Source organism: Bacillus sp. AFS037270 (assembly GCF_002585305.1).
Map to the genome: position 1 here is coordinate 57,672 of NZ_NUNF01000010.1, position 57,671 is coordinate 115,342.

Here is a 57,671-nt window from a genome sequence, read left to right on the forward strand (position 1 = left end):
AGTGGATTTAGCCGTTGTACCGGTTGAAAACGCCCTTGAAGGATCAGTAAACATTACACTAGATTATTTAACACATGTAGTCGATATTCCAATTGTCGGAGAAATCACACTGCCGATTAAACAGCATTTAATGGTTCATCCTGATAATAAGGAACATTGGCAGTCTGTTTCAAAAGTATTTAGCCATTCCCATGCAATTGCCCAGTGTCATAAGTTTTTACATACCCATTTTAAAGGTGTACCAATTGAAAGTATCTCGTCGACAGCAGCAGCGGCGAAGATGGTCATGGAGCAGCCAGAAATGAATGCGGCCGCGATTGCGAATGAACTCGCAGCCAAAGAATATGGACTAGCCATCGTCCAAAAAGATATCCATGATTTTCATTTTAACCATACTAGCTTCTTTGTTTTATCAGAGCAGGGCTTGGATTTTGCGGAAATAAGCGGCTCATCTCATTATAAGACAACACTAATGGTTACACTTCCTTCTGACCAGGCTGGAGCTCTTCATCAGGTATTGTCGGCGTTTGCCTGGAGAAAATTGAATCTTTCCAAAATTGAATCAAGACCAATGAAAACAGGAATTGGCAATTATTTCTTTATCATCGATCTTGAAATGAAACTTGACGATGTGCTAATTCCAGGAGCCATAGCAGAGCTCGAAGCACTTGGCTGTGGCGTCAAAGTGTTAGGAAGCTATCCATCGGTAATCGTAAATCTTGATTAATAAACGAAGAGACCCGTGCAATCTGCAGCGGGTCTCTTCGTTTTTATTCCATTATATATCCCTCAGCTTTTAGGGCTTGTTCTGCTTGATCTAAGACCTGCGTACTTGAAGCTGAAATCGTATGAAGGTGGAAGCCTCCGGTTAATTCAGATAATAAGGAAGCCTTCGAGTTTTTAATATTTTCCATAAATTGCTTCACCTCATGGCGGTTAGAAACCATGATAGAGGCAGTTAAATCGCCGTATACGGAGTGTTCAATTTTAACATCTTTTACAAGCACGCCATGGTCAACAAGTAAATTTAATTCATTCTCTGTGTCTTCCGGTGTATGTTTGCAGGCAATGGTTCTTTCAAATCTCGGAGTGCCAGTGCTGGGCTTTAAATAAATATAGCCTTGGCTCGTGGCAATAATTGGTTCATTCTTAGCTTTAAGAAGGGTAATATCTCCAACAATAACTTGTCTGCTAACATTTGTTTTAGTCGCTAGTTCACTGCCGGTGAGCGGTTCAGAGCTGTCTTTCAGCTGCTGGAGGATGAACGACCTTCTTTCCTCTCCCAAAATTTTCTTTTGCTCAGCCATAAAAGATCTCCTTTAAATTTAATCTATCTACTTATTCTAGCACAGTTCGTTTCTTTCTATCACGGAAGCCGTTTGAACGATTTCACAATGTTGACCACTGTTTCCCCAAGTTTAACGACTTCTTCCATTGTCGAGGATGAACCTAACGAGATCCGAATAAATTCCTTTGCTTCATCCTTCTCTAATCCTAGTGCCTCCGTTACTTTTGCAGGGGTTTGCATTCCGATTTGGCAGGCGCTTCCCGTGGAGATTGCAAATCCAAGACGGTTGCATTCGAGCATCATCCATTGTCCCTCAATACCAGAAATCCGCAAACCAATAATATTGGCAAGCTGTCGATCGTCATCAGCTTGATAAATGTCCACCCATTCTTTTACCGGCTTCAGCGCTTCAATAAATGCTTTTCGGAGGAATTGAAATTTAGTTTGGTCCTCTTCAAGTCGTCCGATAATTTTCTGAGCCGCCGCTGTCATGGCAGCGACCGCTGGAACATTAACTGTTCCAGGCCGAAAGCCGCTTTCATGTGAACCCCCGGGGAAAAATGGCTCCCAAGAAAGGTTCGCGTTAATATAGACGCCGCCAATCCCTTTAGGTCCATAGATCTTGTGACCGGAGAAAGAAAAACTGCTGACCAAGGGAGCGATGTTTTTTACATTTATTTTTCCAAAGGACTGGACAAAGTCGCTGTGGAAATGAATTTTGTTTGCACTCGCTATTTTCGCCATTTCCTCGATTGGCTGGATGGTCCCAATTTCTGAGTTAACATGCTGCAATGTGATTAAAATCGTTTCTGGTCTAATTGAACTGAGGGCGAGATCCAAGTCAATCAAGCCATTTGAATTAAACGGAATAAGGGTGACTTCGTAGCCATCCTGTTTGAGCCGCTTTAAAACACCATGGACAGAGGAATGTTCTGCCATGCCCGCTATAATATGTTTCCCGACCTTTAATGGAGCAGACAAAAGGGCCTCGATCGCTAAGAAGTTTCCTTCCGACCCGCCGCTTGTAAAATATAAGCCTTTTTTATCAATGCCAAAAATATTTGCCAATTCTTCCCGGCAATTTTCCAGTAAAAATTGAGACTGACTGCCGATATCATGCAAACTCTGGGTGTTCCCAAAGTATTCTGTTGCCACTTTTACATAAACCTCAGCAGCATCCCGATCTAATGGAGTTGTCGCAGCAAAATCAAAATATATCATCCTAATTCTCCAATAATCAATTTTTTTAGTACTTGTTTTTAGTTTAATTCTGTGTAAATATATATGTCAAGACACCTGTTAATGCCAGGAGGGTCATCCATGATAAATGATGATGTAGTAATTATTGGAAGTGGGATAGCCGCGTTACAGCTGGCTGTTCAATTAAATAATCATTTAAATGTGAGAATACTCACAAAGGGGAAATTAAGAACGGCAAACTCTTATCTAGCACAAGGGGGCATTGCTGCCGCTTTAGGAGCAAATGACCACCCATCCAAACATATCGGGGATACACTTGAGGCGGGAAGATTTCATAATAACCCGGATACTGTCAGGGAAATAATTGCCGCTGCCCCATCCTTAATCCGAAACCTGTCACAGCAGGGAGAGGTTTTTGATAAGGATTCAAATGGTGAATTATTTTTAGGGATGGAAGGAGCCCATAGCGAAAAGAGAATTGTCCATGGCGGTGGTGATGCCACTGGTAAAAACGTCATGGAACATTTAATCAGCAGGCTCCCCAATAATGTAACGATTGAAGAAGATGTATTTGCTTACGAATTACTTTTAAACGCTGAAAAAACTCGCTGTGTGGGTGTTAAAGCAAAACAATCGGATGGGACGATACAAAAGTTCTATGGAAGCCACATCATTATGGCCTCCGGCGGCTGTGGGCAATTGTTCACTTACACCTCAAACGCTGGTACTGTATGTGGTGATGGCATCGCGATGGCCTACTTAGCAGGTGCAGAAATTGTCGATATGGAATTTATTCAATTTCATCCGACCCTTTTGTATATCAACGGTGAAACAAAAGGATTAATTTCTGAAGCCGTTCGAGGTGATGGGGCGATCCTTGTGACCGAAAATGGAATTCCTATTATGGAAGGGATTCATCCCATGAAAGACCTGGGTCCAAGGCATGTGGTTTCACAAAGAATCTATGAATTTCTTAAAAAAGGGAAACAAGTATTTTTAGATATTAGCAGTATTAAAGAATTTAGCAAAAGATTTCCTACGATTACGGCTATTTGCGAAGAAAACGGTATTTGTTTAGCGGACGGGAAAATTCCGGTCGCTCCAGGCAGCCACTTTTTAATGGGCGGTATTAAAACGGACTTAATGGGCCGCTCTTCCATTAATGGGTTATATGCGATCGGAGAGGCTGCCTGTACAGGACTGCATGGCGCCAACCGCTTGGCGAGCAATTCTTTATTAGAGGGGCTCTATCAAGGTGATCGATTATCAAAATGGATCAATGGCGCCGGAACAGAGTATCAAGAATTTGATACTAGAGATTTCTTACCGCCAGCTATTACTAAGTTGCTGAATTTACCGGATATTCAGCGGATCAAGGATTTGATGATGGAGCGGGTAGGGATTGTTAGGAATGAAGCCAATTTGAAAAAGCAGCAAGCCTGGCTGGCTCAATTTAATGCGGAGCAAATCCAGTTAGATACATGTTCCAGATCGGATCTATCCAAAATCTTTATGGTGATTACAGCGAGTCTGATTACCGAAGCCGCCTTACAAAGGACAGAAAGCCGCGGCGGTCACTATCGGAGTGATTATCCGTCAGAAGACAATCAAAATTGGTTACGTCAATCAATTACTCATAAAAAGAATCTGGGATTGGAGAAAAATAATGAACTCATTAAAACTGCGCTCGCAACTTGAGGAATTTTTTATTGAAGATATTGGCGAACAAGATTTAACAACCGATTACATTTTTTCGGATGATACCACGGGGAAAATTGTTTTTCTGGCAAAGGACGAGGGTATCTTTTGCGGGGAGGAAATTATCAAAACCGGTTTTCATCTTTTAAATCATGACCTTATCGTTGAGCTGTTTGTGAAGGATGGCCAAGCAATTGAGAAGGGCCAAGAGCTTGCCCATGTCTCAGGAAAAATCGCTGACTTACTAAAAGGAGAGCGGGTGGTCCTTAACCTTGTACAAAGGATGAGCGGCATCGCCACCTTAACGCAAAAGACGGTTAACACTCTAGATAGTGGTCATACAAAGGTATGTGATACACGAAAAACAACTCCAGGTTTAAGAATGCTTGAAAAATACGCGGTTCGCTGTGGCGGAGGTTTTAATCATCGCTTTGGTTTATACGATGCAGTCATGATTAAGGATAACCATATTTCGTTTGCTGGCTCGATTTCAAAGGCAGTGGAAGCTGTCCGAAAAAAGGCTGGTCATATGGTGAAAGTTGAGGTTGAGGTAGAAACGGAAGAACAAGTGCTAGAAGCAGTTCAAGCGGGTGCGGATGTGATTATGTTTGATAACCGAACACCTGAAGAAATTAAGGAGTTTATTAAACTGGTCCCAGCTGGGATCATTACCGAGGCCTCCGGCGGTATCCAATTAGCGAACATCGCTGACTATCGTGATACTGGTGTAGATTGTATTTCTCTTGGCTATCTGACCCATTCCTATAAAGCTCTTGATATAAGTGTAAAAGTAATATGGAATAAAGGAGATGAGTAGAATGAGCTTCTTAGAGACTTTACAAAAGAATGTCATGATTCCTGAAAAATATAAGCAAATGACGAGGGATGAACTTGAAAACCGCGTAATCGAGGTAAAACAGCAGCTTGGCTCACGTCTGTTTATTCCAGGTCATCATTATCAAAAAGACGAAGTGATTCAGTTCGCCGACGCAACCGGTGATTCTTTAAAGTTAGCACAATTATCAGCTGAAAACACGGAAGCAGAGTTCATTGTATTTTGTGGTGTACATTTTATGGCAGAGACGGCCGATATTTTAACAAGTGACAATCAAAAGGTATTTCTGCCTGATATGCGGGCCGGCTGTTCAATGGCCGATATGGCCGATATCCAGCAAACCGAAAGAGCTTGGGAAAAGCTTCAAGAACTGTTTGGAGACACGATTCTTCCTTTAACCTATATCAATTCAACCGCGGCCATTAAGGCGTTCGTTGGTGAAAATGGCGGAGCAACTGTCACCTCCTCCAATGCAGAAACAATGGTTAAATGGGCGTTAGGAATCAAAGAACGGATTTTATTTTTGCCTGATCAGCATTTAGGACGGAATACAGCAGCGGATTTAGGGATTGGATTAGATGAGATGGCGATTTGGAATCCAATCTCGAATGCCCTTGAATATGAGGGAGATGTTTCAAAAATAAAAGTGATACTTTGGAAAGGGCATTGCTCTGTCCATGAAAACTTTACCGTTCAAAACGTCGCAGATACACGTGTTCAATATCCCGATATGAAAATTATCGTTCATCCGGAATGCCGCCGGGAAGTCGTTGAATTAGCCGATATGGCGGGCTCCACAAGTTATATTATTAATGCCATCGAAAAGGCAGAGCCTGGTTCAGCTTGGGCGATTGGAACCGAGATGAATCTAGTAAAAAGGATAATCAACGATCATCCGGATAAACAGATTATCTCATTAAATCCGCATATGTGCCCTTGTTTGACAATGAATCGTATTGACTTGCCGCATTTAGTTTGGAGTCTGGAGACATTAGAGGAAACTAACAATATCATTAAAGTAGAATCAGACATTACTGAAAATGCAAAATTAGCCTTAGACAGGATGTTAAAAAATTCATAAACAGCGAAAAAAAGATGTAATTTATCTAATTGCATCTTTTTTTCTTATTTTTAAAAGGGTCATTTTTATCCTTTGATGATATATCGGTGGAAAGTCTCAACATATCGGCGGTTTTTTCTAATATATCGGCAAAATCAGAGCTTTTATCAGCGAAATGAATCTCGCCATATCTTTGGGGACTTATTCATAATTTTATAAAAGCAAGCATAAGTTTTTTTGAAGTATATTAGCACTTTGCCCATTTTCACATACACTATATGGACTTATGCCATAGGAGGGAAATCAGAGTGAAGATCCATATCGTACAGAAAGGGGATACTCTTTGGAAAATCGCCAAGAAGTACGGCGTGAATTTTGAAGAGCTGAAAAAATTGAATTCACAGCTCAGCAACCCTGATATGATTATGCCCGGTATGAAAATAAAAGTTCCAACTTCAGGTGGATCGATAAAGAAAGAAGCACCGATGGGAATGAAACCGGAAACGACAATCAACTTAGGAGCTAAAAAGGAAATGCCCATTGCTGAGCATCCGTTTGCCAAAGAAAAACCAGTTCCACTGCCAATCAAGGAAGCACCAATTGTGAAAGAACAACCAATCGTGAAAGAACAACCAATTATAAAAGAAGCACCGAAAGCACCATATACTCCCAAAATGCCACTGCAAATCATCCCAGAAATAGATATAAACAATTATTATACGACTAACATGACAAACATGACCGTCCAGCCACAGCTTCCTCCTAAACCTGCCAATATACTTCCTGAGGTCAAAGAAGAACCAAAGAAAGAAATTCCAGTTCCTCCACCAGCACCAGTACAAGAGATGCCGGTTCAGACACCACCGCCGCAAGAAAATTGTGTACCGATGACACCTGTCATGCCAGGCCCTGGCTTCTGCCCTCCATTTGATGGAATGCCGATGCCGCCTATTATGCCTTATCCGGCGGTCCAAGGAGCAGGTTATTTGCCACACCCTGGAATGGTTCATGGAACACCTGGGTTTAATCCAGCTGTTGCTGGTACTTCGGTTATGCCGGGGCAATTTTTCCATGACGAGTCATCATCGTTCATGCCGCAAATGCCTGGTGTAAACCCGGCTTATAATCCTGGAGCCGCAATGGGATCCCAAATGCCTATGATGGACCCTGCCGCTTATGGTCAAACACCAATGGGCTATGGAGGCATNNACCAAGCCAAATGCCAATGGAGTATGGAGGAGTGCCAGGCGGACCAGGCCAAATGCCAATGGGGTATGGAGGAGCACCAGCCGGACCAAGCCAAATGCCAATGGGGTATGGAGGAGCACCAGCCGGACCAGCGCAAATGCCAATGGGGTATGGAGGAGCACCAGCCGGACCAGCACAAATGCCAGCTGAATATGGAGGAGTGCCAACAGGTCCAGCGCAAATGCCGACGGGTTACGGAGAGGTTCCTGCGGGATACGGTCAAATGCCAACTAGTTACGGCGAAATGCCGGCTGGATATGGTCAAAACCCAATGGGCTATGGAGGAGTGCCTGCTGGGGACGGTCAGATGCCAATGGGGTATGGTGGAATGCCAGGAGGATACCCTGCAGAACCAAAGGCAGGGGCACAAGGTTATCCCACTTCATATCAAGGAGGGATGACTCAAGCCCCTCCAGGAATGCCTGGTACCATGTATGGCAACCCTGGAATGGTTAATCCTTACGGAACGGGAACCGCACCATACGGATATCCACAAGTGGGAGGACCTGGACCACAAGTAATGGGCGTACATGATTTTGAATCTTCTGATCTTCTTCCACCTACTGCAGGGGCACAAATGCCTTATATGCCGACAGCCCCAACACAAGGGCCGCCAGTAGGAACAGGAGCTCTAGGTGACTGCGGATGTGGTGGAGGAATGCAGCCTGCTGGGATGGTTCCACCAAGCGCACCGGCAAGTTTTGTGCCGCCAACACCGCCAATTTACAGTGCACCATTTACAGGACCCATGAATGTTGCTCATCCGCCATATATGAATCCTTACGGTGTGGGACCAGCTGGAACAAATCCTTACGGTATGCCAGGTTACCGTGATGAAAGCAATTAAAACATCCCGCAGCCAAAAAGGAGACGATGATTACTTGAATCGTCTCCTCTCTTATTTTAAATCACAGTTTTATGAAAAAATTATTCAGCTGGTGCCGATTCAAAAGTCGTCTGTTTATTTATTAAAAACCGAAAGTAATACTTATATTATAAAAGGGTATCGTTCCAATAACAGACTAAAGCTTCAAGAGGCTTTTACCGCAACATTAAGAACAGAAGGATTTTTGAAATCCTATATATTCTTAACTAATCCGATGAAAGAACATCTCTTTTTTGAGGGAACCTATTTTGGCTGCATGGAATATATTCCTCCACATAAAACAGCCTTTTCCTATCATTCCCATCGTAATCGTCAAGAAGGGCTTGATTTGTTGAAACAATTTCACCAAACGACCGCTTCAGTTGAAAATCGGTATCGTACTTTACTGCCGAAGGGTCAGTTAATTGAAAAATGGACGGAAAGACTCAAAGTCTTTTCGGGCAATATTCCTTTTATAAAGTATTATCTAGATGATTACATGATTTCTGAATTGATATCATGGGCCAATTGGTCACTGGCGGGTATGATAAAAAATCAACGCTTTTTTCAAAAGGAACAAGATGTTATTCTTCACGGCGATGTCGCCTATCATAATTTTCTTCGTGACCAAAATGGACAGCTGAATTTAATTGATTTTGATTTAATTAGTATTGGCCCTCCCTCATTTGATTATTTACAGTATGCTAATCGAATTCTTCCCTCTATCGATTGGTCATTGGATAAATTGGGGAATTTAAAGCAAATAGGAAAATATTTAGATGAAGAAGCTTTTTTGTATGCCTTACCTTTCCCTAGCGATATTTTTCGAGAATGGAATCGAATGATTCGGGAAAAATCCTACACCGACCCAGCAAAAATAAGGCAGGTTATGGATTTAACTGTCAATCAATTTCATCTGCGGAAAAAATTTATCAGCCAATTACAGGAAAAAGTGAAATGATTTTATCAGAATGAATTGCAACAGAAGATAACACCCTATAAATGAGCAGAATATTATGCTCAGATTGTACTCTAGGGGGTTTATCGCTTGAACAAAAAACAGTGGATGATTCCTCTTTCCTTCTCTTTATTATTAGGTGTAACTGGATGTGCAAATGATAATAATCGTGCTGGGAATAATGGAAATAACCTAGCTCGGCCGATTGGTTATTATTCAAATGAAAATCACGCCAATAACGATTATGAAATACTAAGGGATAATGATGGTACCATAACGGAAATCATGGACCATAATTTAGGCGTGGAAGATCAAGCTGTTGATGAAAAAACCAGAAGGAAGATGCAAAAAAGAGATGAAAATGGGAATCCTCAAAATCCAACGGTCCCTAGAGCCAAAACGGATCGCAACTTTTTCCAGCGTGACAACCGTTTTAGCACAAGTGATCTGAACTATCACGGTCACTTGAGTTCCAAAAATGGGAACAACGGGGTAGTGACAGATCCAGAGTTCCAGGATCGTTTTACAGCTAAAATTAGAAACAAAGTGGAAAATATCGATAATGTCAGGAATGTAAGGTCTGTTGCTTATGGCAATACCGTGATTGTTTCGGTTTCATTGCATGACCATGATCGGTCAGCTGAAACAAAACAAGCTATTAAGAACGCGGTTCAGCCTTACGCAAAAGGAAAAGACGTTCAGGTTATCGTGGACGAAGGAACGATGGGCCGTCAAAAGAACATTCATAATGATTTTCAAAGGGAAAAGGGTGGTAACTAATCCACTTCCAATCCAGAGGCAGGCTTTCGGGCTTGTCTCTTTTTTTATAATTTTCTAAAGGATAATAAGGCAAATAAAGGCTAAACTAGTACTGTAAGGTATGTTCAATAATTAACATTAAGAGGTGAGTAACATGAGGGTCATTTGGATAGCAATGTACAGGTACACATTAGCCGTATTTGCTGTTATTCTCTTCATGTTTATCGTAAGGGTTCCAGGGCTAATACCAACAAGCTCGGCTGCACAGCAAGATTACCAAACACCGAGAACAGAGCCGTTCAACTTGACGGTTATCTTGGAAAGAGTCTATCTTGATGGGGAAGTAAGTCAGGAATTAGTGCACGAGACATGTTGGAAAATGGATAATTTTTGGGCTAAGTATGACCAATGGCAGCTTACCAACATTAACGAGTCAACCTATGTATTCCGAAAGCAGGTTGACGATATCTCCCCATTATTAAAAGCAAATGGATTTTTTGGTGTCACAGAAGATGGTGTCTTAACGATCTTTAATGGCCGGCCAGGACAATCACGGATTATTCAGTCATTCTTTCAAATAGATATCAAGAAACTTGAGAGTAAAAAACAAGAAGAATTAATTCAGGGTATCCCAATTAAATCCAAAGATCATTATGTTGAGGTTTTAGAGACATTTGAACCTTATTCTTTAAAAAAAGAGTAAACGTGTCAAATTCAGACTGATTGAGTCAAATCAGCCTGTTTTTTTATGTTTTAAGAAATTTTGCACAACTTTTTACAGGTGAGAAACGTCCAGCTCCAGCGCCTAGGGGCTCNNTGAAGAAGGCAAAAAGCGCCTTCTTCCAGTGTGCGTCTTATGTCTACGTCCCAGAACAGTCGCCTCCACATTTAGATCAATCCGTCAAGAAGGCTAAAAAGCAGCCTTCTCGCCGGCCTGTCTTATGCCTGTCGCCCCTGATCAAGGCGCTTCCGCTTTTGTTTGGCAATCTGAATTATTAGTCTTTTTAGTAAGAAACGATTTTCTTCAATAACCTTCTGAACTTATGTTAAAATGAAAGACAGCTGATTTTTCAAGAGAAAAACCTTTGAGGTTTATTTGGGGAGAGAATACGATTGTATGAATTTATAAAAGGGATGGTAGAATTTGTCGGCCCAGAATACATTGTCGTCGAAAATAATGGGATCGGCTACCAAATCTCCACACCCAATCCGTTTATTTTCGCCGGTAAAATGGAAACAATGGTAACGGTTTATACCTATCATTATGTCCGCGAAGATGTTATCGCCCTATACGGATTTGAAACAAGAGAGGAAAAGAGACTTTTTACCAAACTATTAAATGTCTCGGGGATTGGCCCTAAGGGGGCGCTGGCCATTCTAGCTTCAGGTGAAGTCCAGCAAGTGGTAAATGCCATTGAAAATGAAGATGAAAGCTTTCTTGTCAAATTTCCAGGCGTCGGCAAAAAAACAGCGCGGCAAATGATTCTTGACCTGAAAGGGAAATTACAGGATATCGTTCCCGATTACTTTCCTAATCTTTTCAATGCGGATAAATTTCCAATGCCAGAGCAGTTAGTCAATTCGTCCTTCGAAGAAGCCATCCTTGCCTTAAAAGCCCTTGGCTATTCTGAGAAAGAAATTAAAAAGATTTCTCCTGAATTACAAAAAGAGCAGCTTTCAACCGATCAATATATTAAAAAAGCCCTCCAGCGGCTTTTGAAATAGGTGATAATTCATGGACGAGCGGATTATATCGAGTGAAGTGAATGAAAGCGAGATTACGATTGAACAAAGCCTAAGGCCGCAAACATTAAAGCAATACATCGGGCAAACTCAAGTAAAAGAAAATCTCGAGATATTTATTAAGGCCGCAAAGATGCGGAAGGAGACGCTTGATCATGTCCTCCTTTATGGTCCTCCGGGATTAGGGAAGACAACACTTGCGGTTATAATTGCCAATGAAATGGGAGTGAATATCCGGACAACCTCAGGACCTGCTATCGAACGGCCTGGCGATCTAGCTGCCATTCTAACCTCCCTTGAACCTGGGGACGTGTTATTTATTGATGAAATTCACAGGCTCCCACGGACAATTGAAGAAGTTCTTTATCCAGCGATGGAAGACTTTTGTCTGGATATTGTCATCGGAAAAGGGCCAAGTGCGAGGTCCGTCCGGCTTGACCTTCCGCCATTTACATTAGTCGGTGCTACTACCCGGGCAGGCTCTTTATCCGCTCCGTTACGCGACCGATTTGGAGTTTTGTGCAGGCTCGAGTATTATAAGGAAGACCAACTAAAAAATATTGTGTTGAGAACAGCTGATTTGTTTGAAACTGAAATGGATGAACCTTCTGCAGCTGAAATTGCCAGAAGGGCAAGGGGAACCCCAAGAATCGCCAACCGTCTTCTACGACGAGTGAGGGATTTTGCACAAGTGAAGGGGAATGGTACAATTGACCTGTCCCTAGCAAGACAAGCATTGGAATTACTGCAGGTTGACCGTTTAGGACTTGATCATATTGATCACAAGCTATTAAAAGGTATTATAGAAAAGTTCCGCGGTGGACCGGTTGGGCTTGATACGATTGCCGCCTCAATTGGGGAAGAGGCAGAAACGATTGAAGATGTGTATGAACCATACCTCCTGCAAATCGGCTTTTTACAGCGAACCCCTCGTGGCAGGGTCGTAACTGGTGCAGTATATCACCATTTTGGCATGGAGGTGCCAATGGAATAAACTTAAGTTTTACCTTTTTGGAAGATTTCATATAAGTAAGGTGTGTTAGATATGAAAGTAGATTTATTTGATTTTCACTTGCCTGAAGAATTAATTGCTCAGGTCCCTCTAAAAACAAGGACCGATAGCCGATTGATGGTTTTAAATAAACAAACAGGCGAAATCAAGCATGAAGTGTTTAAAAATATCACTGAATATTTGCGTGAAGGGGACTGCCTTGTTTTAAATGATACCAAGGTACTGCCTGCACGCCTTTTTGGTGTGAAAAACGATACCGGTGCCAAGATTGAAGTCCTTCTTTTAAAACAACTTGAAGGCGATCAGTGGGAAACACTTGTGAAACCGGCAAAAAGAGTGAAGGTAGGGACAGAAATCGTTTTTGGCGATGGAGTGCTTACAGCCGTTTGCATCGACGAGTCAGACCATGGCGGAAGAGTATTAGAGTTTAAATATACTGGTATATTCTACGAGGTACTTGATCAGTTAGGTGAAATGCCGCTGCCTCCCTATATAAAAGAACAGCTGGATGACCGTGATCGTTATCAGACGGTATATGCCCGTGAACCGGGGTCAGCCGCTGCTCCAACGGCAGGTCTTCACTTTACGGAGTCCCTGTTGGAGGAAATCAAAGCAAAAGGAGTACATATAGCGTTTATCACGCTTCATGTAGGCCTTGGGACCTTCCGCCCTGTCAGTGTGGAAGATGTATTGGAACACGATATGCACGCTGAATTTTATATGGTAACAGAAGGTACCGCTAAGCTGCTGAACGAGGTTAGGCAGAGTGGGGGAAGAATTGTAACGGTTGGAACCACATCAACAAGGACATTAGAAACCATAGCATCTGCAAATAATGGACAATTTACCGCCGGAAGCGGCTGGACAAGTATCTTTATTTATCCTGGCTATGAATTTAAGGCCATTGACGGTATGATTACTAATTTCCACTTGCCCAAGTCCACACTAATCATGTTGGTTAGTGCCTTAGCCGGCAGAGAGAATATTTTGCATGCCTACAATACAGCCGTTGCTGAACGGTATCGCTTTTTCAGCTTTGGTGATGCAATGTTCATCATTTAATGTAAAGGGGCGGAGCGCCGCAAATATAAATGATTCTAAACAATATTTTCTGCAAAATATATATTCTGCACTTTGTAAAGATTTAGCTTAGCTCTGCTCACACCGCCTTTTATAGGAAGGAGACAACAATTTGACTGCGATTCGTTATGAATTAATTAAAACATGTAAACAAACGGGGGCCAGGCTTGGCCGAGTACATACACCGCACGGATCTTTTGACACACCGGCCTTTATGCCGGTCGGGACATTGGCAACCGTAAAAACGATGTCACCTGAAGATTTAAAAGAAATGGGTGCAGGGATTATTTTAAGTAATACCTACCACTTATGGCTCAGACCTGGACATGAAATCATTAAAGAGGCTGGCGGCCTTCATAAATTTATGAATTGGGACCGAGCCATTTTAACAGACTCAGGTGGTTTTCAGGTATTTAGTTTAAGTGAATTCCGTAAAATTGAGGAAGAGGGAGTTCATTTCCGTAATCATATGAGTGGTGAGAAACTATTTTTATCACCGGAAAAGGCAATGGAAATTCAAAATGCACTTGGTTCCGATATTATGATGGCATTTGATGAGTGCCCGCCGTTTCCTGCAACTTTTGAATATATGAAAAAGTCCGTTGAGAGGACGTCAAGATGGGCTGAGCGCTGTTTAAATGCTCATCAGCGTCCACAAGACCAAGGATTATTTGGGATCGTCCAAGGCGGCGAATATGAAGAGCTCCGCAGACAAAGTGCAAATGACCTTGTCTCACTTGACTTCCCAGGTTATGCAGTAGGCGGGTTATCAGTCGGAGAGCCAAAGGATGTCATGAACCGTGTCCTTGAATTTACCACGCCAATGTTGCCAACAAATAAACCACGCTATCTAATGGGAGTTGGCTCACCGGATTCTTTGATTGACGGAGCGATTCGAGGAATTGATATGTTTGATTGTGTATTGCCAACACGAATTGCCCGAAATGGTACGTTAATGACGAGCACTGGACGCCTTGTGGTGAAGAATGCGCAATTTGCCCGGGATTTTGGACCGCTTGATCCTGATTGTGATTGCTATACATGCCGAAATTACTCAAGAGCTTATATCCGTCACTTAATTAAATGTGATGAAACGTTTGGAATTCGTTTAACGTCTTACCATAATCTCTATTTTCTGTTAAGATTAATGGAGAAGGTCAGACAAGCCATCATGGAAGACAGGCTTGGAGATTTCCGCGAAGAGTTTTTTGAACGTTATGGTTTTAACAAACCGAACGCGAAAAATTTCTAATAGAACTTTTTTGAAAGGAGGGAAAACAAGATGCAAGGTATTGGTACAATCATTCCATTAATATTAATGTTTGTGTTATTTTATTTCCTATTAATTCGTCCACAGCAAAAGCGGCAAAAAAAGGTTGCGAACATGCAAAACGAATTGAAAAAAGGGGATAAAATCGTCACGATTGGTGGTCTTCATGGCTTTATTGACTCGATTGACGATAATAAAGTTGTGATTAAATGTGGTGACGGCAGCCGTCTTACATATGACCGCAATGCCATCCGTGAAGTAACTGAATCCGCAGCTGGTGCAAGTGAAGGAAGCGTAAGCCTTAACAAATAAGGAATCATAAAAAGGAAGCCACACATGTATGGCTTCCTTTTCTATTAGATAGGAAAGTATTAAATGACTTTGAAAATGATCTAGCTGCAGCGCCTAGGGGCTCTTAGGTCTAAGCCAATCCGTCAAGAAGGCTAAAAGGCAGCCTTCTCGCCGGCTCGTCTTATGCCTGTCGCCCCTGTTCAAGGCGCTTCCGCTTTACTTATGCAGATCTCCGAGAATTGTTGGCAGCAATATTTACTCCCAATATTCCTCCCATCATCGCAATCAATGTATAGCAGGTGTGATATATTACTTGTTCCGCATCAAACAAGCGGTCATAGCCAAGGTATTGAAACAAAAAGACAACAAATGAATAAATAATCCCTGTTAGTCCCCCAATAAGCCAGCCTTTTTCTTTTCGTTTTCCTCCTGAAAGAAAACCGCCGCCAAACAGCCCGATGAATGATAAGGCTGTAATCACATATTGAAGTGATCTCTCTTGAGCGGATGTAAATCGAAGGATAAACGCAAAAATAAGACTGCAAACTAGGGCAAAGGCAAAAATAAAAATTAATCCATATAGTATGGATACCCCAAAGCTTTTCGATTCGATTTTAACTCTCCCCCTTCGTTCCAAGACCATACCTTCCTCTTTTTCAGCTGGCCAAGTCCTAGACAGTTATTCTTCCTAGTACAAGCGTATTCAGGCTAAGCACAAAGTAGAATAGATATTTCCGCACGGTCATTATTTTTTGGAACTAACTTCCTTTCATAAATGCTTAGAATAAACCCGATACTATTCTTTGATTTCAAAAAAGGGGCGACAAGAGTGGAATATGTATCAATCGTGTTTCGGACCATCATTTTTTATGCCCTGATCTTGTTTATTTTTCGATTAATGGGCAAACGGGAAATTGGAGAATTAAGTATTCTGGACCTAGTCGTTTTTATTATGATAGGGGAGATGGCGGTGGTTGCAATTGAGAGGAACCATTCTCCGTTATTACACACCATGATTCCTATGATAGCTTTAATGGCCATTCAAATTATAATGGCATTTATTTCCTTGAAGAGTAAAAGGTTCCGTGATTTAGTTGATGGGAAACCAATTATTATCATTAATAGGGGTAAAATTGATGAGACGGCCATGCGCAAGCAGCGCTATAATTTTGATGATTTATTGGTACAACTAAGAGAAAAGAACATTCGCAGTATTTCTGATGTTGAATTTGCGATATTAGAATCTTCTGGAAGCTTGTCTGTCATAGAGAAATTAAAAAATCCTGAGGAACCGTCCAAACAGGGCGATATCACGATCCCTTTAATAATGGATGGACAAATTGACGAAGAAAATCTAAAGCGGATCAATAAAACAAATCTCTGGCTGCGGCAGGAATTGAAAAAGAAGGGATACCGGGAAATTAAAGACATTTCTTTTTGCAGTTTTGAAAATGGAAACTTTTTTATCGATTTAAAGGACTATGATTAAGAAGACACGCCCATAAGGCATGTCTTCTTTTGGTTTAAATTATATTCGACTTTAAAAATTGTCCAGCTCCAGCGCCCAGCGGCGAGACGACTTCGCCCATCTCCCTGCGATAAGTCAGCACGAAAAAGCTGACGCTCTTCGTGTTGTCTAGCTCCGGCGCCTAGGGGCTCTTAGGTCTAAGCCAATCCGTCAAGAAGGCTAAAGAGCAGCCTTCTGGCCGGCTTGTCTTATGCCTGTCGCCCCTGGTCAAGGCGCCTCTGCTTTTCTCATTACGAAGGGATTAGGTTTCCGAACCATGGAATCCGCTTAAGTTCCTCTTTTTTAATAAGGCGGAATAATACGAGCATGGCAATATAAGAGATCACCATAGCGAATGCCGATGTGATGACACGGACAATTAAATGTTCCTGTAAAAGGAAATGTTCAAAAAGATAATAGCCCAGCCAGCCTGAGAGCCCCATCACGAGGAACCCCTTTAAATAGTCTCTTGTATAAAAGGAAAAGGAAACCTTCTTTAATACGGTTGCAAAATGTAGTCCGGTTACAAGGACAAAACCAACGACTATCCCTAGGGCAGCGCCATTAATCCCGAATGAGGCTTGAGAGGCAAGTAAGAAAATTACAGCCGTTTTAACAACTGAACCAATTAGACTATTAATCATCGCTGCTCGCGCAAGGTTTAAGGCCTGTAACACTGCCTGTAAGGGCCCTTGATAGTAGTAAACCAACATAAATGGAGCCATAAGACGGATAAAAAAGGACCCTTTTGTAGAGCCGTACATCAGGTGCATGAGCGGGTCCGCTAATACATAGAGGATAATTACGGCAAGTCCGCCTGTTAAAAACACAAACCGCAATGCTTGCTGTAATCGATATTCAATAATATTATGTTGATTCTTAGAATTTGCCTCACTAATAGCAGGTACAAGGGAGGTTGCCAGCGAAAAGGTAACAAAGGAAGGCAGCATTAACAACGGCATGGCATAACCAGTTAAGGCACCATATTGCTTTGTAGCATCGCCGGCAAGCACACCTGCTAGGGCTAAACTGTGGGCCACGACAATCGGTTCAAAAAACCAAGATATCGAGCCAATCATTCTGCTTCCCATTGTAGGCAGAGCGATTTCCATTAAATCTTTAAAAGTTCGCTTTCCTTTTTGAACAAATTGAAAAAAGTTTTTTCTCAGCTTAAACCGTTTTTTTAATTTAAAGGTAGTCAGTAGATAAACGAGAGAAAGCAATTCACCTAAAACGGAGGCCGCCATGGCCGCTGCCGCCGCATATTCCACTCCGTAAGGGAGGAATGTTTTAGTGGCTGTTGCGATTAACGTAATTCGGACAAATTGTTCAAGTATTTGTGAAATGGCTGATGGACGCATATTTTGCCGGCCTTGAAAGTATCCTCGCAACACAGATGCCACTGCGATAATCGGAAGTGCTGGGGCAATCGCGATCAGAGGATAGTATGTTCTTGGGTCGGTAAAGAGTGTGGTTGATAGAATAGGTGCCAGTAAAATCAATGCTGGTGTAAAGACTATCGATAAACCCACCGTGATCGCCAGGGATACGACTAGGATTTTTTTGATTTCGGCATGATCACCTTTGGCCTCTGCCTCTGCAATGTTTTTCGAGATGGCAACCGGAAGACCTAACTGAATAATCGTTACGACAAGAATGAACGTAGGATATGCCATCATATATAAACCGACGCCTTCTTCGCCAATACTTCTTGCCAGAACAATCCTATAAATAAATCCTAGGACTCTTGTGATAAAACCTGCAACTAAAAGGATAAAAGTCCCTTTTAAAAACTTCGACATTTAGGTTCCCACCTTCTCAAATAAGAAGAATTCATATACAATTAACTATATGCCTAGTGGTGGACAAAGCATGACAAGTTGTAAGAGCTTTTTGATTGGTTTTCATAAACGGTGAATTTTCAAACGAGATTTTGGGGAGGCAGAGAGGATGGATAATAGTCACGTAAACGAAGAGTTCCGTACCCAAGTACAGCCGGCATTAAAAAGCAAATTAGAGGAGTTTCGCCTGCTGGGAATTGATTCTGTATCAGAACAAGGTTTTTGGGAATTCTTAGTAAAGAAAAAGTGGAAAAAGGTAAAACATGAGATGCGGCTTTATGAAATGATCCAGGATATTCTCTCTGTTAGGGTAAGTGACTATCTAAATTATGTAACAATCGAATCCTATAAAACTTCCGAATTCTCGATTGATAATGTAGAAGAGCTTAAGGAGCTTTTAAAATAAGAAAAAATGTTAAATTGACAGCCTGTATAAGTTATTTCATAATGAAAGAAGTGACTTTTTCATTATTCTTAAATAGGGGTAAACGTACAGTGCTTTATTCACATGCACTAAGGAGGAACATTACATAATGGTAAAGCGTAGTAGAATTATTGCTTTCTTTCTTTTGATTCTCATTTTTGGAAGCACAATTGGAGCAACAACAAAGAACATCTTAAATAATATGAAGCTTGGACTGGACCTTCAAGGTGGATTTGAGGTCTTATACGAGGTTCAGCCAGCGAAAAAAGGGCAAAAAATTACAAAGGACGTCTTGGCTAGTACGGCGGAAGCCCTCGATAAACGGATTAACGTCCTAGGAGTAAGTGAACCTAGTATTCAAATTGAAGGTACTAACCGAATTCGTGTTCAGCTTGCCGGCGTAAAAGACCAAAACAAAGCAAGGGAAATCTTGTCCACACAAGCAAATCTTACTTTCCGAGATGCCAATGACAAACTAATGATGGACGGGTCTGATTTGAAGCAAGGGGGAGCTAAGCAAACCTTTGATCAAAATGGGGCACCAAGCGTTACTTTATCATTAAAAAGTGCTGATAAATTCCGTAAAGTCTCTGAAAAAATTATGAATATGGCGCCAAACAATTACCTAGTTATTTGGCTGGATTTTGAAGAAGGAAAAGATTCCTTTAAAACGGAAGTAACCAAAGCAAAGCCAAAATTTTTATCGGCTCCGACTGTAAAGGAAGTCTTTAATCAGGATTCCGTTTCCATTGTCGGCAGCTTTACAGCAAAAGAAGCGCAAACTTTGGCTTCTCTATTAAATGCTGGTTCCTTACCTGTAAAACTGAAAGAAGTTTATTCCACTTCTGTTGGGGCTAAGTTTGGGGAACAGGCCTTACATGAAACAGTTTTTGCTGGAATCGTTGGTATAGTAATCATCTATTTATTTATGATTTTCTATTATCGTTTTCCAGGGTTTATTGCTACGATTACGTTAACTATTTTTACATATCTAGTGCTATTAATTTTCGATTGGATGAATGGGGTCCTGACCCTGCCGGGGATTGCTGCAATCATCCTCGGGGTAGGTATGGCAGTAGATGCCAACATCATCACCTATGAACGAATTCGTGAAGAATTAAAGGTAGGCCGAAGCCTAAAATCAGCGTTCGAAGCTGGTGAGAAACATGCCTTTACAGCTATATTTGACGCAAACTTAACAACCATTCTTACCGCATGTGTGTTATTTTTCTATGGGACAAGTTCTGTTAAAGGGTTTGCGACCATGTTAATTGTGAGTGTTCTAATGAGCTTTTTGACCAATGTTTACGGGTCAAGGCTGCTATTAGGACTATGGGTGAAGAGTGGTATCTTTAATAAAAAACCTGGTTGGTTTGCCGTACATCCTTCACAAATTAAAAGTATTAATGACAACGTTGATACTGTCGACCTGCCAACCAGATTTGATAAAATTGATTTTGTTGGATTAAGAAAGAAAGTATTTATTTTGTCGGGAACTCTCATTCTCGCAGGTGTTATCGTTCTTGCTATTTTCCGCTTGAACTTAGGTATTGATTTTTCAAGTGGTACTCGTATAGAGGTACAATCGAAGACGCCGTTAACTACAGAAGAGGTTAGAAGCGCTTTTACTGATCGCGGATTAAAACCGGATGATGTAGTTATCTCAGGTAACAACAATCAAATTGGTGCTGTTCGAATGATTGGTGTATTGTCTAAAAATGAGATTGCTTCTTTAAAAGCAGATTTTAAAAAGGAATATGGCTATGAGCCGAATGTCAGCACAGTTTCTCCGACTGTAGGTAAAGAACTGGCGAAAAATGCATTTATTTCCGTGCTGCTTGCATCAATAGGCATCATTCTCTATGTTTCAATCCGATTCGAAGCATATATGGCGATCGCAGCTATTGCTGCCATCCTTCACGATGCATTCTTTATGATTGCCATTTTCAGTATCACAAGGCTTGAAGTAGATTTAAACTACATCGCGGCGATTTTAACCATTGTTGGTTATTCAAACCATGATACAATTGTTACGTTTGACCGGGTTCGTGAAAATATGCAAAAGAAAAAACGTCTTAAAACGGTACAGGATATTGCTGATGTGGTAAACGTAAGTATTCGTCAAACGTTAACTCGTTCCATTAATACAGTTCTTACAGTACTAGTTACTACAGCATGCATAATGATTTTTGGAAGTCCGTCGATTCGTAATTTCTCAATTGCATTGTTTGTCGGATTAATTGTCGGTGTTTATTCATCCGTCTTTGTCGCAGGCTCTTTATGGTATGTTATGAAGTGTAAGGAACTGAAAAAGAAGGGTGTCATTAGAACCGTTAAGGAAAAGAGAAAATACTCTGATCAACCACAAGTCTAGAAAAGCGGAGGCGTCCGTTAAGCAGCGTATGGACTGGAGCGCTTCGACTGAGATAAAGGAAACACGGTGAGCGAGAGCGAACCGATGTTGACTTATCGTAGGGAGAAGAGCGAAGTCCACTAGCTGCTGGGCGCCGAAGCTGGACAACTCTAATATCTTTGAAAAAACTGCAAATCTTTTTGCAGTTTTTTCTTTTGATTGAAAGCTTATGCCTGCTCCTGTATAATTAGAAAGTCTGAGGGGTGAACGTACCAATGTTAAAATCAAAAACAAAATGGATTGTTCGCAATTCTGATCACAATCTCGCCCAAATACTTGTAAATGAATTGAAGATAACACCGCTAGTTGCATCCCTACTTGTAAACCGTGGACTTAATACCGTAGATTCTGCTCGGTATTTTTTATTTGGAAAAGATGAGTTTCACGATCCTTTCTTACTTAAAGGAATGGAAACAGCGGTTAAGCGAATTCGTGAGGCGATTGAAAAACAAGAACCTATCCTTATTTTTGGAGATTATGATGCAGATGGTGTAAGCAGCACCTCGGTGTTAATGATTACACTTCGTGATTTAGGGGCAAACGTCCAATTTTATATCCCTAATCGTTTTACAGAAGGTTATGGACCAAACGAACCCGCATTCCGTCAAGCGGCGGAAAATGGTATAAAATTGATTATTACCGTCGATACAGGAATAGCTGCCGTTCATGAAGCAGCAGTTGCACAAGAAATTGGCTTGGATCTTATTATTACCGATCACCATGAACCTGGCCCGGTTTTACCAGAGGCCCTAGCAATCATTCATCCCAAACTGCCTGACAGCATTTATCCATTTCGTGAACTGGCCGGAGTAGGAGTAGCTTTTAAACTCGCCCATGCATTATATGGAGAAGTTCCCGAGCATTTATTTGAAATCGCCGTTATTGGCACGATTGCTGACTTAGTATCGTTGAAAGGTGAAAATCGCCTTATCGCTAAAAAAGGCCTCGAAAAACTTAAAGTAACCCAAAATATTGGACTAAAAGCAATTTTAAAAGTAGCTGGTGTGGATCTGATGTCGATCAATGAAGAGACGATTGGATTTACACTTGCACCTAGAATAAATGCGGTCGGCAGGCTGGAAGATGCCGATTTAGCCGTTCAATTGTTATTGACTGACGACCCGCACGAAGCACAAAGCTTAGCAGAAGAAATGGATGCCTTAAATAAAACGAGGCAGGAAATTGTCAATGCGATTACGGTTGAAGCGATCGAAGAGGTTGAAAAAAACTACCCAATTGATACCAATAAAGTACTGGTTATCGGTAAAGAAGGCTGGAATCCTGGTGTTATTGGAATTGTGGCCTCAAGACTTGTCGAAAAGTTCTATCGGCCAACGATTGTGCTGAATTTTGATCCGGATAAAGGGGTCGCCAAAGGCTCGGCTAGAAGTATTATTGGCTATGATTTATTTAAAAATTTATCCACCTGCCGAGAACTTTTGCCGCATTTTGGCGGACATCCGATGGCGGCAGGGATGACTTTGAAACTTGAAGACGTTGCTCTGCTTCGTGAACGCTTAAACCGACTTGCTGACGAGCAGCTGACGGATACCGATTTAATTCCGATAACACAGCTCGATGAGGAGATTCGTCTTCAGGATATTAGCTTATCGTCGTTAGATGAACTTAGTTTGCTCGCGCCTTTTGGAATGGACAACCCGAAGCCAAAAGTGTTAATAGAAAATGTGGCAATTACAAGTATGAGAAAAATTGGCAGTGAACAGAACCATCTTAAGGTTTTAGTCAGTGAAGAAGGTTCAACCCTTGACGGAGTTGGTTTTGGTTTAGGCACTCTCGTTGATCATATTTCACCTGCCTCAAAAATTTCATTAATTGGAGAATTATCTATTAATGAATGGAATAATATACGTAAACCACAAATCTTTATTCATGATATGGCTGTTCATTCGTGGCAATTATTCGATTTTCGCGGACAAAAGCAAGCGAATCATATCGAAACCACAGTACCTGCTGAAAACAGAAAAATTATCATTTTTAATAAAGAACACCTTGAGAAATTAAAACCTGAGTTGCGGTCTGAAACGATCTTTATTCAAGATATGGAAGAGGCTAAGGCGTTTGATGGGTACAAAGCTAATATTGCCTTAGTGGATTTCCCACCGTCAAAAGACCTTTTAAAAGGATTGTTCGCTGGAAAAGAACCTGCAAGAATTTATGCTTATTTCTTTAAAGAAGCAAGCGATTATTTTTCCACTATTCCTACACGCGATCATTTTAAATGGTTCTATGCCCTTCTGTTAAAAAAAGGCCCAATCGACCTGAAACTCCATGGTGATACTATCGCGAAACACCGTGGCTGGTCACAGGAAACGATTAAATTTATGTCAAAGGTGTTTTCTGAACTGGATTTTGTTACAATAAACAATGGATTTATTACTTTGAAAACTGAAGCGCAAAAGCGTGACCTGACTGATTCCCAAACTTATCAAACAAAACAGGCCCAGTATGCTCTTGAAAGAGAATTATTGTTTTCCTCATTTCAAGAATTAAAAGGCTGGTTCGATCAAGTCATTCAAGGATCGGTTGAATCTGAGGAGGCAATTGAAGAATGGATTTAAGAGAATTTATTACAATCGTACCCGATTGGCCAAAACCGGGGATTAAATTTAAAGATATCACCCCTTTAATGAATAATGGTGAAGCCTATAAATACGCAACAGACCAAATCGTAGCATATGCAAAAGAGAGGCAGATCGACATTATTGTCGGACCGGAAGCACGTGGCTTTATTATTGGCTGCCCGGTTGCCTATTCGTTAGGAGTTGGGTTTGCACCAGTCCGTAAAGAAGGAAAGCTGCCAAGAGAAACAATTAAGGTAAGCTATGGTTTGGAATATGGTAAGGATGTTTTAACTATCCATAAAGATGCCATTCAACCAGGACAACGGGTGTTAATTACAGATGATTTGCTGGCAACAGGCGGCACGATCGAAGCAACAATTAAGTTAGTAGAGCAGCTTGGCGGTGTTGTAGCGGGTATTGCTTTCTTGGTAGAATTGAGCTATTTAGAAGGCCGTAGTAAACTAGACGGCTACGATGTTCTTACATTGATGCACTATTAATGGAGAATCGAGGGCACTCAGGAAACGAGTGCTCTCTTTATATAATGGTAAAGGTGAGTTTTTTACGTGAAACTGGAAGTTGAGCAGCTCCAAAAGAGTAAAAAACGACAAAAATTTCGTAATTTAGTAAAAAAACAGTACAATCTCTTTACAACTTCGCTATTTTTTTCGATAATAGTAACAATCATTCTAATTTAGTAACAATTTTTTTCAAAATTATTTATATAGATAGACATTTTGACTTTGTCTAAAAGGTAGAGTTCCAAAAAACTTTGATATAAAAAATGAGATGAAAATAAAGGTGATTTCATGGCGAACGATCAAGTGTTAACGGCCGACCAAGTCATCGACAAGACCAGAAAGTATTTGAATGATGAGCATGTTGAACTAGTCAAAAAAGCTTATGAGTACGCGAAACATGCCCATCGTGAACAATATAGAAAATCGGGAGAGCCATATATTATTCATCCTATTCAGGTTGCCGGTATTTTAGCCGACCTTGAAATGGACCCGGCAACGGTGGCGGCTGGTTTTCTCCATGACGTTGTAGAAGATACCAATGTAACCTTAGGGGATATTGCAGAGGCTTTTAACGGCGAAGTGGCAATGCTTGTTGATGGGGTTACAAAGTTAGGGAAAATTAAATACAAGTCTCATGAGGAGCAGCAGGCGGAGAATCACCGGAAAATGTTTGTAGCAATGGCGCAGGACATCCGTGTGATCCTTATTAAGCTCGCTGACCGCTTGCATAATATGCGGACACTTAAACATCTTCCTATGGAGAAACAGCGCCGAATTTCAAATGAAACACTTGAAATTTTTGCACCTTTAGCTCATCGTCTTGGTATTTCTAAGATTAAATGGGAGTTGGAAGATACCGCATTAAGATATTTAAATCCGCAACAATATTACCGGATTGTCAACTTAATGAAGAAAAAACGTGCAGAACGCGAGCAATATTTGGATGATGTCGTTGAAGAAGTGAAGGGCCGCCTAGATGAAGTATCTATTAAGGCAGAGCTTTCAGGGCGACCAAAGCATATCTACAGCATCTATCGAAAAATGGCACTGCAAAATAAACAATTCAGTGAAATCTATGATTTGCTGGCGGTTCGAATTGTTGTGAATAGTATTAAGGACTGCTATGCCGTTCTTGGCATTATTCACACCTGCTGGAAGCCAATGCCAGGCCGTTTCAAGGACTATATTGCGATGCCGAAACCGAACATGTATCAGTCCCTGCACACAACGGTTATTGGACCAAAGGGAGATCCGCTTGAAGTACAAATCCGAACGTACGAGATGCACCGAATTGCGGAATTTGGGGTTGCGGCCCACTGGGCATATAAAGAGGGAAAAGCGATTAGCGATAGCTCCACCTTCGAGCAGAAACTTACCTGGTTTAGAGAAATCCTTGAGTTCCAAAATGATACGGCGAATGCCGAGGAGTTTATGGAGTCATTGAAAATTGATTTGTTTTCCGATATGGTATTTATTTTTACACCGAAGGGTGATGTTATCGAACTGCCATCGGGTTCTGTTCCTATAGATTTTGCCTATCGGATTCACTCTGAAATCGGTAATAAGACGATTGGCGCAAAAGTGAACGGTAAAATGGTGACACTGGATTATAAGTTGAAGACCGGTGATATCATTGAGATTCTAACATCAAAACACTCGTACGGACCAAGTCAAGATTGGCTGAAGCTGGCTCAGACATCACAAGCCAAGAACAAGATTCGTGCATTCTTTAAGAAACAGCGCCGCGATGAGAATGTCATTAAAGGCAAAGAGATGGTTGAAAAAGAAATCCGTAATATGGAATTTGATCTTAAGGAAATTTTAACACCGGACAATCTGAAAAAAGTCGCTGAAAAATTTAACTTTATGAATGAAGAAGACATGTATGCGGCAGTTGGATATAACGGTGTGACAGCCTTGCAGGTGGCAAATCGCTTAACGGAAAAAGAACGGAAAAAGCGGGATAAGGAACAATCGGCAACCATTGCCAATGCCATTACCGATTTAAAAGCCTTCCCGTCAACGAAAAAGCGGGAATCAGGTGTACGGGTTCAAGGGATTGATAACCTGTTAATCCGGTTGTCAAAATGCTGTAGTCCAGTTCCAGGTGATGAAATTGTTGGTTTTATTACGAAGGGGCGCGGTGTCTCTGTCCATCGTTCCGATTGTCCTAACATTGATTCCAATGATGCTCAATCTAGATTGATTCCGGTTGAGTGGGAATCTTCCTTGAACGACCGTAAGGAGTATAACGTTGATATCGAAATCAGCGGGTATGACCGTCAAGGGCTCCTTAATGAGGTGCTCCAAGCGGTTAGTGAGACGAAGACCAATATTTCAGCTGTTACCGGGAAGTCTGATCGGAATAAAATGGCGACGATTATTATGTCGATTGCCATTCATAATGTTAACCACCTCCAAAAGGTTGTGGAGCGTATTAAGCAAATCCCAGACATTTATTCGGTTCGCCGGATCATGAATTAAGGAGTTTCTAGCATGAGAATAGTAGTACAGCGCAGCAAGGGGGCTAAGGTAACTGTCGATGGTGAAATAACCGGACAGATTACCAAAGGCTTTGTCCTGCTGGTTGGGGTGACACACGAGGATATGGAAGAGGATGCCGCCTATTTAGCGGATAAAATTGCTAACTTACGGATCTTTGACGATCATGATGGGAAAATGAATCATTCTTTATTGGATGTTGGCGGAGAAATTCTCTCTGTCTCCCAATTCACCCTGTATGGGGACTGCCGAAAAGGCCGCAGACCAAACTTTATGGAGGCGGCAAGGCCTGAACAGGCAGTGGTCTTATATGAAGCCTTTAATCAGATGCTTCGTGACAAAGGAATTACCGTTGAAACTGGTGTGTTTGGCGCTATGATGGATGTAGAATTAATCAATGATGGCCCTGTAACGTTGATTGTGGAAAGCAAGTAGGCAGCCTTGGCATTTATGCCGGGCTTTTTTTGTTGGATTAGAAATGTTGTTTGTTTTTATTAACAAAAAATGGGCCGATATTAACAATTTAAAACGGATATTAACAAATATCAGATTATATTAACAAATTGGGTAACCCGCCAACTAATTTTCTCAAAAAAAGCTCCGGAAGAATAAACCTTCCAGAGCCTTGCAATTAGTTAGTTATTTTTAAAATACCTCGCCAAGCCATCATATAGCCCCGAAGCTGCATTTTCTTGAAACATGCTTGAGTTAAGGGTAATTTCTTCTTGCGGGTTACTTAAATACCCCAGTTCAATGAGAGCAGCTGTTTGACTGTTTTCCCGGATGACATGGAAATCACCAAATCTTACTCCGCGCCCACTTAAATCCGTTTGGGCAATGGTGGAAGTATAAAGCGAATCTGCCAGTCCTTTTTGATAGTCATAATAATAATAGCCTGTCATTCCCCGTGAACTTCGGTCTAGGCTGCTGTCGTAATGCAGGCTGATGAAGGCATCGGCTCCATTTGCCGTGGCCGCATACACCCGAGATGGCAGGGAAATAAATGTATCCGTACTTCTAGTAAGGTAGACATTGGCTCCGGCCGCTCTTAATTTATCGTATAGTAGTCGTGCGGTTCGAAGTGTCAGTTCTTTTTCTAGTGTACCGTTCGCACCTGTTGTTCCATTATCTCCGCCGCCATGTCCTGGATCGAGGATAATTGTTTTATTTTTAAGGTAGCTTTCAGCTCCGCCTTTATAAATTTGCTGATTGGACCCATTGTTTGAAACGATCCATCCAGCCACGTAGCCTGTTTCTCCATTCCTTAATTGTATCTCGTACCAGTCATTTACAATCCTCTTTACAGTAAAGCGATCTCCCTCGTCAGCCAGGGCAACTACCTCGGATTGGGCATCTGCGTCTCTTCTAATATTTGTTCCGTTATGTAAAATCGTAACAGTAGTTACTTTTAATGGTTGTTTTCCTTGAGTAGAAGCAGTCGTTTTCTCAAGAAACAAGCCTGATACCCAGCCAAAACTACCAGACTTATACTCTATTTTTACCCAATTATATTTCTCATCTAAAATAGTAAACTGTTGGTCCTGTGAAACAGTACCAATGATTCTTGAGTTTAACGAGGAGTCTGAACGGACACTTAAACTTTCCGCAGTTACGGTTCCAGTGACCCCTGTTACACTTTCTTTTTGGGTATCATTTGAAGTCTCTGATTGAGTGTCAATAAACTCCGCTCTTACCCAGCCTTTAATATCTGAAAAACTAATTTTCAGCCATTTATTTTGTTTGGAGATAATAGAGACGTCCGTCCCATTTGTTAGTTTTCCGACAATTGCACTTGAGACGTAAGGCTCTTCTCTTATGTTAACTGTATCGGCATTCACTTTCCCCATTTCGGTATTTTCAGATGAATCCGAGGAAGAATTATTTTGTCCGGTTTGAAGATCTAAGAATTCTCGAATGACCCATCCTTCACCGAAGAGGCTGCTGATTTTATACCAATTTTCATTTTGGTCAAGGACCGTTATTTCTTGACCTTGAGTTAAAGAGCCAACCATCGGGAAGCTTGTCCCAGGACCGGAACGTATCCTTAATTGATCGGTATTAACTTTTGCCTTTTTGCCTCCAGTACTTGTTGCTTCGCTCCCTGAATTGGATTCATCGTCCTTCGTGACGAGCCAATTGACTACCCAGCCAGTTTGGCCTAACGATAATTTAATCTCAATCCAATCATCTTTTTCTTTTACAATTTGATACTGTTCGCCTCGTTTTGCTGTCATGATGTTGGGATAGCTTAATCCTGGGCCGCTGCGGACATTTACCGTATCTGTGGATATCGTAACAGAACCACTTGAGGCATTGCCTATTCCTTGCGGCAGAAAGGTACCGAAAGCGAGAATAATAGTAAATAATAGCAGTGTATACTTTTTTGTCATCGTAACCTCCTTCTTCTGTTTATTTTATCGTAAAAAAGCCAGAAATTCATTCCTTAATTGGTTAATTACGCTAATTTTACTAGAAGTAAGCCATAAAAATCACATAAACATGTAAGATTTTTACCAGAGTGGAAATACTAGAAAAAAAGACTGAGGTGATTGGGTTATGAGGTCGAGTGAAAAGGGAATGAACATACAGTCAATGGATGGCCGTGTTTTTGGAGTGGATTTTCATGATTTTATTCAAAAAGAGGGTCATTCAAACTCCATTGAACTTGCATCTGAATTTGGGCTGACGATGGGCGATGTCAGAAAGTTAAAAAAACATATGGGAAGGTCTTAAATGTCTCTTGACATTACCATTGTTGCTACGTATTATTATATAAATATAAAAGATATTTCGGAATAACCAATGATGGAGCATAGTAATTAAGATAATTCATGAAAAGAGAGGAAATGCCTTAGGCTGAAAGCATTTCTACATGTACCTTAGTGAAAGAACACTCCGTAGGCTTCTCTCTGAAAAAGCAGCTGCTTTAGTAGGAGATGAACGTTGCAGGCGTTAACTGTTTAAGAGGAAGAGCATTTTTTCATGTTCTTCAACTAGGGTGGCACCGCGGGACTAAAACTCTCGTCCCTTGTATGACTACAAGGGATGGGAGTTTTTTTGTGTTTCCAGAAAAAGCAAGCACCCCTTACAGCGTCTATTTAACAATATCTACATAAGCGTTATGTTTATAAAGGAGGTAAATCACCATGTCGATCAGCATCCCGAGAGGCACGCAAGACATACTGCCTGGTGAAGTAGAAAAGTGGCAGCTAATTGAAGCAAAAGCAAGAGAACTTTGTGAAAAATACCAATATCAAGAGATTCGTACACCAATCTTTGAACATACAGATCTTTTTTCTAGAGGCGTCGGCGATAGCACCGATATCGTCCAAAAAGAAATGTACACCTTTGAAGACAGAGGCAAACGCAGTATAACGCTTAGACCCGAAGGAACAGCGGCAGTCGTCCGCTCGTTTGTAGAGAAGAAAATGTTTGGTCTTGCAAATCAGCCTGTAAAGCTTTATTACATGGGACCTATGTTCCGTTATGAACGCCCGCAGGCAGGACGATTCCGCCAGTTTGTTCAATTTGGTGTGGAGGCATTAGGCAGTAACGACCCAGCGATTGATGCAGAGGTAATTTCTTTAGCCATGAATCTCTATAAAGAAATGGGATTGCAGAAGCTAAAACTTATCATCAACAGCTTAGGGGATAAAGAAAGCCGGACGGCTCACCGTGAGGCGCTTGTGAATCATTTCAAACCTCGGATTGGGGAGTTTTGTCATGACTGTCAAAACCGTCTTGAAAAAAATCCGCTCAGGATCCTGGATTGTAAGCAGGACCGTGACCACGAATTAATGAAAACGGCGCCTTCAATCTTAGATTATTTGAATGACTTTTCAAAAGCTTATTTTGAAAAATTACAACAGTATTTAACGCAGCTCGATATTCCATTTGAAGTCGATTCAAACTTAGTCCGCGGTTTAGATTATTATAATCATACTGCATTTGAGATTATGAGTAACGCGGAGGGATTTGGAGCAATTACCACCCTTTGCGGAGGCGGACGTTATAACGGGCTTGCAGAAGAAATTGGCGGCCCTGAGACACCTGGTATCGGCTTTGCTTTAAGTATTGAGCGGTTTATTGCGGCCCTTAATGCGGAAGGTATTGATCTTGAAATCAATCAAGGAATTGACGTGTTTGTAGCTTCACTTGGGGAAGAAGCAAAGGATTATACCGTCGGACTATTGCAGCAGCTTCGAATGGCTGGTTTTTCTGCGGAAAGAGATTACTTGGACCGGAAAATCAAGGCCCAATTTAAAGCAGCTGACCGTTTAAAGGCTAAATATGTAGCGATACTTGGAGACGATGAGCTTAAAAATAACAAAATTAATGTTAAAAATATGGCTACAGGTGAACAAGTAGAATTAGATCTAAACACATTTATTAAACAATTCCAGGAATTGCAAGCTTAAAAGGGGGATAAACATGTTTGGCAGATCGTATTTTTGTGGAGAAGTTCCAGAATCAGCAGTAGGTGAGAAGGTAACATTAAAGGGCTGGGTTCAAAAACGCCGTGACCTCGGCGGGTTAATCTTTATTGATTTGCGCGACCGTTCCGGAATTGTTCAAGTAGTGTTTAATCCAGATACATCAAAGGAAGCACTGGAAATTGCAGAAACAATCCGTAACGAGTATGTTCTAAATGTGGTCGGAACCGTTGTCGGCCGTGAAGCAGGAACCATTAATGAAAACATAACAACAGGAACGATTGAAGTTCAGGCTGAAGAAGTAACGATTATCAATGAAGCGAAAACGCCGCCGTTTCAGATTTCTGATCGGACAGATGCATCAGAGGATATCCGCTTAAAATATCGCTACTTAGATTTCCGCCGCCCGGTTATGTTTGACACGCTGAAGATGCGCCATCAGGTAACAAAACATATTCGAAACTACCTTGACAGTGAGGGTTTCTTAGATATTGAAACACCAATTCTAACAAAAAGTACACCAGAGGGAGCACGTGACTACTTAGTGCCTAGCCGTGTCCATCCAGGTGAGTTCTATGCATTGCCACAATCACCACAGTTGTTTAAACAATTGTTAATGGTGGGCGGAGTTGAACGTTATTATCAAATTGCCCGCTGTTTCCGTGATGAGGACTTGCGTGCAGACCGTCAACCGGAATTTACCCAAGTCGATATTGAAACAAGCTTCTTAAGTCAAGAAGACATTATCAGCATGATGGAAAAAATGTTATCTGGATTGATGAAGGAAGTTAAAGGGGTGGAAGTCCCTGCAAGTTTCCCACGTATGACCTATGCAGAGGCAATGAGCCGCTTTGGGTCTGATAAACCAGATACACGGTTTGGATTAGAACTTGTGGACCTTTCTGAAATCGTGAAGGATTCAGGTTTTAAGGTGTTTGCTGCAGCCGTTGCAAATGGCGGCCAGGTAAAAGCCATTAATGTAAAAGGGGCAGCCGAAAAATATTCTCGTAAAGATATTGATGCTTTAACTGAATTTGTCGCTGTCTACGGTGCAAAAGGCCTTGCTTGGTTAAAAGTTGATGCTGAAGGCTTAAAGGGACCAATTGCTAAATTCTTCAACGAAGAGGATGTACAAGCAATCAAGGCTACACTTGATGCGGCTGATGGAGATTTACTATTATTTGTTGCCGATAAAAAGAGTGTTGTAGCAGATGCCCTTGGTGCATTAAGACTTAAACTAGGAAAAGAGTTAGGCTTAATCGACCCAAGCCAGTTTAACTTCTTATGGGTAACTGACTGGCCGCTGTTAGAGTACGATGAAGAAGAAGGCCGTTATTATGCAGCACACCATCCATTTACAATGCCATTTAGGGAAGACCTTGAACTATTAGATACAGACCCTTCCAAGGTCCGTGCTCAAGCATATGACATTGTTTTAAATGGATATGAACTTGGCGGTGGATCACTGCGGATTTTCGAACGCCCGATTCAAGAAAAAATGTTTAGTGTGCTTGGATTTTCTCCAGAAGAAGCGCAGGAACAGTTTGGCTTCCTCTTAAATGCCTTTGAATATGGAACACCTCCACATGGTGGAATTGCAATCGGTCTTGACCGCTTGGTTATGCTGCTTGCAGGCAGTACCAACCTGCGTGATACGATTGCCTTTCCAAAGACAGCAAGTGCAAGCTGCTTGCTAACAGATGCACCAGGTGAAGTTTCTGAGGCACAATTAAAGGAGTTATATTTGTCACTAAATGTTAATAAATAGCAAGAATTCGCTTTCATTAAGTCTTGATGACCTTTTCAGGATATGATATGATAAGAGCAATTAAAGAAGAGTCCTGAAATGTACGTTGTGTTACCTGAAGTTTTGACCGAACATTAATGATTCGGGAGTCTAGAGTTTTCTGCCATGCGTAAATGCCCCACCTATACGGTATAGGGACTTACAATAGCGGAAACAGGACACCCACCTGCTAGTAGCGGGATCAAAACGAAGGATCATAAGCGACGGCACCATTGGGACTCTTCGTTATTTCCTAAAAATCACCTTCTGCTTAGGCAGAAGGTTTTTCTTTTATGAATAATTCCTAGTTGATTACTTGTTTTTATAAGCAAGTATGATATATTCTTATGGTGAAAAAATATATAAAAGTGATTATAAATTTGGAGTGAATCTCATGCTGCATCAATTTTCTCGAAACGAGCTTGCTATTGGTAAAGAAGGATTAACTATTATGAAAAACAGCACGGTTGCTGTTTTAGGAATCGGCGGTGTCGGTTCATTTGCGGCGGAAGCTCTGGCCCGGTCCGGGGTTGGCAGATTAATTTTGATTGATAAAGATGACGTAGATATTACTAATATCAACCGTCAGCTGATTGCGCTTCTATCCACGGTCGGCAGACCAAAGGTAGAAATCATGACAGAGCGGATTAAAGATATTAACCCTGATTGTGAAGTGATTCCGCTAAAAATCTTTTATACAGAAGATACCTATGAAGAAATTTTTAGTCATAAATTGGATTTTGTTGTGGATGCTTCGGATACGATTGTTTATAAAATTCATTTAATGAAAGAATGCCTGAAGCGAAATATCCCGATTATTTCTAGCATGGGGGCAGCAAACAAAATGGATCCGACTCGTTTTAAGATTGCGGATATTTCGAAGACTCATACGGATCCGATTGCAAAAGTTATTCGCACAAAACTTCGCAAAGAACGGATTCACAAAGGGATTCCTGTTGTCTTTTCTGATGAAAGTCCAATAGTGATTCGCGAGGATATAAAAAAAGAAGTGGGAAATGAAAACGCGCCGATTCGCAAAGCGCAAATGCCGCCTGCCTCTAATGCTTTTGTACCTTCCGCAGCTGGCCTGATTATGGCGAGCTATGTTGTCAGAGAATTGTTAAAAGACATTAAAATTCAGCGGGTTGCTGATGAAAAATAAGCGATTTGCCCTAAACTCTTTGACGTTTAGGGTTTTTCTTTTTGCATCAGTCTTAAGACCTAGATAGTATCCATCCGGAGCCGTTTTAATCGTTTTTCTTTTTTGTTACAATACTTTTCGAATTTAGGAAGGAAGAAATTTTTTCTAGATTCAGGTAAACTTGATTAGGATAGTTTGTTCCTGAGAGGAGAGAGAATTTGGAGACCATTGTAGAACTTAAAGAGGTTACGAAGGTTATTAAAGGAAGAACCATTATTGATCAAATTAGCTTCCGAGTAAATAAAGGGGAAGTGTTTGGATTCTTAGGTCCAAACGGAGCAGGGAAAACCACCACCATTCGCATGATTGTTGGTTTAATGGGGATTACTTCCGGTGACATAACTATTGGCGGTTATAGTATTAAATCTCAATTCGAGGAGGCAGTCGGTCATATCGGAGCGATTGTTGAAAATCCTGAAATGTATAAATTTTTAACAGGTTATCAGAACTTGGTTCATTATGCACGCATGTCGAAAGGAATATCGAGAGATAAAATTGCCGAAACAGTAGAATTGGTAGGGCTGTCAGAACGAATCCATGACAAAGTAAAAACCTATTCACTTGGAATGAGGCAGAGGTTAGGGCTGGCTCAATGCCTTTTACATGACCCGGATGTATTAATTCTTGATGAGCCTACTAACGGATTAGACCCTGCAGGGATTAGAGAAATACGCGATTATGTCCGCTTGCTGGCCCGAGAAAAAAATATGGCTGTAATTGTTTCGAGTCATTTACTGTCTGAAATGGAAATGATGTGTGACAGAATCGGAATCATACAGGATGGCAGGTTAGTAGATGTACAGCGTGTTAATGAATTTGTACATGAAGGTACTGAGGTAACCTATGAGCTAGAAGTAGTACCCGCTGAAAAAGCGTTGAATCTTTTAGCTGTGAATTATCCAGATCTTAAAGCAAATCATTCAAGAAATGGCTTAACTGTTGAAATAAGCAAAGAGGAAATCCCTAATCTAGTTAAATTACTGGTTGCCGAAGATATTTCCATTTTTGGGATTAAGGAAGTAGCGAAAACATTAGAAGATCGTTTCCTTGAAGTGACGTCTGAAAAGGAGGCGGCTTTGCGTGGTTAATTTAATTAAAAATGAATGGATGAAAATTTTTAGGCGCCCTGGAACAATCGTTATGATTGGTATTTTGGTTCTTTCTTTAGCTGTAGTTGCTATTGTCATTAAATCACAACAGAATAGTATGGATGTGCAGCAGGATCATAATTGGCAGCAGGTCTTACAGGAGGAAAACAATGCTTTAAAGCAGCAGATGGCGAAAAGCCAAATCAAATCGGAGAAGCAATATTTCAAAAAAGAAATTGCGATTAATGATTACCGAATCAAACATGATATTCCACCTAAAGAGAAATATACGGTTTGGTCCTTCGTAAAAGATTCGTCACAGCTGATTATGTTAGCAGGCGTATTTATTATTATTGTAGCTGCTGGCATAGTGGCCAGTGAGTTTAACTGGGGGACAATTAAGCTGTTATTAATCCGTCCCATTAATCGAACTAAAATTCTTTTAGCGAAATATGTGACAGTTCTATTATTTGCTTTCCTTATGCTGGCGATCATGTTTATTTTCTCTAGTGTATTGGGTGCCATATTGTTTGGTATGCCGGACAAAGCAGTTCCTTATTTAAATTATTTTAATGGCCACGTTACGGAACAGAATATGGTTGTCCATCTGCTCGTTTACTACGGACTAAGTTCTATTGATATGATTATGTTAGTAACCATGGCATTCATGATTTCTGCTGTATTTCGAAATAGTTCACTTGCAATTGGGCTATCGTTGTTTTTATTATTTACCGGAGGTCAATTTACTGCTTTGTTAGCTATGAAATTTGACTGGGCTAAATATGTTTTATTTGCCAACACAGATTTAATGCAATATTTTGAAGGAACACCACTCGTCGAAGGAATGACAATCCCCTTCTCTATTATCATGCTAGTCATTTACTTCGCACTTTTCCAGTTCCTCGCTTTCTACGTTTTCAAAAAACGAGACGTAGCAGCATAAACACTATAAGAACATAAATAAAGGTGACAGGCACCATGTGAATTCTTCACATGGTGCCTGTCACCTTTTCTATTATTTCTACTTTCTCGATCTGATTAATTTTTCATATACAGTAGCTAGGGCTTGTTCGAATTTTCCTGTTTTTTTAGGCTGGTAGTATTTTTTGTTTTTAAGTTTGTTCGGTAAATATTGCTGAGGCACCCAGCCGTTCTCATAGTCATGTGGATATAAGTAGCCAATTCCTCTGCCAAGCTCTTTTGCACCTTTATAATGGGCATCCTTTAGGTGGTCCGGTACTTCGCCGACAATTCCTTTTTGGATGTCATCTAGGGCCGCTTGAATGGCTAGCACGGCTGAGTTAGATTTAGGTGATAAGCAAAGTTCAATTACAGCATTTGCGAGTGGAATCCTTGCCTCGGGAAAGCCAATTCTTTCTGCTGTTTCGATGGCTGCTAATGTCCGTGCTCCCGCTTGTGGATTAGCTAGTCCTATGTCTTCATAAGCAATCACGATCAATCTGCGGCTGATACTGGGCAGGTCACCTGCTTCAATTAAGCGGCCAAGGTAGTGAAGGGCTGCATCTACATCGCTCCCGCGAATAGACTTCTGAAAAGCCGAGAGGACATCATAATGACCGTCTCCATCTTTATCTGCAACCAAACTTTTCTTTTGCAAACATTCCTCAGCCGTTTCCACATCAATATGAATAACGCCTTCAGCATCTTTATCGGTTGATAGAATGGCCAGTTCCAGTGCGTTCAACGAGCTGCGAACATCTCCATTTGACCCTTGAGAAAAATGCAATAATGCTTCTTCAGAAATCTCTACCTTTTCTTTACCATAGCCGCGTTCATCATCACGAAGCGCTCGGACTAAGGCTTGCTTGACTTCATCCGGGGACAAAGGCTTTAGTTCGAAAATTTGACAGCGGCTTCGAATCGCCGGGTTAATCGCATGATAGGGGTTACTTGTTGTGGCCCCAATTAATACGATCATTCCGTTTTCCAGATAGGGAAGAAGAAAATCTTGTTTGGCTTTATCTAAACGGTGGACTTCATCAAGCAGCAGAATGACTTTCCCAGACATTTTTGCCTCTGCTGCCACAATCTCCATATCTTTTTTATTATTTGTTACCGCGTTTAATGTTCGAAAGGCGTATTTTGTACTTCCGGCAATGGCGCTTGCAATCGAAGTTTTCCCGATGCCAGGCGGTCCGTATAAGATCATCGAGGTAAGCTGTTTCGCCTTCACCATTCTTGCGATTATTTTCCCATCCCCAACAAGATGCTGCTGTCCGACAACTTCCTCGATTGTTCGTGGCCGCATGCGGAATGCTAATGGTTTTTGCTGCATAATCATCTCTCCAAAATTGAACTGACTGTCTTGCTTGAAAATTTATATTTTATAGTAGAATAGGTACTGATTTAATAAATTATAAATAGAATCTTCCAATTTAACTTTACCATTTTCCCTTGAAAAAGCATATTAAAGAAGAATATGATATAATTTTTAATGCCTATCAATTTACTGAGATTATTTTCATTAATAGATACATTAACGAATAGGGGTGCAATAGATGAAGATTTCTACTAAAGGTCGTTATGGTTTGACAATTATGATTGAACTAGCTAAAAAACATGGTGAAGGTCCTACCTCTTTAAAGACGATTGCTCAAGCAAATGAACTATCCGAGCATTACTTAGAACAATTAATTGCTCCATTACGGAATGCAGGTTTGGTCAAAAGTATCAGAGGAGCTTATGGAGGATATGAACTGACTAATGCGCCATCAAAAATTACCGCAGGCGATGTCATTCGTGTGCTAGAAGGTCCGATTACCCCTGTCGAAGGGATTGAAGATGAAGAACCTGCTAAGCGCGAGCTGTGGATCCGAATCCGCGATGCGATTAGAGGTGTTTTGGATAATACCACATTAGAAGATTTGGCCAGCCACAGTGATGACCAGGAGCCAGATGGTTATATGTTTTATATTTAAGGTTAAAAATAAAAGCGAGTCAGTAATGGAAGCAGTAGCCATTAATTTATAATCATTTTTAGATGAATGATAAATGAGAATTATTTGATTGAAGGTGTAATTATGGAACGAATCTATCTCGACCATGCCGCAACGAGTCCGATGCATCCAAAGGTGATCGACAAGATGGTAACCATTATGAATGCTACATTTGGGAATCCTTCGAGCATTCATTCATTCGGCAGGGAGGCTCGTCATTATATCGATTTAGCGCGGGCTGTACTTGCTCGCAGTATCGGAGCCCAGGAAACCGAGATTATTTTTACAGGCGGCGGGACTGAAGCAGATAATATGGCGTTATTTGGTGTCGCTGAAAGCTACCAAACAATGGGCAGACATATTATCACAACGCAGGTAGAACATCATGCTGTTCTTCATGCTTGCAAAAAGTTAGAAAAAATGGGTTACGAAGTTACCTACCTGCCAGTGGATGAAACAGGGCGAATCGCAATAACAGACCTCCAAGCGGCATTGAGGGATGATACGATTCTAGTATCGGTGATGTATGGTAATAACGAAGTAGGAACCATCCAGCCAATTAACGAAATTGGTCAGCTGCTTCAAGGGCACCAAGCTATTTTTCATACAGATGCAGTCCAAGCATACGGGGTAGAAGACATCGATGTCAACGATAGTAAAATTGATTTGTTATCTGTTTCTGCTCATAAAATAAATGGCCCAAAGGGAGTTGGCTTTCTTTTTGCAAGGTCAACGGTCAAAATAGCACCACGCCTCTTTGGTGGTGAACAAGAAAGAAAACGCCGAGCCGGGACGGAAAATGTTGCTTCAATCGTAGGATTTCATGAAGCGGTATTGATAGCGAATGAAGAGCGGTCAATTAAACGTGAAAAGTTTATTGAACTGAAAGAAACGTTAATAGAGAAGCTCCATGATGGACAGGTTGAATTTAACATAAACGGATCGCTTGAATATTCACTGCCACATGTATTAAACTTAAGCTTTCCTGGAACTAGTGTGGAAGCAATGCTTGTCAATCTTGATTTGGCTGGTGTTGCTGTTTCAAGCGGCTCAGCTTGTACAGCAGGTTCGATTGAGCCTTCCCATGTTCTTGTTGCCATGTTTGGTAAACAATCAGAGCGGCTGACCAATTCCATCCGCTTCAGCTTTGGTTTTACTACCACAAAGGAAGAGGTTAGTAAAACCGCTGGAGAAATTGCTAAAATTGTTAAGCGCCTGAAAAAATAGATGCAGATGAATTGCTAGACGAGAGAGGTGAAAACATGGAAAGAAAGGATCCAAAGGATACACGGGTAGTAGTTGGGATGTCAGGTGGAGTGGATTCCTCTGTTGCAGCCCTTTTATTAAAGCAGCAAGGCTATGACGTCATCGGCATTTTTATGAAAAACTGGGATGACACCGATGAAAATGGTGTGTGTACAGCAACAGAAGATTACGAGGACGTTATTCGTGTCTGCAATCAAATTGGCATTCCCTATTATGCAGTAAACTTTGAAAAACAATATTGGGACAAGGTATTTACCTATTTCCTTGATGAATATAAGGCGGGCAGGACGCCAAATCCTGACGTGATGTGTAACAAAGAAATCAAATTTAAAGCCTTCCTAGAACATGCGATGAACTTAGGTGCGGATTATCTTGCGACAGGACACTATGCCCGCGTCGAGTTCCGTGATGGCGAATATAAAATGCTTCGCGGCCTTGATGAAAATAAAGATCAAACCTATTTCCTAAATCAATTATCGCAGGAGCAGATAAGTAAAGTGATGTTCCCAATTGGTAATCTTGAGAAGTCCCGGGTTCGGGAAATTGCCAAGGAGGCAGAGCTTGCTACTGCAACGAAAAAAGACAGTACCGGGATTTGCTTTATTGGTGAACGGAATTTTAAAGAGTTCCTAGGTCAATATTTACCTGCACAGCCCGGGAATATGGAGACGTTTGACGGTGAGGTCAAAGGCAAACATGAAGGGCTGATGTATCATACGATCGGCCAGCGCCATGGTCTTGGGATTGGCGGATCTGGTGAGCCCTGGTTTGCGATTGGTAAGGATTTAAAGAGAAATATCCTTTATGTCGGCCAAGGCTTCCATCATGAAAAACTCTATTCCGATGCGATTACAGCTGTGAATGTTAGCTGGGTTTCAAATCGTGAAAAGCCAGCTGAATTTGAATGCACAGCGAAATTCCGTTATCGTCAGGAAGACCATAAAGTCACAGTTCGCCTGTTGGAAGGTGATAAAGTTCAAGTCTTGTTCCATGAACCTATCAGAGCAATTACGCCTGGACAAGCTGCTGTTTTTTATCAAGGTGACGAATGCCTTGGCGGCGGAACGATTGATGAAGTTTATAAAAATGGTGAACGTTTAACATATGTTGGCTAAAGAAGACCCTGATTCCTTTATTGGAGTCAGGTCTTTTTTGTGAGTGTATTGCTGTTTGGCGGAATAAATGGCAGTATGGTCGGGATTAATGTAAAAAGTCGCGGAATATTTCAAAATTGCGCGGAATAAAAGCTGAATTCGGAGGAATAACTTCATAAACCGGAGGAATTCCACAATACAGTCTCACCCTAAGATACAAACGGTAACTTTTAACTAAAATATGATATACTTTCTTTTAGGATTGGAGTTGAAAAAATGGATAAAAACCAATTAGGTGTACAATACATGCAAGAAGGTAACTGGGAAGAGGCTGCTAAAGCCTTTAACGATGCAATCGAAGAAAACCCAAAAGATTCAGTAGCCTATATCAATTTTGGCAACGTTCTTTCAGCAGTAGGCGACGACGAAAAAGCAATCAGATTTTATCAAAAAGCAATCGAAATCGACGAAAATGCAGCTGCTGCTTACTATAGTATCGGAAACATCCTCTTTAGCCATGACCGCTTCGCAGAAGCAAAACATAGTTTCGAGCAAGCAATGAAAAAAGGACTCGACTCAAGCGACACCTACTTTATGTTAGGTCTAACACTTCTGCAGCTAGACCAAGGCAAGCTAGCCCTTCCATACCTGCAGCGAAGTGTCGAGTTAAACGAGAAGGACTCAGAGGCCCGCTTCCAGTACGGACTATGCCTCGCTCAAAATGATCTTATTGATGAAGCCATCATTGAACTAGAAAAATGCATTGAACTAGACCCTGATCATTCAGATGCTTATTATAATTTAGGCGTCTCTTATGCATTCAAGGAAAATCAGACCCAGGCGCTTGCTATGTTTAACAAAGCAATTGAGATCCAGCCTGACCACATACTAGCAGGTCATGCCAAGAAATTACTTGAACAAAACCTCTAATATATAAAAAAGCCGAAAGGAGGGAGCAGAATGGAAAAACAAGACACCCTTGATTTATTCGCGGAACAAGGAAAGTTTGTAAAGGGAAGACCGATCGTAACGATTTTCCATAACGAACAAAACCTCTATACAGTCCTTAGAATCCGCGTCGATGAAACCAATGATCAATACGATGACAAAGAAGCGGTCATAACAGGATATTTTCCGAAAATCCATGAACAGGAAACCTATGTCTTTTTCGGAGAATTTAAAGAACATCCAAAGTTTGGACTCCAGTTCCATACGAATCATTTTCGCAAGGACATGCCCCAAACGAAACAAGGGGTTATTGCCTATTTATCAGGTGATATGTTTAAGGGTATTGGGAAGAAGACCGCGGAGAACATTGTTGAGACACTCGGTGAAAATGCGATTTCAAAGATTCTCAATCAGCCGTCATTACTCGATTCCATTCCAAAGCTCCCTCCTGAAAAGGCCAAAATGCTTTATGATACCTTGATGGAGCATCAGGGCCTTGAGCAAGTAATGGTCGCCTTAAATCAATACGGTTTCGGGCCGCAAATTTCTATGCGTATTTATCAAGCCTATAAAGATGAAACTCTCTCCATTATTCAAAAAAACCCCTATCAGCTTGTCGAGGACATTGAGGGGATTGGTTTCGGCCGGGCGGACGAGTTGGGTTATCAGCTGGGGATTACCGGGAACCATCCTGATCGGATCAAAGCAGCCTGCCTTTACACGCTCGAAAATGAAAGCATGCAAACAGGCCATGTTTTTTTACACGCGGAGGATTTGCTTGAACAAGTAAAGTCACTACTTGAAGAAAATAAGCGCGATCAAATTGAGTTTACTGATATCTCAAGCGAACTGATTAAACTTGAAGAAGAGGGGAAAATAATCGGCGAGGAAAAACGAATTTATCTCCCTTCATTATTTTTTGCGGAAAAAGGTCTTGTTACGAGCATTAATCGTATCTTAAAGCAAACCGAATACAGTGAACAATTCCCTGAATCTGAGTTCCTTCTGGCATTAGGCGGCTTAGAAGAGCGTCTAGGTGTGCAATATGCCCCTTCACAAAGAGAAGCCATTCAAAATGCGCTCATGTCTCCTATGCTCATCCTAACAGGTGGTCCCGGAACCGGTAAAACAACTGTTATAAAAGGGATTGTCGAGCTTTACGGTGAATTGCACGGCTGTTCGCTTGAACCAAAGGATTACTTTAAAAAAGACGAACCTTTTCCGATTTTATTAGCAGCCCCGACCGGACGTGCGGCGAAACGAATGACTGAATCCACTGGACTGCCTGCAGTAACTATTCACCGCTTACTTGGCTTTAATGGGACAGAAGGATTTGACCGTGATGAAGTAAGTCCGCTAGAGGGAAAAATATTGATAGTCGATGAGACTTCGATGCTGGATATATGGCTTGCCAATCAATTGTTCAAGGCCCTGCCGGAACATATTCAAGTCATCATGGTAGGTGACGAGGATCAGCTTCCATCAGTCGGGCCTGGGCAAGTGTTAAAGGATTTACTGAAGTCTGAGCGGATTCCAACTGTTCGCCTTACTGATATTTACCGTCAGGCTGAGGGATCTTCGATTATCGAACTGGCGCATGACATTAAGAAGGGATTTCTACCGCCAAATGTCACCGCAAAACAGGCTGATCGCTCTTTTATTAAATGTTCAACAGCACAAGTCGCTCAGGTCGTCGAAAAAGTGGCCCTTAATGCCAAAAACAAAGGATATACCGCAAAGGATATTCAGGTGCTAGCACCGATGTATCGTGGGCCGGCTGGTATTGACCGCTTGAATGTCTTATTACAGGAGATCTTTAACCCTAATCCTGATGGAAAACGTAAGGAAATCGCCTTTGGCGATGTAAAATACCGAATCGGTGACAAGGTGCTTCAACTTGTTAATCAGCCAGAAAGCAATGTATTTAACGGAGATATTGGTGAAATTATCTCGATCATCTATGCCAAAGAAAATACCGAAAAACAAGATATGATTTATATTTCCTTTGAAGGAAATGAAGTCGAATATACAAGGCAGGACTTAAATCAAATAACTCATGCGTATTGCTGCTCCGTCCATAAATCACAGGGCAGTGAATTTCCGATTGTCATTCTTCCGATTACAAGAAGCTACTATAGGATGCTGCAAAGGAACTTAATTTACACAGCCATTACCCGTAGTAAACAATCATTGATTATTTGCGGGGAAGAAGATGCACTAAGGATGGGGATAGAACGGGCAGATGAACTCCAAAGACAAACTACACTCTGCCAAAAGCTTCAGGAATCCATCATAAATGTGACTCAAACGAATGTCGATATTTCGAGTGAGCTATCCTATGAGGAAGAAATGATGCAAGTCCATCCAATGATTGGAATGGAAAACCTTACACCTTATGATTTTCTAACTAATGACGGAAACTAAGAAATGTTCGGGGGGTGGAAACTCTTTGCGGACATTTTCTTTATTAAAAGGGCAGCCTGTTTTTGAAACCAAAAGTGGAACCAAAATAGGTGAGATTACCGATCTTTGTATAGCAAGCACCGGAAAAGTCGAAGGCCTATTAGTTAAAAAAGGGATATTCTTCAAGCAAACCTTCTTTTTGGACATTCAAAAAGTGGCCTCCTTTGGCTGGGATGGGGTAATGGTTGAGGATACCGGGTATTTAGAAAAACTAAAAGAGAGTCCTGAATATACGTTAAACCATCAACATTCCTTAGACGGCATGATGATGCTTTCTAAAAGCGGTGATTCGCTTGGATTGTTAACGGATGTATATTTTCAGGAAGAATTGGGCACAATCGTAGGGTATGAAATTACGGATGGCTTCTTTTCGGAAATCACGGAAGGCAAACAAGTCATTCAATCCGGGAAGCCCGTCGCGATCGGAAAGGATGCCATTATCGTAGATGTAGATAATACGTGAGGTGTCTTTTCATGTTTAAGTGTCCCAATTGTCAGAGCAAAGATATCGGCAAAATTGGTATCAACCAGTATTATTGCTGGAACTGTTTTATCGAACTCTCTGTAAACAAAGGTATCATTAATACCCATCAGGTCGAAGAAGACGGGTCATTAAGTTCGTTGGATGATTTGTTTGAGGAAGAAGAACGTCGTTATACGATTTAAAACCGAGGGTTCCTCGGAAGTCTGGCCAATCTGTTAAAGAGGTGAGACGAATGAATAAGATGATGACGACAATGGTTGCTTTTGGTGCAGGGATGGCAGCGTACAATGTAGCCCAAAGAAATAATATGATGTCAGCCCGCAATATGAAAAGGATTCAAAAAAAGGTAAAGCGCGCGATATTCTAGGTTATTCCCCCTCAAGGTCTTTGAGGGGGATTTTAGCATAACCTGTATATTTCCACCATCAGTCTCCAAAACTAATCGAAGGAGGTCCTTGACGTGGATATTCGTGTAAAATGGTATTATCGAATTGGGTTCTTGCTCCTTTTATTAATCGCAATCTTCATTTTTTTAAAGATTAGTCCACTATGGATGCCAATTGTTAAAATAATTGGAATAATCATTTTTCCTTTTATTATTGCTGGTTTTATTACTTATTTACTGCACCCGATTGTAGAGAAATTGCATGAAAAAGGACTGCATCGTGGTCTTGCTATTATCCTCATTTATTTTATTTTTTTTGGCGGTATCGGCTTTTCATTATATAAGGGGATACCAGTCGTTATTGACCAAATAAAAGATTTATCTGAAAGTGCTCCCGTCTTCGCTGAGCAGTATCGGGACTGGATTGCATTGCTGCAGAAACATACAAGGGAATGGCCAGATGGTCTGCAAGCAAGGGTTGATGAGGGAATCGATGCATTTGAAAACAAACTAAATTCTCTATTAACGATTATCGTCAACATCCTTGTTAACATTCTGAATTCCGCCTTACTGATGATGATTATTCCGTTTATAACCTTCTACATGCTAAAAGATTATCCGCTATTAAAAAGGACTGTTTGGTATTTAACGCCTAAAAAATGGCGCAAGAAGGGCTCGTTGTTTCTTAAGGATGTAGACCAATCACTTGGCGGTTACATAAGAGGGCAGCTGCTCGTTTGTGTTATTATTGGCAGTATTTCTTCGCTGTTATTTTGGATCTTTCATTTAAATTATCCATTGCTTCTAGGGTTAATTGTCGGTGCCACTAATGTAATTCCTTATTTTGGTCCAATTATCGGGGCTGTTCCCGCAGTTATTATTGCTGCCACCATCTCGATGAAATTGGTTATTATTACGATTGTCATTGTCTTTGGATTACAGTTTCTTGAGGGTAATATTTTATCACCTTATATTGTGGGAAAGAGTTTACATATGCACCCTTTGTTAATTATGGCGGCCTTAACGACTGGTGGTGAAGTTGGCGGGATTTTAGGGTTAATCCTTGCCGTTCCTATCCTTGCTGTCCTCAAAGTGGGCATTATCCATGCAAAAAACCACCTAATGAAGGAATCAAATTGACAAACGTTTTGTTGGTGGCTATAATTCGTGATATAGAATAATTGTTTGAAAATGTAGAAGGATTGAGTATGTTGTAGTCCATCTGTAACGCTTAGCGTAAAAGAGAGGAGCTTCCCAGGCTGAAAGAAGCTCTAGATGAAGGATAACAGAAAGCTAATCTGGAGTGCAGCTAATCACTGCCGTCACTGCCGCGTTAAGGCGGATTTTGAGAGATGGATACAGAATTTTGTATTCATAATCAGGGTGGTACCGCGAGATAAGCTCTCGTCCCTGTTTTGGGATGAGGGCTTTTTTGTATGCTTTTTTTATAAGTTTGTCTAGCTCCAGCGCCCAGCGACTAGTGTACTTCGCCCATCTCCCTACGATAAGTCAACATCGAATCGCTATCGCTCTTCGTGTTTCCTTTATCTCAGTCGATGGGCTCCAGTCCATACGTCGCTAAACGGGCGCTTGCGCTTTTCTAAATTAAGGAGGTCTATAGAATGAAAAAATTAACAGGAGCTCAAATTCGTTCCATGTTTCTGCAATTTTTTAATGAGGAAAAAGGACACAACATTGAACCAAGTGCCTCACTTGTCCCGCATGATGACCCATCATTATTGTGGATCAACAGTGGAGTTGCAACCCTAAAGAAATACTTTGATGGTCGTGTGGTTCCAGAAAATCCAAGGATTACGAATGCACAGAAGTCTATTCGTACAAACGATATCGAAAATGTCGGAAAAACAGCCCGTCACCATACATTCTTTGAAATGCTAGGTAACTTCTCCATCGGAGATTATTTCAAGGACGAAGCGATTGTTTGGGCTTGGGAGTTTTTAACTTCCGATAAATGGATTGGCTTTGACCCAGAACTACTAAGTGTTACGGTCCATCCAGAAGATCATGAAGCTTATGACATTTGGAATAAAAAGATTGGCATACCAGAGGAAAGAATCATCCGCTTGGAAGGGAACTTCTGGGACATCGGGGAAGGCCCTAGTGGACCTAATACTGAAATTTTCTATGACCGCGGTCCAGAGTATGGCGATGATCCTAGTGACCCTGAATTATATCCTGGCGGTGAGAACGAACGCTACCTTGAGGTTTGGAATCTGGTATTTTCTCAATTTAACCATAATCCTGATGGTACATATACGCCGCTGCCTAAGAAAAACATTGATACAGGGATGGGGCTCGAGCGGATGGCGTCCGTTGTGCAAAATGTTCCTACCAACTTTGATACTGACCTATTTATCCCAATTATCCGGTCAACAGAAGAAATCTCTGGCGTAAGCTATGGCGTAGAGAAGGAACAAGACGTTGCTTTCAAAGTTATTGCTGACCATATCCGTACTGTTGCCTTTGCTGTTGGTGATGGAGCCCTGCCATCAAACGAAGGCCGCGGCTATGTGCTGCGTCGTTTACTGCGCCGTGCAGTTCGCTACGCAAAGCAAATCAATATTAATCGTCCATTTATGTTTGAACTTGTACCGGTAGTTGGCGAGATTATGCAGGACTATTATCCGGAAGTAAAGGATAAAACAGAATTTATTCAAAAGGTTATCAAAAATGAGGAAGAGCGTTTCCACGAAACCCTTCATGAAGGATTAACGATTTTAGCTAGTGTAATCAGCAAGGAAAAAGAAAAGGGCAGCGATACAATCTCTGGAGCTGATATTTTCCGCCTCTATGACACATACGGTTTCCCTGTTGAATTAACAGAAGAGTATGCAGAAGAAGAAGGCATGAAGGTTGATCATGATGGATTCGAGACTGAAATGGAGCAGCAGCGTGAACGTGCCCGGGCAGCCCGTCAGGATGTCGATTCCATGCAGGTTCAAGGCGGTGTCCTCAGGGACGTTAAACTTGAAAGTAAATTCGTCGGTTACGATGAACTAAACACTCATTCTTCCGTAATAGCCATTATTAAAGACGGTGAACTTATCGAACAGGCTGGAATGGGTGAAGAAGTACAGGTTATCCTTGACAATACTCCTTTCTATGCAGAAAGCGGAGGTCAGATAGCTGACCGGGGCTTCCTTAAAGGTGACGGGGTGACCGCTCTGGTTAAGGATGTTCAAAAAGCACCAAATGGTCAAAACCTTCACAAGGTAATTGTGGAGAGCGGCAAGTTGAAAACCAATCAACAGGTAACCGCTGCGGTTGACGCTGAAAATCGGGTCAAAATTATTAAAAACCATACGGCAACACATCTGCTTCATCGCGCCTTAAAAGATGTACTTGGGGAGCATGTTAACCAAGCCGGATCACTTGTTGAACCTGAGCGTCTCCGTTTTGACTTTTCCCACTTTGGTCAAATAAAACCGGAAGAGTTGGAACAAGTTGAACGAATTGTTAACGAAAAGATTTGGCGCAATATTGAAGTAAATATTAGCTTAAAGCCAATTGCTGAAGCAAAAGCATTGGGAGCAATGGCACTGTTTGGTGAGAAATATGGCGACATTGTCCGCGTGGTTAGAGTCGGAGATTACAGCTTAGAACTTTGCGGTGGATGCCATGTACCAAATACCTCTGTCATTGGTCTGTTTAAAATTGTTTCAGAGAGCGGAATTGGTGCCGGAACTAGAAGAATTGAAGCTGTAACAGGCGAATCAGCTTATAAATTATTAAATGAGCAGGTTGGTTTATTAAAGGATGCAGCTGATAAATTAAAAACCAATCCAAAAGATATTGGCAGCCGGATTGACGGTCTGATGACTGAAATTAAGCAGCTTCAGCGCGAAAATGAATCACTGGCTGCAAAGCTTGGAAATATCGAAGCTGGCAACCTTGTTTCAAATGCTAAAGAAATTGAGGGAATAACGGTTTTATCTGCAAAAGTACAAGCTGCTGATATGAATAACCTGCGGAATATGGCCGATGATTTGAAACAAAAGCTTGGATCAGCTGTGATTGTCCTTGGCAGCGCACATGATGGAAAAGTAAATCTGATTGCAGCAGTTACAAAGGACTTAATCGAAAGAGGCTATCATGCTGGTAAATTGATCAAAGAGGTTGCTTCCCGATGCGGCGGCGGCGGAGGAGGCCGTCCGGATATGGCGCAAGCCGGCGGAAAAGATCCAGAAAAATTGGATGCAGCACTTCAATTCGTTGATGAATGGGTGAAATCCATTTGATAATGGGACAAAGTAGTGTAAAATGTAAATAACTAACACTAGAAAAGCTGCAGTGCGTAACGCTGCAGCTAGACAATACATTTCTCGTCAAATAATAAGCGAGGTGCATGAAATGAGCTCATTTGATAAAACGATGCGGTTTAATTTTCCGGAAGAGCCGTTTGAACATGACGTAAACGATGTTCTTTTGCAAGTCTATGAGGCCTTACAGGAAAAAGGATATAATCCAATCAACCAAATAGTTGGATATTTACTATCAGGAGATCCTGCCTATATTCCACGTCATCGTGACGCTCGTAACATTATACGTAAGCTGGAACGGGATGAAATTATTGAGGAATTGGTAAAATCCTATCTAAAACAACAACGAGAGGGTTAATGAATGCGCGCAATGGGATTAGATGTAGGCTCAAAAACCGTCGGCATTGCTTTGAGTGATGAGCTAGGCTGGACGGCCCAGGGCTTGAAGACCCTCAAAATCAATGAAGAAAAAAAACAGTTTGGTTTTGAGGAAATTGGGCAATTAATAAAGGAGTATCAAGTCGATACAGTCGTTATCGGATTACCTAAAAATATGAACGGGACGATTGGACCACGCGGGGAGGCAAGTAAGCAATATGCAGCCGAAATTGAGAGCAGATTTTCTGTTCCAACCGTTTTGTGGGACGAGCGGTTAACAACAATGGCTGCTGAACGTGTCTTGCTTGAGGCTGATGTCAGCCGCAAAAAGCGCAAGAAGGTCATTGATAAAATGGCAGCAGTTATGATTCTCCAAGGTTATCTTGATAGCAAAAATTAATGAGGTGAAGAGAATGGCACACGAACATAATCAGGAAGAAGATCGTTACATTACACTTGTAGATGAAAATGGTGATGAACAATTATTTGAAATACTTTTCACATTTGACTCTGACGAGTTTGAAAAATCCTATGTATTCTTTTACCCAGTAGGTGCAAATGAAGATGAGGAAGAGGAAATTGATATCCTCACCTATGCTTATATTCCAACTGAAGACGGCGGTTTCGGAGAGTTAATGGAAATTGAAACGGACGAAGAATGGGATATGGTAGAAGAAGTATTTAATACCTTTAACGAGGAACAAGAAGAATAAGTTTTAAAACCGGCTGCTAACTTAGCCGGTTTTTTGTGTTTGATAAGGGAGCTTTGACGTTGAAAATTTTCCAGCTCCAGCGCCCTAGCGGCTAGTGTCCTTCGAACTCCGCGCTACGATAAGTCAACATCGAATCGCTTACGCTTTTCGTGTTACCTTTATCTCAGTTGGAGTTCTCCAGGCCATACGCCGCTGACCAGTGCGCTTACGCTTTTCTTATGACATATTAATTGATAAATTGACATTTTTCGTACTATATGCTGAAATTATTATTGATATCTATTTTAAGATAATTTTTATAGATAAGAATAATAATGAAACATTGGTCTTGGGAAGGGGGAACAGAATGACAAAAAAAGAAAAAGGCAATAAACAAGATGTCATTCGACAAAAAATGCTAGAACAACATTATGAAGCGAAAATTGTCCGCAAAATTGTTTTATTTATAGCTATATTCCTGCTATTATTCATAGTTTTAATTGGCGGTGGAGGTTACCTCTATATTCAGTCTGCCCTAAAGCCTATTGATGCAGATAGTAAGATGTATAAAACAGTAGATATTCCAATCGGATCTTCTGTGACAGGGATTGGTGAGAAATTAGAGAAAAATGGAATTATTAAAAATGCAAAGGTTTTTAAGTACTATGTAAAGCTTAAAAACGAAGGCGGCTTTATGGCGGGAAAATACCAGCTAAGCCCTTCTATGGATGTTCCTGAAATTGTCAGTCGTTTGAAAACAGGAAAAGTTTTGGCGGTAGCGACCTTTAAAATCACCATTCCTGAAGGTAAACAGCTGAAGGAAATTGCCGCGATTATCGCAAAAGCTACTCATCAAAATGAAGCTGATGTATTTAATAAACTAAATGATAAACAATATATCAAATCGCTTATGATCAAATATCCGGATATCTTAACAGATGAAATCTTGCATTCTACTGTAAAGTATCCGCTCGAAGGGTATTTATATCCGGCAACCTATCCATTTTTCAAGCCAAATCCTTCCGTTGAAGAAATAGTTACGGCCATGCTTGATAAAACAAGAATAGTATTATCTGATTACACGGAAAAAAGTAAAGAAAAAAAGTTATCCATCCATCAATTATTAACGATGGCCTCTCTTGTTGAGGAGGAAGCAACCGGTAAGGCTGATCGGAAAACGATAGCCAGTGTATTTTACAATCGGCTAAAATCAGGAATGCCGCTCCAAACAGACCCTACAGTGTTATATGCGCTAGGAAAACACAAAGAAAAGGTTTATTATAAGGATTTAGACGTTAATTCTCCATATAACACCTATAAAAATACGGGACTGCCGCCGGGGCCGATTGCCAATTCCGGCAGGGTTTCTATTGAAGCAGCACTTGATCCGAATCAAACCAATTTTTACTATTTCCTAGCAACCGCAAATGGCGATGTAATTTTTACAAAAACATTAGCTGAGCATAATCAAAAAAAGGCTGAGTATATTTCCAATAAAAAATAATCAGAACTTGGGGGAAAAATTAGCATTCCCCCTTTTTTTATGGTAAAATAATTCAGGTGTTTTAATAAGTAATCTATAGCGTAACCCACAGTTAAAGGAAATTGGAGGCAGTAACTGCCCCAAAAGCACTCAAGCTTTTCAGCTTGTCTGGATATCCTCATCTGTGAGCGCTATTTTTTCATGTCTAAAGAATTCTTCTTTGGCAATACTAAAAGCATTTGATTTTAAGCATGGTCCGGATTTTAGCGTCCCGCGCTGCCGGCTATCTTATGAGGATAGAGGTGACGGCAGCTTGTTAAATAATGAGAAGCTGCATTCTTATATAGAGAGTCTATTTCCTGACAGGAACGCCTTGTTTAGCGAAATGGAGAATTATGCAAGTGAACATCATGTTCCGATCATGGAACTGGCCGGAATTGAAACCATGCTGCAATTATTGAGACTCCACCGGTCAAGTAGAATTCTTGAGGTTGGTACAGCGATTGGTTATTCGGCATTACGAATGGCTGCCGCCCTTCCTGAGGCAAAAATTGTCACGATTGAACGGGATATCGAGAGAATTCAAACAGCAAAAGAATATATCCAGCGATCCGGCAGGGCTGAACAAATCATCTTAATTGAGGGAGATGCCCTTCTTGTGGAGGACGCTATTCGCAGCCATGGTCCTTTCGATGCCATTTTTATTGATGCAGCTAAAGGCCAATATAAAAAGTTTTTTGAGCTTTATGCAAAGTATCTGACAGCTGAAGGGATGGTTGTTACAGATAATGTCTTGTTCAAAGGCCTTGTTGCAGAAGCGGAGATTGAATCAAAAAGAATCCGTAATCTTGTCAAAAAAATAGATGAATTTAATCAGTGGTTGATGAACCACCCTGAGTATGATTCTGTTATATTACCAGTTGGTGACGGAATTGCTATTAGCACAAAGAAGAGGTGAAAGGAATGAAAAAACCAGAATTACTTGTTACTCCTTTAACTGTTGATGATATTTTGCCATTAGCAGAAGCAGGTGCGGATGCGTTTGTAGTGGGGGAACAGCGCTATGGTCTTCGGCTTGCAGGTGAATTCAACCGCGGAAATGTTCGAAAGGCGATTGAATTAGCGCATAGTAAGGGAAAAAAAGTCTATGTTGCAATGAATGCAATTTTTCATAATGAAAAAATCGACGAGCTTGGTGACTATATTCAATTTGCAAATGAAGCAAATGCAGATGCGATTATTTTCGGTGACCCAGCAGTTTTAATGACGGCAAAAGAAGTGGCTCCTGAGATGAAGCTGCATTGGAATACAGAAACAACCGGAACCAACTGGTTTACCTGTAATTATTGGGGCTCAAAGGGTGCGAAACGTTCGGTTCTAGCCCGTGAGATTAACATGGATGCCATCGTTGAGATTAAAGAGAATGCGGAAGTGGAAATTGAAGTACAGGTTCATGGTATGAGCTGCATGTTCCAATCTAAACGTTCCCTGCTTGGAAACTATTATGAATATCAAGGCAAGGTTATGGAAGTTGAAAACCGCAAGATGGAAGAAAATATGTTTTTGCATGATAAAGAACGCGGTAATAAATATCCAATTTTTGAAGATGAAAATGGAACCCATATTATGAGCCCAAATGATATTTGTATCATTGATGAGCTTCAAGAAATGATGGAGGCCGGTGTCGACTCGTTTAAAATTGATGGGATTTTAAAAAGCCCAGAATATATTTTAGCTGTTACTAAAGCCTACCGTGAAGCCATCGATTTATGTGCCGAAGATCCAGATGCGTATGATGACAAAAAGGACGAGCTGTTAGAAGCAATGGAAGAAATTCAGCCAGCCAATCGTCCATTAGATACAGGATTCTTTTTCAAAGAGACTGTGTATTAATTTATATTTATGGGAGGGGTTCAATCGTGAATACAGTTAAAGACAAAATTTCTGAAATCATTGATGGAAAACGTGTCATTGTAAAGAAGCCGGAACTCCTTGCTCCAGCAGGCAATCTTGAGAAATTAAAAATTGCTGTACATTATGGTGCGGATGCAGTCTTTATCGGCGGCCAGGAATATGGCCTTCGTTCGAATGCCGATAACTTTACCTTCGAAGAGATGAAAGAAGGAGTAGAGTTTGCAAAGAAATACGGTGCAAAAATTTATGTAACAACGAACATTTTTGCTCACAATGAAAATATTGACGGGTTAGAAGAGTATATTCTGGGCTTGAAGGAAACCGGGATCGCAGGAATTATCGTAGCGGATCCGCTTATCATTGAAACATGCCGCCGTCTGGCTCCTGAAATTGAAATCCATATTAGTACACAGCAATCACTTTCCAACTGGAAGGCAGCACAATTTTGGAAAGAAGCAGGAGCAGAACGAGTGGTTTTAGCCCGTGAGGTTGGGGCCGATGAAATTAGAGAAATGAAGGAAAAGGTTGATGTTGAAATTGAAACCTTTATCCATGGGGCGATGTGTATTGCCTATTCCGGCCGTTGTACATTGAGTAATCACATGACAGCAAGGGATTCAAATCGAGGCGGCTGTTGTCAATCTTGCCGCTGGGATTATGACCTCTATAAACTCGAGGGCGAGGATCAAGAAACTGCGCTGTTTGGTGAAGAGGACGCACCATTTGCGATGAGCCCTAAAGACCTTAATTTAATCCAAGCTATTCCGAACATGATTGAGCTTGGAATCGACAGCTTGAAAATTGAAGGACGGATGAAATCGATTCATTATATTGCGACTGTCGTTAGTGTCTATCGTAAAGTCATTGATGCCTACTGTGCAAATCCAGATCATTTTGTTATTCAGAGAGAATGGCTAGAAGAGTTAGACAAATGTGCAAACCGAGAAACGGCTCCAGCCTTTTTTGAAGGAATTCCAGGGTATAAAGAGCAAATGTTTGGTAATCATAGCAAGAAGACAAAGTTTGAATTTGTTGGTCTTGTGTTGGATTATAACGAAGAAACACAAATCGTAACCTTGCAGCAGCGTAACCATTTTAAACCTGGGGATGAAGTGGAATTCTTTGGACCTGAAATCGAAAACTTTACCCATGTAGTGGATAAAATTTGGGATGAAAAAGGAAATGAATTGGATGCTGCGAGACATCCACTTCAGATTGTACAATTTAAATTGGACAAACCGGTATACCCTAACAACATGATGCGAAAGGAGAACGCATAATGCGCAAACCGGTTGTTATTGGTGTAACCGGCGGCTCCGGCTCCGGAAAAACCAGTGTAACAAATGCCATCTATGAAAGTTTGAAAGATCTCTCTATCTTAGTCCTGGAACAGGATTATTATTATAAAGACCAGCACAATGTTCCATTTGAGGAACGATTAAAAACAAATTATGATCATCCGCTTGCCTTTGATAATGACCTACTGATCGAACATATTGAGAAGCTTTTACGCTATGAAGCAATCGATAAACCTGTATATGATTATTCCATCCATACACGTTCTGATAAGGTGATTCCTGTTGAACCTAAAGAAGTAATTATCTTAGAAGGGATTTTAGTCCTTGAGGATGAGCGTCTACGGAATCTAATGGATATTAAATTATACGTTGATACAGATGCCGATCTAAGGATTATCCGAAGGTTAGAGCGAGACATCAGCGAACGAGGGCGGACGTTTGATTCGGTAATCGCCCAATATTTAAACGTTGTCCGGCCGATGCATAACCAGTTTATAGAGCCGACTAAACGATATGCAGATATCATTATCCCTGAAGGCGGGCAAAATCATGTGGCGATTGATTTAATGGTCACAAAAATTCAAACAATTCTTGAACAAAAGTCATTTTTATGACACAATAGCAAAAGAATAGACGTAAATAAATAGTTATAGTGCGCGCCCTTTTTTGAAAGGACGCGCTACTATGTATTTACCGTATGGTATTATACCTACATAATATTATTACATACACAATTCTTATGGGGGATTGTGAAGACTAGAAGGAGTGAGGGTATTGGCTACAGAGAAAGTATTTCCAATGACACAAGCAGGAAAAGAAAAACTTGTCCAAGAACTTGAATACTTAAAATCAGTTAAGCGTAAAGAAGTGGTAGAGAGGATTAAAATTGCCAGAAGCTTCGGCGATTTATCTGAAAACTCCGAGTATGATTCTGCGAAGGAAGAGCAGGCATTTGTAGAGGGACGGATTACTACCCTAGAAAATATGATTCGTAATGCCAAGATTATTGCTGAAAGTGAAATGGCAGCAGACTCTGTTTCGTTAGGCAGCTCTGTTACGTTTATTGAGCTTCCAGACGGTGAAGAAGAAACTTATTCCATCGTAGGTAGTGCTGAGGCTGACCCGTTTGAAGGAAAAATCTCAAATGACTCACCAATCGCTAAAAGTCTTTTAGGGAAAAAAGTGGGCGACCAAGTAACGGTTCAAACTCCAGGCGGAGAAATGAGTGTACGGATTGTTTCCATTAAATAATTAAACAATTGTTTGAAAACCCTTAACCTCGTCAAAACTTTTGACGAGGTGTTTTTTTATGTGGAAAAGACGGGCACTTGGATGGCTTATTGTATGTATTACAGGTTTGGCACTGCTTTTAGTCCGGCTTATGGAAATTCAGTTAATTGAAACAGAGACGTTTTCAAAGCATAACGTCAATTTACTTGAGGAAAGTGTCAAGCAAAGAACACAAGAGTTAGTGATTGATAATGGCAGGGGGAATTTTCTTGATCGGAATGGCGATATGCTTACCCATAAAAAAGTTTCTGTCCTCGTCCTGTTTCCTTTTTTAAAAAAAATCGACTGGGATGCGAAAAAAGTTTCTGAAATTACCGGAATCTCAGAGAACGTACTAAAAATGGCTGTTGCAGGGGCGAAAAAGCCGTTTGCTTATGGTGACCCGCAACCATTGGAGTTAACTTCATCACAAATGGAACAAATTAATCAATTAAATATACCTGGTGTTTTTGCGATTGAGAAAAAGTTTGAACGATCCCAAATACCTGCAGAACAATTGATTGGTCTGACGGGTGAAAACCCAGAGGAAGTGAAAAAACGTTATCCTAATAAAGAATTATCAGAGAAGACCTTGCTTGGTGTATCAGGGCTTGAAGAAAGCTTTGATGAATTTCTGCTTCCTGAAGGGAAATCTAAACTAGTTTATCACGTAGATGGCTCCGGCGGTCCTTTATTTGGCATCAATGTTAAGTATGTCGACCCGGCCAACCCATTTTATCCTGTTAATGTGCGCACTACCCTTGATAAAGGTATCCAGCAAAAGGCCGAAGACTTAGTGGACAAGTACCATATTAAAAAGGGCGGCCTTGTCCTGCTTAATATTGAAGATAACACCGTCCTTGCAATGGTATCCCGGCCTGCTATTAATAAAAAGGATCCCTACAGCGGTGCAGGAATCACCAATAAAATGTTAAAACAGCAGATTATGGGTTCTGTATTCAAAACCGTTGTCGCAGCGGCGGCAATTGACAATGATCTTGATAATCCTTTGCGTCAATTTAATTGCAGTAAGAAAATAAATGGGAAACCTGAGCTAAAATATAATTATGGTATGCTTGATTTTACGAATAGTTTTGCAAGAAGCTGTAACCGTACGTTTGGGGAGCTTGCTAAGGAATTACAAAAAAAGGACCC

52 protein-coding genes, 1 other RNA gene, 1 pseudogene and 1 other annotated feature (2 of these 55 cut by a window edge) are annotated in these 57,671 nt (G+C 41.0%); of the genes and pseudogenes, 48 read left to right on the forward strand and 6 right to left on the reverse strand.

Annotated features, from left to right (window positions below):
* A protein-coding gene (gene pheA / locus COD92_RS04365; RefSeq protein ID WP_098529854.1) for a prephenate dehydratase crosses the window boundary here: on the forward strand, positions 1 to 727 show its 3' portion. Its footprint begins 128 nt before the window's first position; 727 of the gene's 855 nt are visible here — the last part of the coding sequence; its start codon lies beyond the left edge, outside the window; it ends in the stop codon at positions 725 to 727.
* A gap of 43 nt (positions 728 to 770) precedes the next feature.
* Here the strand turns inward: pheA and COD92_RS04370 are convergent, their stop codons facing one another.
* Positions 771 to 1,307, reverse strand: coding sequence for a transcription repressor NadR (locus COD92_RS04370; RefSeq protein ID WP_098529855.1), 537 nt, complete (start codon positions 1,305 to 1,307; stop codon positions 771 to 773).
* Positions 1,308 to 1,366: 59 nt separating this feature from the next.
* Positions 1,367 to 2,509: an IscS subfamily cysteine desulfurase gene (locus tag COD92_RS04375; protein WP_098529856.1), complete on the reverse strand. Its 1,143-nt coding sequence runs from the start codon at positions 2,507 to 2,509 to the stop codon at positions 1,367 to 1,369.
* Positions 2,510 to 2,608: 99 nt separating this feature from the next.
* Here COD92_RS04375 and nadB point away from each other — a divergent pair, with 99 nt between their 5' ends.
* The 13 genes and pseudogenes from nadB to yajC all read left to right on the forward strand — a co-directional run bounded on the left by nadB (position 2,609) and on the right by yajC (position 15,328).
* Positions 2,609 to 4,186: an L-aspartate oxidase gene (gene nadB, locus COD92_RS04380; RefSeq protein WP_098529857.1), complete on the forward strand. Its 1,578-nt coding sequence runs from the start codon at positions 2,609 to 2,611 to the stop codon at positions 4,184 to 4,186.
* Positions 4,155 to 5,003, forward strand: a complete 849-nt coding sequence (gene nadC, locus COD92_RS04385; protein WP_098529858.1) for a carboxylating nicotinate-nucleotide diphosphorylase — start codon at positions 4,155 to 4,157, stop codon at positions 5,001 to 5,003. The genes nadB and nadC overlap by 32 nt, the downstream gene beginning before the upstream one ends.
* A gap of 1 nt (position 5,004) precedes the next feature.
* Entirely contained in the window at positions 5,005 to 6,102 is a 1,098-nt protein-coding gene (gene nadA, locus COD92_RS04390) for a quinolinate synthase NadA (protein WP_098529859.1), read from the forward strand.
* A gap of 287 nt (positions 6,103 to 6,389) precedes the next feature.
* Positions 6,390 to 6,537, forward strand: a pseudogene (safA, locus tag COD92_RS33575) (SafA/ExsA family spore coat assembly protein); the annotation flags it as partial.
* 1,189 nt (positions 6,538 to 7,726) lie between these two features.
* The gene (locus tag COD92_RS31495) at positions 7,727 to 8,176 is read left to right on the forward strand and encodes a hypothetical protein (protein WP_141561076.1); all 450 of its coding nucleotides are present in this window, start codon (positions 7,727 to 7,729) and stop codon (positions 8,174 to 8,176) included.
* Positions 8,163 to 9,155, forward strand: coding sequence for a phosphotransferase (locus COD92_RS04400; RefSeq protein ID WP_098529862.1), 993 nt, complete (start codon positions 8,163 to 8,165; stop codon positions 9,153 to 9,155). The genes COD92_RS31495 and COD92_RS04400 overlap by 14 nt, the downstream gene beginning before the upstream one ends.
* 87 nt (positions 9,156 to 9,242) lie before the next feature.
* Positions 9,243 to 9,932 (forward strand): YhcN/YlaJ family sporulation lipoprotein, encoded by a 690-nt coding sequence (locus tag COD92_RS04405; protein ID WP_098529863.1) that lies wholly within the window; start codon positions 9,243 to 9,245, stop codon positions 9,930 to 9,932.
* 133 nt (positions 9,933 to 10,065) lie between these two features.
* Positions 10,066 to 10,614 (forward strand): intercompartmental signaling factor BofC, encoded by a 549-nt coding sequence (locus COD92_RS04410; protein ID WP_098529864.1) that lies wholly within the window; start codon positions 10,066 to 10,068, stop codon positions 10,612 to 10,614.
* 410 nt (positions 10,615 to 11,024) lie between these two features.
* Complete coding sequence (gene ruvA, locus COD92_RS04415) at positions 11,025 to 11,636, forward strand: Holliday junction branch migration protein RuvA (protein WP_098529865.1); 612 nt, start codon at positions 11,025 to 11,027, stop codon at positions 11,634 to 11,636.
* A gap of 10 nt (positions 11,637 to 11,646) precedes the next feature.
* Entirely contained in the window at positions 11,647 to 12,648 is a 1,002-nt protein-coding gene (ruvB, locus tag COD92_RS04420) for a Holliday junction branch migration DNA helicase RuvB (RefSeq protein WP_098529866.1), read from the forward strand.
* 51 nt (positions 12,649 to 12,699) lie between these two features.
* Complete coding sequence (gene queA, locus COD92_RS04425) at positions 12,700 to 13,728, forward strand: tRNA preQ1(34) S-adenosylmethionine ribosyltransferase-isomerase QueA (RefSeq protein ID WP_098529867.1); 1,029 nt, start codon at positions 12,700 to 12,702, stop codon at positions 13,726 to 13,728.
* Positions 13,729 to 13,858: 130 nt separating this feature from the next.
* Positions 13,859 to 14,998, forward strand: coding sequence for a tRNA guanosine(34) transglycosylase Tgt (gene tgt, locus COD92_RS04430; RefSeq protein WP_098529868.1), 1,140 nt, complete (start codon positions 13,859 to 13,861; stop codon positions 14,996 to 14,998).
* Between the two features lie 30 nt (positions 14,999 to 15,028).
* Positions 15,029 to 15,328, forward strand: coding sequence for a preprotein translocase subunit YajC (gene yajC / locus COD92_RS04435; protein ID WP_098529869.1), 300 nt, complete (start codon positions 15,029 to 15,031; stop codon positions 15,326 to 15,328).
* A 199-nt stretch (positions 15,329 to 15,527) separates the two neighbouring features.
* Here the strand turns inward: yajC and COD92_RS04440 are convergent, their stop codons facing one another.
* The gene (locus COD92_RS04440) at positions 15,528 to 15,944 is read right to left on the reverse strand and encodes a TIGR04086 family membrane protein (protein WP_255286626.1); all 417 of its coding nucleotides are present in this window, start codon (positions 15,942 to 15,944) and stop codon (positions 15,528 to 15,530) included.
* Positions 15,945 to 16,136: 192 nt separating this feature from the next.
* Between COD92_RS04440 and COD92_RS04445 the strand changes: the two genes are divergently transcribed.
* Complete coding sequence (locus COD92_RS04445; RefSeq protein WP_255286627.1) at positions 16,137 to 16,796, forward strand: DUF421 domain-containing protein; 660 nt, start codon at positions 16,137 to 16,139, stop codon at positions 16,794 to 16,796.
* A 269-nt stretch (positions 16,797 to 17,065) separates the two neighbouring features.
* Here COD92_RS04445 and spoVB read toward each other — a convergent pair whose 3' ends face one another.
* Positions 17,066 to 18,616 (reverse strand): stage V sporulation protein B, encoded by a 1,551-nt coding sequence (gene spoVB / locus COD92_RS04450; protein WP_098529872.1) that lies wholly within the window; start codon positions 18,614 to 18,616, stop codon positions 17,066 to 17,068.
* Positions 18,617 to 18,764: 148 nt separating this feature from the next.
* Here spoVB and COD92_RS04455 point away from each other — a divergent pair, with 148 nt between their 5' ends.
* The 6 genes from COD92_RS04455 (at position 18,765) to dtd (ending at position 27,532) form a co-directional block, all read left to right on the forward strand.
* Complete coding sequence (locus COD92_RS04455) at positions 18,765 to 19,061, forward strand: post-transcriptional regulator (RefSeq protein ID WP_098529873.1); 297 nt, start codon at positions 18,765 to 18,767, stop codon at positions 19,059 to 19,061.
* Positions 19,062 to 19,188: 127 nt separating this feature from the next.
* Entirely contained in the window at positions 19,189 to 21,453 is a 2,265-nt protein-coding gene (gene secDF / locus COD92_RS04460) for a protein translocase subunit SecDF (RefSeq protein ID WP_098529874.1), read from the forward strand.
* Positions 21,454 to 21,707: 254 nt separating this feature from the next.
* Complete coding sequence (gene recJ, locus COD92_RS04465) at positions 21,708 to 24,071, forward strand: single-stranded-DNA-specific exonuclease RecJ (RefSeq protein WP_098995907.1); 2,364 nt, start codon at positions 21,708 to 21,710, stop codon at positions 24,069 to 24,071.
* Positions 24,062 to 24,574 (forward strand): adenine phosphoribosyltransferase, encoded by a 513-nt coding sequence (locus tag COD92_RS04470; protein WP_098529876.1) that lies wholly within the window; start codon positions 24,062 to 24,064, stop codon positions 24,572 to 24,574. Before recJ ends, COD92_RS04470 begins: the two co-directional genes overlap by 10 nt.
* A 309-nt stretch (positions 24,575 to 24,883) precedes the next feature.
* Complete coding sequence (locus COD92_RS04475; protein ID WP_098529877.1) at positions 24,884 to 27,079, forward strand: RelA/SpoT family protein; 2,196 nt, start codon at positions 24,884 to 24,886, stop codon at positions 27,077 to 27,079.
* Positions 27,080 to 27,091: 12 nt separating this feature from the next.
* Entirely contained in the window at positions 27,092 to 27,532 is a 441-nt protein-coding gene (gene dtd, locus COD92_RS04480; RefSeq protein ID WP_098529878.1) for a D-aminoacyl-tRNA deacylase, read from the forward strand.
* A gap of 200 nt (positions 27,533 to 27,732) precedes the next feature.
* On the opposite strand, the gene COD92_RS04485 is transcribed toward dtd, so the two are convergent.
* Positions 27,733 to 29,487 carry an N-acetylmuramoyl-L-alanine amidase family protein gene (locus COD92_RS04485; RefSeq protein ID WP_098529879.1) on the reverse strand — a complete coding sequence of 585 codons (1,755 nt, stop codon included), beginning with the start codon at positions 29,485 to 29,487 and terminating at the stop codon, positions 27,733 to 27,735.
* Between the two features lie 166 nt (positions 29,488 to 29,653).
* On the opposite strand from COD92_RS04485, the gene COD92_RS31795 reads away from it, so the two are divergent.
* The 7 genes from COD92_RS31795 to COD92_RS04515 all read left to right on the forward strand — a co-directional run bounded on the left by COD92_RS31795 (position 29,654) and on the right by COD92_RS04515 (position 36,548).
* A complete protein-coding gene (locus tag COD92_RS31795) occupies positions 29,654 to 29,830 on the forward strand; it encodes a hypothetical protein (RefSeq protein ID WP_176541170.1) in 177 nt (58 codons plus the stop codon).
* A gap of 60 nt (positions 29,831 to 29,890) precedes the next feature.
* Positions 29,891 to 30,129 (forward strand) — a binding site (T-box leader).
* Between the two features lie 114 nt (positions 30,130 to 30,243).
* Positions 30,244 to 31,515, forward strand: a complete 1,272-nt coding sequence (hisS, locus tag COD92_RS04490) for a histidine--tRNA ligase (protein ID WP_098529880.1) — start codon at positions 30,244 to 30,246, stop codon at positions 31,513 to 31,515.
* A gap of 13 nt (positions 31,516 to 31,528) precedes the next feature.
* The gene (gene aspS / locus COD92_RS04495) at positions 31,529 to 33,298 is read left to right on the forward strand and encodes an aspartate--tRNA ligase (protein ID WP_098529881.1); all 1,770 of its coding nucleotides are present in this window, start codon (positions 31,529 to 31,531) and stop codon (positions 33,296 to 33,298) included.
* Between the two features lie 67 nt (positions 33,299 to 33,365).
* A non-coding RNA gene (ssrS, locus tag COD92_RS04500) (6S RNA) lies at positions 33,366 to 33,560 on the forward strand.
* Between the two features lie 150 nt (positions 33,561 to 33,710).
* Entirely contained in the window at positions 33,711 to 34,478 is a 768-nt protein-coding gene (locus tag COD92_RS04505; protein ID WP_098529882.1) for a tRNA threonylcarbamoyladenosine dehydratase, read from the forward strand.
* Positions 34,479 to 34,675: 197 nt separating this feature from the next.
* A complete protein-coding gene (locus COD92_RS04510) occupies positions 34,676 to 35,605 on the forward strand; it encodes an ABC transporter ATP-binding protein (RefSeq protein ID WP_098529883.1) in 930 nt (309 codons plus the stop codon).
* Positions 35,598 to 36,548, forward strand: coding sequence for an ABC transporter permease (locus COD92_RS04515; RefSeq protein ID WP_098529884.1), 951 nt, complete (start codon positions 35,598 to 35,600; stop codon positions 36,546 to 36,548). The genes COD92_RS04510 and COD92_RS04515 overlap by 8 nt, the downstream gene beginning before the upstream one ends.
* A 78-nt stretch (positions 36,549 to 36,626) precedes the next feature.
* Here the strand turns inward: COD92_RS04515 and COD92_RS04520 are convergent, their stop codons facing one another.
* A complete protein-coding gene (locus COD92_RS04520) occupies positions 36,627 to 37,901 on the reverse strand; it encodes a replication-associated recombination protein A (RefSeq protein ID WP_098529885.1) in 1,275 nt (424 codons plus the stop codon).
* 223 nt (positions 37,902 to 38,124) lie between these two features.
* Between COD92_RS04520 and cymR the strand changes: the two genes are divergently transcribed.
* From cymR to COD92_RS04620, 20 genes are all read left to right on the forward strand, one after another.
* Positions 38,125 to 38,544: a cysteine metabolism transcriptional regulator CymR gene (gene cymR / locus COD92_RS04525; RefSeq protein WP_098529886.1), complete on the forward strand. Its 420-nt coding sequence runs from the start codon at positions 38,125 to 38,127 to the stop codon at positions 38,542 to 38,544.
* 102 nt (positions 38,545 to 38,646) lie between these two features.
* Positions 38,647 to 39,789 (forward strand): cysteine desulfurase family protein, encoded by a 1,143-nt coding sequence (locus tag COD92_RS04530; protein WP_098530111.1) that lies wholly within the window; start codon positions 38,647 to 38,649, stop codon positions 39,787 to 39,789.
* A gap of 35 nt (positions 39,790 to 39,824) precedes the next feature.
* The gene (mnmA, locus tag COD92_RS04535; protein ID WP_098529887.1) at positions 39,825 to 40,943 is read left to right on the forward strand and encodes a tRNA 2-thiouridine(34) synthase MnmA; all 1,119 of its coding nucleotides are present in this window, start codon (positions 39,825 to 39,827) and stop codon (positions 40,941 to 40,943) included.
* Between the two features lie 255 nt (positions 40,944 to 41,198).
* A complete protein-coding gene (locus tag COD92_RS04540) occupies positions 41,199 to 41,852 on the forward strand; it encodes a tetratricopeptide repeat protein (protein WP_098529888.1) in 654 nt (217 codons plus the stop codon).
* 30 nt (positions 41,853 to 41,882) lie between these two features.
* Entirely contained in the window at positions 41,883 to 44,294 is a 2,412-nt protein-coding gene (gene recD2, locus COD92_RS04545; protein ID WP_098529889.1) for an SF1B family DNA helicase RecD2, read from the forward strand.
* 25 nt (positions 44,295 to 44,319) lie between these two features.
* Entirely contained in the window at positions 44,320 to 44,796 is a 477-nt protein-coding gene (locus tag COD92_RS04550) for a PRC-barrel domain-containing protein (RefSeq protein ID WP_098529890.1), read from the forward strand.
* Between the two features lie 11 nt (positions 44,797 to 44,807).
* Positions 44,808 to 44,999: a hypothetical protein gene (locus tag COD92_RS04555; protein WP_098529891.1), complete on the forward strand. Its 192-nt coding sequence runs from the start codon at positions 44,808 to 44,810 to the stop codon at positions 44,997 to 44,999.
* Between the two features lie 50 nt (positions 45,000 to 45,049).
* Positions 45,050 to 45,184 carry a YrzQ family protein gene (locus COD92_RS04560; protein ID WP_098529892.1) on the forward strand — a complete coding sequence of 45 codons (135 nt, stop codon included), beginning with the start codon at positions 45,050 to 45,052 and terminating at the stop codon, positions 45,182 to 45,184.
* A 93-nt stretch (positions 45,185 to 45,277) separates the two neighbouring features.
* Positions 45,278 to 46,342, forward strand: a complete 1,065-nt coding sequence (locus tag COD92_RS04565; RefSeq protein ID WP_098529893.1) for an AI-2E family transporter — start codon at positions 45,278 to 45,280, stop codon at positions 46,340 to 46,342.
* 482 nt (positions 46,343 to 46,824) lie between these two features.
* Positions 46,825 to 49,461, forward strand: a complete 2,637-nt coding sequence (gene alaS, locus COD92_RS04570; RefSeq protein WP_098529894.1) for an alanine--tRNA ligase — start codon at positions 46,825 to 46,827, stop codon at positions 49,459 to 49,461.
* A 112-nt stretch (positions 49,462 to 49,573) separates the two neighbouring features.
* The gene (locus COD92_RS04575; protein WP_098529895.1) at positions 49,574 to 49,840 is read left to right on the forward strand and encodes an IreB family regulatory phosphoprotein; all 267 of its coding nucleotides are present in this window, start codon (positions 49,574 to 49,576) and stop codon (positions 49,838 to 49,840) included.
* Positions 49,841 to 49,843: 3 nt separating this feature from the next.
* Complete coding sequence (gene ruvX / locus COD92_RS04580; RefSeq protein ID WP_098529896.1) at positions 49,844 to 50,260, forward strand: Holliday junction resolvase RuvX; 417 nt, start codon at positions 49,844 to 49,846, stop codon at positions 50,258 to 50,260.
* 13 nt (positions 50,261 to 50,273) lie between these two features.
* Positions 50,274 to 50,573 carry a DUF1292 domain-containing protein gene (locus COD92_RS04585; protein ID WP_098529897.1) on the forward strand — a complete coding sequence of 100 codons (300 nt, stop codon included), beginning with the start codon at positions 50,274 to 50,276 and terminating at the stop codon, positions 50,571 to 50,573.
* A 346-nt stretch (positions 50,574 to 50,919) separates the two neighbouring features.
* On the forward strand, positions 50,920 to 52,056 hold the full coding sequence (gene mltG, locus COD92_RS04590) for an endolytic transglycosylase MltG (protein ID WP_098529898.1): 1,137 nt from the start codon (positions 50,920 to 50,922) through the stop codon (positions 52,054 to 52,056).
* 292 nt (positions 52,057 to 52,348) lie between these two features.
* A complete protein-coding gene (locus tag COD92_RS04595; protein WP_255286635.1) occupies positions 52,349 to 52,993 on the forward strand; it encodes an O-methyltransferase in 645 nt (214 codons plus the stop codon).
* A gap of 5 nt (positions 52,994 to 52,998) precedes the next feature.
* Entirely contained in the window at positions 52,999 to 53,928 is a 930-nt protein-coding gene (locus tag COD92_RS04600) for a peptidase U32 family protein (protein WP_098529899.1), read from the forward strand.
* A 26-nt stretch (positions 53,929 to 53,954) separates the two neighbouring features.
* Positions 53,955 to 55,229, forward strand: coding sequence for a peptidase U32 family protein (locus COD92_RS04605; RefSeq protein WP_098529900.1), 1,275 nt, complete (start codon positions 53,955 to 53,957; stop codon positions 55,227 to 55,229).
* Positions 55,226 to 55,861, forward strand: coding sequence for a uridine kinase (udk, locus tag COD92_RS04610; protein ID WP_098529901.1), 636 nt, complete (start codon positions 55,226 to 55,228; stop codon positions 55,859 to 55,861). The genes COD92_RS04605 and udk overlap by 4 nt, the downstream gene beginning before the upstream one ends.
* Before the next feature lie 160 nt (positions 55,862 to 56,021).
* Positions 56,022 to 56,498 (forward strand): transcription elongation factor GreA, encoded by a 477-nt coding sequence (gene greA / locus COD92_RS04615; protein WP_098529902.1) that lies wholly within the window; start codon positions 56,022 to 56,024, stop codon positions 56,496 to 56,498.
* A 58-nt stretch (positions 56,499 to 56,556) separates the two neighbouring features.
* On the forward strand, positions 56,557 to 57,671 hold the 5' portion of the coding sequence (locus tag COD92_RS04620) for a peptidoglycan D,D-transpeptidase FtsI family protein (RefSeq protein WP_098529903.1). 652 nt of this gene lie beyond the right edge of the window; only the first 1,115 of its 1,767 coding nucleotides appear in the window; its start codon is at positions 56,557 to 56,559; its stop codon lies off the right edge, out of view.

Coding starts and splice junctions, on each gene's coding strand:
- COD92_RS04370 (WP_098529855.1), bottom strand. CDS start 1,307: ATGGCTGAGCAAAAGAAAATTTTGGGAGAGGAAAGAAGGTCGTTCATC.
- COD92_RS04375 (WP_098529856.1), bottom strand. CDS start 2,509: ATGATATATTTTGATTTTGCTGCGACAACTCCATTAGATCGGGATGCT.
- nadB (WP_098529857.1), top strand. CDS start 2,609: ATGATAAATGATGATGTAGTAATTATTGGAAGTGGGATAGCCGCGTTA.
- nadC (WP_098529858.1), top strand. CDS start 4,155: ATGAACTCATTAAAACTGCGCTCGCAACTTGAGGAATTTTTTATTGAA.
- nadA (WP_098529859.1), top strand. CDS start 5,005: ATGAGCTTCTTAGAGACTTTACAAAAGAATGTCATGATTCCTGAAAAA.
- COD92_RS31495 (WP_141561076.1), top strand. CDS start 7,727: ATGACTCAAGCCCCTCCAGGAATGCCTGGTACCATGTATGGCAACCCT.
- COD92_RS04400 (WP_098529862.1), top strand. CDS start 8,163: ATGAAAGCAATTAAAACATCCCGCAGCCAAAAAGGAGACGATGATTAC.
- COD92_RS04410 (WP_098529864.1), top strand. CDS start 10,066: ATGAGGGTCATTTGGATAGCAATGTACAGGTACACATTAGCCGTATTT.
- ruvB (WP_098529866.1), top strand. CDS start 11,647: ATGGACGAGCGGATTATATCGAGTGAAGTGAATGAAAGCGAGATTACG.
- queA (WP_098529867.1), top strand. CDS start 12,700: ATGAAAGTAGATTTATTTGATTTTCACTTGCCTGAAGAATTAATTGCT.
- yajC (WP_098529869.1), top strand. CDS start 15,029: ATGCAAGGTATTGGTACAATCATTCCATTAATATTAATGTTTGTGTTA.
- spoVB (WP_098529872.1), bottom strand. CDS start 18,616: ATGTCGAAGTTTTTAAAAGGGACTTTTATCCTTTTAGTTGCAGGTTTT.
- COD92_RS04455 (WP_098529873.1), top strand. CDS start 18,765: ATGGATAATAGTCACGTAAACGAAGAGTTCCGTACCCAAGTACAGCCG.
- secDF (WP_098529874.1), top strand. CDS start 19,189: ATGGTAAAGCGTAGTAGAATTATTGCTTTCTTTCTTTTGATTCTCATT.
- recJ (WP_098995907.1), top strand. CDS start 21,708: ATGTTAAAATCAAAAACAAAATGGATTGTTCGCAATTCTGATCACAAT.
- COD92_RS04470 (WP_098529876.1), top strand. CDS start 24,062: ATGGATTTAAGAGAATTTATTACAATCGTACCCGATTGGCCAAAACCG.
- COD92_RS04475 (WP_098529877.1), top strand. CDS start 24,884: ATGGCGAACGATCAAGTGTTAACGGCCGACCAAGTCATCGACAAGACC.
- dtd (WP_098529878.1), top strand. CDS start 27,092: ATGAGAATAGTAGTACAGCGCAGCAAGGGGGCTAAGGTAACTGTCGAT.
- COD92_RS04485 (WP_098529879.1), bottom strand. CDS start 29,487: ATGACAAAAAAGTATACACTGCTATTATTTACTATTATTCTCGCTTTC.
- COD92_RS31795 (WP_176541170.1), top strand. CDS start 29,654: ATGAGGTCGAGTGAAAAGGGAATGAACATACAGTCAATGGATGGCCGT.
- hisS (WP_098529880.1), top strand. CDS start 30,244: ATGTCGATCAGCATCCCGAGAGGCACGCAAGACATACTGCCTGGTGAA.
- aspS (WP_098529881.1), top strand. CDS start 31,529: ATGTTTGGCAGATCGTATTTTTGTGGAGAAGTTCCAGAATCAGCAGTA.
- COD92_RS04505 (WP_098529882.1), top strand. CDS start 33,711: ATGCTGCATCAATTTTCTCGAAACGAGCTTGCTATTGGTAAAGAAGGA.
- COD92_RS04520 (WP_098529885.1), bottom strand. CDS start 37,901: ATGCAGCAAAAACCATTAGCATTCCGCATGCGGCCACGAACAATCGAG.
- cymR (WP_098529886.1), top strand. CDS start 38,125: ATGAAGATTTCTACTAAAGGTCGTTATGGTTTGACAATTATGATTGAA.
- COD92_RS04530 (WP_098530111.1), top strand. CDS start 38,647: ATGGAACGAATCTATCTCGACCATGCCGCAACGAGTCCGATGCATCCA.
- mnmA (WP_098529887.1), top strand. CDS start 39,825: ATGGAAAGAAAGGATCCAAAGGATACACGGGTAGTAGTTGGGATGTCA.
- COD92_RS04540 (WP_098529888.1), top strand. CDS start 41,199: ATGGATAAAAACCAATTAGGTGTACAATACATGCAAGAAGGTAACTGG.
- recD2 (WP_098529889.1), top strand. CDS start 41,883: ATGGAAAAACAAGACACCCTTGATTTATTCGCGGAACAAGGAAAGTTT.
- COD92_RS04555 (WP_098529891.1), top strand. CDS start 44,808: ATGTTTAAGTGTCCCAATTGTCAGAGCAAAGATATCGGCAAAATTGGT.
- COD92_RS04560 (WP_098529892.1), top strand. CDS start 45,050: ATGAATAAGATGATGACGACAATGGTTGCTTTTGGTGCAGGGATGGCA.
- alaS (WP_098529894.1), top strand. CDS start 46,825: ATGAAAAAATTAACAGGAGCTCAAATTCGTTCCATGTTTCTGCAATTT.
- COD92_RS04575 (WP_098529895.1), top strand. CDS start 49,574: ATGAGCTCATTTGATAAAACGATGCGGTTTAATTTTCCGGAAGAGCCG.
- ruvX (WP_098529896.1), top strand. CDS start 49,844: ATGCGCGCAATGGGATTAGATGTAGGCTCAAAAACCGTCGGCATTGCT.
- COD92_RS04585 (WP_098529897.1), top strand. CDS start 50,274: ATGGCACACGAACATAATCAGGAAGAAGATCGTTACATTACACTTGTA.
- mltG (WP_098529898.1), top strand. CDS start 50,920: ATGACAAAAAAAGAAAAAGGCAATAAACAAGATGTCATTCGACAAAAA.
- COD92_RS04600 (WP_098529899.1), top strand. CDS start 52,999: ATGAAAAAACCAGAATTACTTGTTACTCCTTTAACTGTTGATGATATT.